This window comes from Nostoc sp. DedQUE05 (assembly GCF_034530955.1).
In the GTDB taxonomy this organism is placed as follows: domain Bacteria; phylum Cyanobacteriota; class Cyanobacteriia; order Cyanobacteriales; family Nostocaceae; genus Nostoc.
This window is the reverse complement of sequence record NZ_JAVRCB010000012.1, coordinates 57,672-115,342: the sequence shown is the minus strand read 5'-3', so window position 1 is coordinate 115,342 and position 57,671 is coordinate 57,672. Positions and strand designations below refer to the sequence as shown.

The 57,671-nt window shown below is 42.2% G+C and carries 51 protein-coding genes and 1 pseudogene (1 of these 52 only partly in view); 19 read left to right on the top strand and 33 right to left on the bottom strand.

All coding sequences use genetic code 11. From position 1 onward, the window contains the following. The 3 genes from gcvP to gcvT form a co-directional block, all read right to left on the bottom strand. Window positions 1–1,662: the 5' portion of an aminomethyl-transferring glycine dehydrogenase gene (gene gcvP / locus RMZ42_RS11220; protein ID WP_322671502.1), read on the bottom strand. The gene continues 1,320 nt to the left of window position 1, outside the view; the window shows 1,662 of its 2,982 coding nt (coding positions 1–1,662); the start codon lies at window positions 1,660–1,662; the stop codon falls past the left edge of the window. A 197-nt stretch (window positions 1,663–1,859) separates the two neighbouring features. Beyond that, window positions 1,860–2,249: a glycine cleavage system protein GcvH gene (gene gcvH, locus RMZ42_RS11215; RefSeq protein ID WP_289797706.1), complete on the bottom strand. Its 390-nt coding sequence runs from the start codon at window positions 2,247–2,249 to the stop codon at window positions 1,860–1,862. Between the two features lie 125 nt (window positions 2,250–2,374). Continuing rightward, window positions 2,375–3,511, bottom strand: coding sequence for a glycine cleavage system aminomethyltransferase GcvT (gene gcvT, locus RMZ42_RS11210; protein ID WP_322671501.1), 1,137 nt, complete (start codon window positions 3,509–3,511; stop codon window positions 2,375–2,377). 219 nt (window positions 3,512–3,730) lie between these two features. On the opposite strand from gcvT, the gene RMZ42_RS11205 reads away from it, so the two are divergent. After that, window positions 3,731–4,228, top strand: a complete 498-nt coding sequence (locus RMZ42_RS11205; protein WP_322671500.1) for a pentapeptide repeat-containing protein — start codon at window positions 3,731–3,733, stop codon at window positions 4,226–4,228. A 99-nt stretch (window positions 4,229–4,327) separates the two neighbouring features. Here the strand turns inward: RMZ42_RS11205 and RMZ42_RS11200 are convergent, their stop codons facing one another. The 5 genes and pseudogenes from RMZ42_RS11200 to RMZ42_RS11180 all read right to left on the bottom strand — a co-directional run bounded on the left by RMZ42_RS11200 (window position 4,328) and on the right by RMZ42_RS11180 (window position 11,360). Then, on the bottom strand, window positions 4,328–6,097 hold the full coding sequence (locus tag RMZ42_RS11200) for a tetratricopeptide repeat protein (RefSeq protein WP_322671499.1): 1,770 nt from the start codon (window positions 6,095–6,097) through the stop codon (window positions 4,328–4,330). 446 nt (window positions 6,098–6,543) lie between these two features. Further along, a pseudogene (locus RMZ42_RS11195) lies at window positions 6,544–6,783 on the bottom strand (UPF0175 family protein); the annotation flags it as partial. Between the two features lie 124 nt (window positions 6,784–6,907). Beyond that, window positions 6,908–7,438 carry a hypothetical protein gene (locus RMZ42_RS11190; RefSeq protein WP_322671498.1) on the bottom strand — a complete coding sequence of 177 codons (531 nt, stop codon included), beginning with the start codon at window positions 7,436–7,438 and terminating at the stop codon, window positions 6,908–6,910. 278 nt (window positions 7,439–7,716) lie between these two features. Next, complete coding sequence (locus RMZ42_RS11185) at window positions 7,717–8,448, bottom strand: class I SAM-dependent methyltransferase (protein WP_322671497.1); 732 nt, start codon at window positions 8,446–8,448, stop codon at window positions 7,717–7,719. Window positions 8,449–8,843: 395 nt separating this feature from the next. Then, entirely contained in the window at window positions 8,844–11,360 is a 2,517-nt protein-coding gene (locus RMZ42_RS11180; protein ID WP_322671496.1) for a tetratricopeptide repeat protein, read from the bottom strand. Window positions 11,361–11,494: 134 nt separating this feature from the next. Between RMZ42_RS11180 and RMZ42_RS11175 the strand changes: the two genes are divergently transcribed. Continuing rightward, window positions 11,495–11,743: a hypothetical protein gene (locus RMZ42_RS11175; protein WP_322671495.1), complete on the top strand. Its 249-nt coding sequence runs from the start codon at window positions 11,495–11,497 to the stop codon at window positions 11,741–11,743. A 485-nt stretch (window positions 11,744–12,228) separates the two neighbouring features. Here RMZ42_RS11175 and RMZ42_RS11170 read toward each other — a convergent pair whose 3' ends face one another. The 3 genes from RMZ42_RS11170 to nfi all read right to left on the bottom strand — a co-directional run bounded on the left by RMZ42_RS11170 (window position 12,229) and on the right by nfi (window position 15,673). Continuing rightward, window positions 12,229–14,184 (bottom strand): FHA domain-containing protein, encoded by a 1,956-nt coding sequence (locus RMZ42_RS11170; protein ID WP_322671494.1) that lies wholly within the window; start codon window positions 14,182–14,184, stop codon window positions 12,229–12,231. A 164-nt stretch (window positions 14,185–14,348) separates the two neighbouring features. Then, complete coding sequence (locus RMZ42_RS11165) at window positions 14,349–14,900, bottom strand: FHA domain-containing protein (RefSeq protein ID WP_322671493.1); 552 nt, start codon at window positions 14,898–14,900, stop codon at window positions 14,349–14,351. Window positions 14,901–15,007: 107 nt separating this feature from the next. Further along, window positions 15,008–15,673, bottom strand: coding sequence for a deoxyribonuclease V (nfi, locus tag RMZ42_RS11160; RefSeq protein WP_322671492.1), 666 nt, complete (start codon window positions 15,671–15,673; stop codon window positions 15,008–15,010). 241 nt (window positions 15,674–15,914) lie between these two features. Between nfi and RMZ42_RS11155 the strand changes: the two genes are divergently transcribed. From RMZ42_RS11155 to RMZ42_RS11145, 3 genes are all read left to right on the top strand, one after another. After that, entirely contained in the window at window positions 15,915–16,436 is a 522-nt protein-coding gene (locus RMZ42_RS11155; protein WP_322671491.1) for a hypothetical protein, read from the top strand. 189 nt (window positions 16,437–16,625) lie between these two features. Next, window positions 16,626–17,798 (top strand): hypothetical protein, encoded by a 1,173-nt coding sequence (locus RMZ42_RS11150; RefSeq protein WP_322671490.1) that lies wholly within the window; start codon window positions 16,626–16,628, stop codon window positions 17,796–17,798. Between the two features lie 56 nt (window positions 17,799–17,854). Continuing rightward, window positions 17,855–18,820: an aldo/keto reductase gene (locus tag RMZ42_RS11145; protein ID WP_322671489.1), complete on the top strand. Its 966-nt coding sequence runs from the start codon at window positions 17,855–17,857 to the stop codon at window positions 18,818–18,820. 30 nt (window positions 18,821–18,850) lie between these two features. Here RMZ42_RS11145 and RMZ42_RS11140 read toward each other — a convergent pair whose 3' ends face one another. The 7 genes from RMZ42_RS11140 to purC form a co-directional block, all read right to left on the bottom strand. After that, on the bottom strand, window positions 18,851–20,107 hold the full coding sequence (locus RMZ42_RS11140; protein ID WP_416211807.1) for a DNA cytosine methyltransferase: 1,257 nt from the start codon (window positions 20,105–20,107) through the stop codon (window positions 18,851–18,853). 146 nt (window positions 20,108–20,253) lie between these two features. Then, window positions 20,254–21,408, bottom strand: a complete 1,155-nt coding sequence (gene lpxB / locus RMZ42_RS11135) for a lipid-A-disaccharide synthase (RefSeq protein WP_322671487.1) — start codon at window positions 21,406–21,408, stop codon at window positions 20,254–20,256. 213 nt (window positions 21,409–21,621) lie between these two features. Then, window positions 21,622–22,440, bottom strand: a complete 819-nt coding sequence (lpxA, locus tag RMZ42_RS11130; protein WP_322671486.1) for an acyl-ACP--UDP-N-acetylglucosamine O-acyltransferase — start codon at window positions 22,438–22,440, stop codon at window positions 21,622–21,624. 311 nt (window positions 22,441–22,751) lie between these two features. Further along, entirely contained in the window at window positions 22,752–23,282 is a 531-nt protein-coding gene (fabZ, locus tag RMZ42_RS11125; RefSeq protein WP_322671485.1) for a 3-hydroxyacyl-ACP dehydratase FabZ, read from the bottom strand. 98 nt (window positions 23,283–23,380) lie between these two features. Then, complete coding sequence (lpxC, locus tag RMZ42_RS11120; RefSeq protein WP_322671484.1) at window positions 23,381–24,253, bottom strand: UDP-3-O-acyl-N-acetylglucosamine deacetylase; 873 nt, start codon at window positions 24,251–24,253, stop codon at window positions 23,381–23,383. Window positions 24,254–24,471: 218 nt separating this feature from the next. Continuing rightward, window positions 24,472–27,081: a BamA/TamA family outer membrane protein gene (locus RMZ42_RS11115; protein WP_322671483.1), complete on the bottom strand. Its 2,610-nt coding sequence runs from the start codon at window positions 27,079–27,081 to the stop codon at window positions 24,472–24,474. Window positions 27,082–27,257: 176 nt separating this feature from the next. Beyond that, complete coding sequence (gene purC, locus RMZ42_RS11110; protein WP_322671482.1) at window positions 27,258–27,995, bottom strand: phosphoribosylaminoimidazolesuccinocarboxamide synthase; 738 nt, start codon at window positions 27,993–27,995, stop codon at window positions 27,258–27,260. Window positions 27,996–28,634: 639 nt separating this feature from the next. On the opposite strand from purC, the gene RMZ42_RS11105 reads away from it, so the two are divergent. Beyond that, on the top strand, window positions 28,635–28,910 hold the full coding sequence (locus RMZ42_RS11105; protein ID WP_322671481.1) for a hypothetical protein: 276 nt from the start codon (window positions 28,635–28,637) through the stop codon (window positions 28,908–28,910). Window positions 28,911–28,985: 75 nt separating this feature from the next. On the opposite strand, the gene RMZ42_RS11100 is transcribed toward RMZ42_RS11105, so the two are convergent. The 5 genes from RMZ42_RS11100 to RMZ42_RS11080 all read right to left on the bottom strand — a co-directional run bounded on the left by RMZ42_RS11100 (window position 28,986) and on the right by RMZ42_RS11080 (window position 35,033). After that, entirely contained in the window at window positions 28,986–31,583 is a 2,598-nt protein-coding gene (locus RMZ42_RS11100; protein WP_322671480.1) for a GAF domain-containing protein, read from the bottom strand. Between the two features lie 179 nt (window positions 31,584–31,762). Next, window positions 31,763–32,893: a glycosyltransferase family 1 protein gene (locus tag RMZ42_RS11095; protein ID WP_322671479.1), complete on the bottom strand. Its 1,131-nt coding sequence runs from the start codon at window positions 32,891–32,893 to the stop codon at window positions 31,763–31,765. A 233-nt stretch (window positions 32,894–33,126) separates the two neighbouring features. After that, on the bottom strand, window positions 33,127–34,281 hold the full coding sequence (locus RMZ42_RS11090) for an NAD-dependent epimerase/dehydratase family protein (RefSeq protein WP_100899423.1): 1,155 nt from the start codon (window positions 34,279–34,281) through the stop codon (window positions 33,127–33,129). A 60-nt stretch (window positions 34,282–34,341) separates the two neighbouring features. Continuing rightward, entirely contained in the window at window positions 34,342–34,488 is a 147-nt protein-coding gene (locus tag RMZ42_RS11085) for a histidine kinase (protein WP_322671478.1), read from the bottom strand. Between the two features lie 14 nt (window positions 34,489–34,502). Continuing rightward, window positions 34,503–35,033, bottom strand: a complete 531-nt coding sequence (locus RMZ42_RS11080; protein WP_322671477.1) for a hypothetical protein — start codon at window positions 35,031–35,033, stop codon at window positions 34,503–34,505. Window positions 35,034–35,333: 300 nt separating this feature from the next. Here RMZ42_RS11080 and RMZ42_RS11075 point away from each other — a divergent pair, with 300 nt between their 5' ends. The 4 genes from RMZ42_RS11075 to RMZ42_RS11060 all read left to right on the top strand — a co-directional run bounded on the left by RMZ42_RS11075 (window position 35,334) and on the right by RMZ42_RS11060 (window position 39,464). Next, window positions 35,334–35,687 carry a hypothetical protein gene (locus tag RMZ42_RS11075; protein WP_322671476.1) on the top strand — a complete coding sequence of 118 codons (354 nt, stop codon included), beginning with the start codon at window positions 35,334–35,336 and terminating at the stop codon, window positions 35,685–35,687. A gap of 78 nt (window positions 35,688–35,765) precedes the next feature. Then, entirely contained in the window at window positions 35,766–37,277 is a 1,512-nt protein-coding gene (locus RMZ42_RS11070) for an AAA family ATPase (RefSeq protein ID WP_322671475.1), read from the top strand. 141 nt (window positions 37,278–37,418) lie between these two features. Next, window positions 37,419–37,769: a DUF1257 domain-containing protein gene (locus RMZ42_RS11065; protein ID WP_094350625.1), complete on the top strand. Its 351-nt coding sequence runs from the start codon at window positions 37,419–37,421 to the stop codon at window positions 37,767–37,769. A 138-nt stretch (window positions 37,770–37,907) separates the two neighbouring features. After that, on the top strand, window positions 37,908–39,464 hold the full coding sequence (locus RMZ42_RS11060; RefSeq protein WP_322671474.1) for an endonuclease NucS domain-containing protein: 1,557 nt from the start codon (window positions 37,908–37,910) through the stop codon (window positions 39,462–39,464). A 74-nt stretch (window positions 39,465–39,538) separates the two neighbouring features. Here RMZ42_RS11060 and RMZ42_RS11055 read toward each other — a convergent pair whose 3' ends face one another. Then, window positions 39,539–39,802, bottom strand: coding sequence for a DUF5678 domain-containing protein (locus RMZ42_RS11055; protein WP_322671473.1), 264 nt, complete (start codon window positions 39,800–39,802; stop codon window positions 39,539–39,541). 234 nt (window positions 39,803–40,036) lie between these two features. On the opposite strand from RMZ42_RS11055, the gene RMZ42_RS11050 reads away from it, so the two are divergent. From RMZ42_RS11050 to RMZ42_RS11040, 3 genes are all read left to right on the top strand, one after another. Beyond that, on the top strand, window positions 40,037–41,221 hold the full coding sequence (locus tag RMZ42_RS11050; RefSeq protein WP_322671472.1) for an AbrB family transcriptional regulator: 1,185 nt from the start codon (window positions 40,037–40,039) through the stop codon (window positions 41,219–41,221). Window positions 41,222–41,425: 204 nt separating this feature from the next. Beyond that, the gene (locus RMZ42_RS11045; RefSeq protein ID WP_322671471.1) at window positions 41,426–42,241 is read left to right on the top strand and encodes a DUF1838 domain-containing protein; all 816 of its coding nucleotides are present in this window, start codon (window positions 41,426–41,428) and stop codon (window positions 42,239–42,241) included. 225 nt (window positions 42,242–42,466) lie between these two features. Further along, window positions 42,467–43,498: a VOC family protein gene (locus RMZ42_RS11040; protein WP_322671470.1), complete on the top strand. Its 1,032-nt coding sequence runs from the start codon at window positions 42,467–42,469 to the stop codon at window positions 43,496–43,498. Window positions 43,499–43,639: 141 nt separating this feature from the next. Here RMZ42_RS11040 and RMZ42_RS11035 read toward each other — a convergent pair whose 3' ends face one another. From RMZ42_RS11035 to glsA, 3 genes are all read right to left on the bottom strand, one after another. Then, window positions 43,640–43,891, bottom strand: coding sequence for an FAD-dependent oxidoreductase (locus RMZ42_RS11035; RefSeq protein ID WP_322671469.1), 252 nt, complete (start codon window positions 43,889–43,891; stop codon window positions 43,640–43,642). Between the two features lie 233 nt (window positions 43,892–44,124). Further along, complete coding sequence (locus RMZ42_RS11030; protein WP_322671468.1) at window positions 44,125–44,442, bottom strand: hypothetical protein; 318 nt, start codon at window positions 44,440–44,442, stop codon at window positions 44,125–44,127. A 66-nt stretch (window positions 44,443–44,508) separates the two neighbouring features. Further along, window positions 44,509–45,492 carry a glutaminase A gene (gene glsA / locus RMZ42_RS11025; protein ID WP_322671467.1) on the bottom strand — a complete coding sequence of 328 codons (984 nt, stop codon included), beginning with the start codon at window positions 45,490–45,492 and terminating at the stop codon, window positions 44,509–44,511. Between the two features lie 899 nt (window positions 45,493–46,391). On the opposite strand from glsA, the gene RMZ42_RS11020 reads away from it, so the two are divergent. The 6 genes from RMZ42_RS11020 (at window position 46,392) to RMZ42_RS10995 (ending at window position 53,312) form a co-directional block, all read left to right on the top strand. Beyond that, window positions 46,392–47,495 carry a septal ring lytic transglycosylase RlpA family protein gene (locus tag RMZ42_RS11020; RefSeq protein WP_322671466.1) on the top strand — a complete coding sequence of 368 codons (1,104 nt, stop codon included), beginning with the start codon at window positions 46,392–46,394 and terminating at the stop codon, window positions 47,493–47,495. A 201-nt stretch (window positions 47,496–47,696) separates the two neighbouring features. Next, on the top strand, window positions 47,697–49,304 hold the full coding sequence (locus tag RMZ42_RS11015) for a bifunctional pantoate--beta-alanine ligase/(d)CMP kinase (RefSeq protein WP_322671465.1): 1,608 nt from the start codon (window positions 47,697–47,699) through the stop codon (window positions 49,302–49,304). Window positions 49,305–49,818: 514 nt separating this feature from the next. After that, complete coding sequence (locus RMZ42_RS11010) at window positions 49,819–50,421, top strand: superoxide dismutase (RefSeq protein WP_322671464.1); 603 nt, start codon at window positions 49,819–49,821, stop codon at window positions 50,419–50,421. A gap of 303 nt (window positions 50,422–50,724) precedes the next feature. Continuing rightward, entirely contained in the window at window positions 50,725–50,931 is a 207-nt protein-coding gene (locus RMZ42_RS11005) for a hypothetical protein (protein ID WP_099099470.1), read from the top strand. 76 nt (window positions 50,932–51,007) lie between these two features. Further along, window positions 51,008–52,144, top strand: coding sequence for an AIR synthase related protein (locus RMZ42_RS11000; protein ID WP_416211806.1), 1,137 nt, complete (start codon window positions 51,008–51,010; stop codon window positions 52,142–52,144). Window positions 52,145–52,625: 481 nt separating this feature from the next. Continuing rightward, window positions 52,626–53,312 (top strand): PHP domain-containing protein, encoded by a 687-nt coding sequence (locus RMZ42_RS10995; RefSeq protein ID WP_322671462.1) that lies wholly within the window; start codon window positions 52,626–52,628, stop codon window positions 53,310–53,312. A 71-nt stretch (window positions 53,313–53,383) separates the two neighbouring features. Here RMZ42_RS10995 and arsH read toward each other — a convergent pair whose 3' ends face one another. From arsH to RMZ42_RS10965, 6 genes are all read right to left on the bottom strand, one after another. Further along, window positions 53,384–54,049, bottom strand: a complete 666-nt coding sequence (gene arsH, locus RMZ42_RS10990; RefSeq protein ID WP_322671461.1) for an arsenical resistance protein ArsH — start codon at window positions 54,047–54,049, stop codon at window positions 53,384–53,386. 49 nt (window positions 54,050–54,098) lie between these two features. Continuing rightward, window positions 54,099–54,509: an arsenate reductase, glutathione/glutaredoxin type gene (gene arsC / locus RMZ42_RS10985; protein WP_322671460.1), complete on the bottom strand. Its 411-nt coding sequence runs from the start codon at window positions 54,507–54,509 to the stop codon at window positions 54,099–54,101. A gap of 31 nt (window positions 54,510–54,540) precedes the next feature. After that, complete coding sequence (gene arsB / locus RMZ42_RS10980) at window positions 54,541–55,605, bottom strand: ACR3 family arsenite efflux transporter (RefSeq protein WP_322671459.1); 1,065 nt, start codon at window positions 55,603–55,605, stop codon at window positions 54,541–54,543. A 195-nt stretch (window positions 55,606–55,800) separates the two neighbouring features. Beyond that, entirely contained in the window at window positions 55,801–56,127 is a 327-nt protein-coding gene (locus tag RMZ42_RS10975) for a metalloregulator ArsR/SmtB family transcription factor (protein WP_322671458.1), read from the bottom strand. An 81-nt stretch (window positions 56,128–56,208) separates the two neighbouring features. After that, the gene (locus tag RMZ42_RS10970; RefSeq protein ID WP_322671557.1) at window positions 56,209–56,913 is read right to left on the bottom strand and encodes a precorrin-2 C(20)-methyltransferase; all 705 of its coding nucleotides are present in this window, start codon (window positions 56,911–56,913) and stop codon (window positions 56,209–56,211) included. A 2-nt stretch (window positions 56,914–56,915) separates the two neighbouring features. Beyond that, window positions 56,916–57,542, bottom strand: a complete 627-nt coding sequence (locus tag RMZ42_RS10965; protein WP_322671457.1) for a precorrin-8X methylmutase — start codon at window positions 57,540–57,542, stop codon at window positions 56,916–56,918. Window positions 57,543–57,671 lie beyond the last annotated feature (129 nt).

Genomic DNA, 57,671 nt, shown 5'->3' with positions numbered 1-57,671 from the left:
TGGGGCAAATGGATGAATCTTGCCAAATTCCTCCCAACTTACCGGAATCATCTCAGCAGTTGCATTCAACTTCATTGTGCAAGAACCCAAGGGAATCATCGATGTCGTTAGCGATAAGTCCTTGCTTTCTAATTTGTGCAGATAACGCAACAACTCCGTTTCTGAGTGATAACGGTTAAAAACTGGGTGGGTGAGATAGGTGCTGGTACGGGCAAGCCTTGAGTTTTGTAGAGGTGATTTGCGCTGTGCTGCAATTAAGTCTCCAATTTCTTTAAAACCGAGAAATAGACTATCAGGCGCTGCAAAAATCTCCAAAATCTCTACCAAATCATCTACTGTAGTTGTTTCATCTAGAGAAATACCAACAGCAGTGTCATCAAAAATCCGCAAGTTAATATTCCGTGCTTGACAAGCTTCAAGAATTACTTCCAGACTGCGTGTTCCCAACTCCACGCGCAATGTATCAAAGAAATTTTCAGAACTAATTTTGTAACCTAGATGCTTTAGTCCTGCTGCCAACATTAAAGTTAGCTGATGGATATTCTCAGCAATTTGCTTCAGTCCAGTAGGGCCATGATAGACCGCGTACATACTTGCCATTACCGCCAGTAGCACCTGTGCAGTACAGATATTACTAGTAGCTTTTTCGCGGCGGATGTGCTGTTCGCGGGTTTGCAAAGCGAGACGTAATGCAGGCTTACCTTGGGCATCTTTTGAGACTCCCACAATTCGCCCTGGAACTAGCCGCTTATACTCTTCCTTCGTAGCAAAATATGCCGCATGAGGCCCCCCAAACCCCAAAGGAATACCGAATCTCTGAGTGCTTCCGACAGCAATATCAGCGCCAAACTCCCCAGGAGGGGTAAGTAAAGTTAAACTTAAAGGATCTGCTGCTACCGTCACCAATGCACCCTTAGCATGGGCTTTTTCGATAAAAGCGCGGTAGTCGTAAATAGTGCCATCACTTGCAGGGTATTGCAGAACAGCCCCAAAAATTGGTCGATCGAAATCAAATGCTTGATGATCGCCAACAATAATCTTAATCCCCAATGGTTTAGCACGTGTTTGCAACACGTCGATAGTTTGGGGATGGCAATCACGAGAGACAAAATAGGCATCTGCCTGATTTTTAGAGACACCATAGCTTAGGCTCATTGCTTCAGCTGCGGCTGTGGCTTCATCGAGTAACGAAGCATTGGCAATTTCCAAACCTGTGAGGTCAATAATCAGGGTTTGAAAATTCAGCAGCGCTTCTAGTCGCCCTTGAGCAATTTCTGGCTGATAAGGAGTGTAGGCAGTATACCAACCAGGGTTTTCTAGGATATTACGCCCAATCACAGGTGGGGTAATACTGTCGTAATAGCCCATACCAATGTATGAACGGAAAACCTGATTTTTGGCAGCAACTTTTTTTAACGATGCCAGTGCTGCATACTCGCTTTCTGCTGCTGGTAACTTTAGCGGTTGCTTCAGCCGAATTCCCTGTGGAACTGTTTGGTCGATTAGGGCATCCAGGCTGGGAAACCCCAAAACCTTAAGCATTTGCTGAATATCATCGGAGTTAGGGCCAATGTGTCTTGGCACAAAACTACTGAAATTTTGACTTTTTTCGTCCAGCACTTGCTGCTCATGAGACTTGAGAATAGGGGCGTTCAATACCACAAATTACTCTCCAGATGGTACTATTTCATATTTTGCAATAAATACTCTTAAACTGGGGGCTGGGGACTGGGAATTCGGAAGATATTGGATAGGTGAATAAGAGTAATTATTAATTAGCTTCTCCACTCACCTACTCCCTTACTCTTCCATTCAGCAATCAGCACGGGCTAAACCCTAGCTATCCGCTAACAGCACTTTTACTCCCCTTCTACTTGGGCGCGATACTCATCTGCTGTCAAGGCATCTTCAACTTCGCCAGGGTCATTGACGCGCACTTTCAAAAACCACCCTTCCCCGTAGGGGTCTTCTGACACTTCTTCGGGAGAACTAATTAAGGCTTCATTGCGTTCTATAACTGTGCCTGTTACTGGTGAATTAAGTTCCTCAACGGCTTTCACTGATTCAATTGTGCCAAAGTTTTCTCCCCTAGTAAGAGCATCGCCAATTTCTGGTAGTTCCAAAAAGACGATATCACCCAATTCATGTACGGCAAACTCAGTAATGCCAATGGTGGCAATTTCACCATCTATTCGCACGTATTCATGAGAATCCAGGTATCTGAAATCTTGAGGATATTCAAAAGACATATCACTTCCTCTCCCTTATTAAAAAAATTATTGCCCCAATAGTTATCCAAGCCATATTTGGTAATGAACCTGACTGTAGATTGAATAACTCACAACACATTATTCCTCAAAAACCTCAGCGCTTATCAGTTGGCAACACGATTTTTTGACCGATAAAAGGGACGTTTAACTACAACTGCTGGATAAACTTTGCCGCGAATTTCGATTTCTAGCTGCTGACCAACAGTTGCTAGCTGGGTGGGAACGTAGCCTAATGCAACAGGATAACCAAGTGTAGGTGACAGGGTGCCACTAGTAACTTCTCCCACAACTTTACCTGTGGATAACACTTGATAGCCATGACGGGCAATGTTGCGTCCTTGGGTTTGCAAACCTACCAATCGGCGATGCACTCCCTTGGCTTTTTGCTCTGCTAAAACTTCCCGACCAATAAAATCGCCTTTGGTATCTAAATGAACTAGCCACCCCAAACCTGCTTCTAAGGGTGTGGTGATGTCATCGATATCTTGTCCGTAAAGTGCCATCGCTGCTTCTAGGCGCAGAGTGTCTCTCGCACCGAGTCCACAGGGGATAACACCACTTTTATGGAGAGTTTGCCACAATTCTACTCCCACATCCGGGTCTAACATCACCTCAAAGCCATCTTCTCCGGTATAACCCGTGCGGGCTAGGAAGGCAGGTTTACCTAGTAGGGTTGCTTCTAAATGTCCAAAGGCTTTGATTGGTTGTAAGTCTTCTTGAACTAATGGCTGAAGATATTTAATCGCTTTTGGCCCTTGGACGGCAATTAACACTTTATCTGGTGAAAGGTCTTGGAATTGTAATTTATCCAGGTCAAGGTGTTGGAATAGCCATGCTTTATCTTTAGCAGAAGTTGCCGCATTGACTATGATGAATGCCTTTTGTGTACCACTGGTGTCTTCACCTTGATAATAAACAATGATGTCGTCAATAATTCCCGCTTGGGGATTTAACAATACGGTGTATTGTGCTTGACCAGCTTGCAAACGACTCAAGTCGGAAGGTACTAGTGGCTGGAGTTGGGAAATCAGGTTTTTACCTTGGAGGGTAAATTTGCCCATGTGGGAAATATCGAACATTCCGGCTGTATTTCTTACAGCCTCGTGTTCGCGGCTAATTCCACTAAATTGCACAGGCATTTCCCAGCCGCCAAAGCTGGTAAGGCGTGCTTTGAGTTCTACACCCAATTGATATAAAGGAGTTCGCGCCAGAAATTGGGCGTTGTCTTCTTGATTAGCCACAGTTAATTATTGCGTAGATGCGGAGCAACTTGCCGTTAGGCATCGCACCTCAACATCTATCATCCTACGAGAGATTAGGGAAGAGGTGACAGGGGACAGGGGACAGGTGATAGGGAATAATCTCTACCCTGTAACCTATTCCCTTCTTCATTCCCTTGTCCCCTTCTGTAAGGTTTAATAGTTAATGGTGGAAATGTTGAGATTTATTAAGAAGAGATTATGAAATATTGGCAACTGCTAGCTAGCTTTGTCTTAGCTATGGTTCTTTTTTTGTTTCCCCTATCGGCGCAAGCTGCAAGTTCTTCCAGTATTACCCGTTCTGTGGGGAATGATGAACTCAAGGCCAAGGATTACTCTGGCCAAAGTTTGATTGGTACTGAGTTTACCAATCTCAAATTAGAGAATGCTAACTTTAGCAATGCTGACTTACGTGGTGGCGTATTTAACGGTAGCGTATTAGAGGGAGTAAATCTGCATGGTGCTGATTTTAGTGAAGGCATAGCCTATCTAACAAGGTTTAAGGATGCTGATTTAAGTGATGCACTGTTGACCGATGCAATGATGCTGCGTTCTACTTTTGATGGCGTGGATATCACAGGTACTGATTTTACGAATGCAATTTTAGATGGAATACAAGTGAAAAAGCTTTGTGTTAACGCAAGTGGTGTGAATTCTAAAACTGGTGTGGAAACTCGCAAGTCTTTAGGATGTAAGTAAATCCTAACCCCTCTTCGCTAATGGAGAGGGATATATTTTTTTAACGAATTACAAATTACGAATTACGAATTACGAATTACGAATTATGCACAGCGATCGCTAATGATATGCTTCTCTTAAAAAGCTGGCATAATTTGCCCGAACCGTCATAGTTGTCGGATGACTTATACCTAAAGTCCGTTCGCAAATTTTCAAAGCTTTCTCAAATAAGGGTTTGGCTTTCCTGTAGCGTCTTGTATGACGGTAGAGCGCTGCTAGATTGTTCAGGCTAATGGCGACATCGGGATGGTTATTTCCCAACAAGCGTTTACTCAGTTCTAAAGCTTGCTCATACAAAGGTTCGGCTTGTTTGTAACTTCCTGTAGATTCGTAAAGTTGTGCTAAATTGTTCAGGCTGGTGGCAACATCGGGATGTGCTTCTCCCAGCAGGCGTTTTCTCAGTTTTAATGCTTGCTTGAACAAGGGTTCGGCTTCACTGTAGCGTCTTGTATAGCAGTACAATGCTCCTAAATTGTTCAGACTCGTGGCAACATGGGGATGTTCTTCTCCCACTAGGCGTTTCCACAGTTCTAAAGCTTGCTGATACAAAGGTTCGGCTTCGCTATAGCGTCCTGTATATTCGTAGATTAATGCCAAATAGCTCAGGCTTGTGGCGACATCGGTATGTTCTTCTCCTAACAGACGTTTTCTCAGTGCTAAAGCTTGCTCAAGCAAGGGTTCGGCTTCTCTGTAGCGTCCTGTAGTTTCGTAAAGTACTGCTAAATTGTTCAGACTAGTGGCGACATCGATATGTTCTAAACCAAGACGATTTTGAGTTAGTTCTACACACCGTTGCAACCAAAGTTCTGCTTGCTGATAGAGTGCTTGACTTTGATAAAACCAGGCTAATTTGCTAAACAGAGTGATTAGATTTTTATCACCCAGATATTCGGATAGGTGAGTTGCAACTTCTTTAATATGCAGGATATGTGGAGTGAAGTTGAGAATATCTTCAGGGTTGAGCTGTTGCGGAATTAGCTTTGCTACCTCTAACATCATGGTTGCAAATTTAGTTTTTGCTTCATCCGCCTCACTTGACTTATCCAACTTCATTCGGAAAAGTTGTCGAATCTGTGGATTTAGAAGATAAATTCCTTTATTTTTTTGTTGTAATAAATGTAATTCTAGTAAATCGGCTATGGCTTTCTCGTTGAGTTGTTGTTTTTTGTCATTTTCTATTGTCTCAACAGATAGAGGAATGTCAGCTAAAGCACACAAACTCAGCAAACAGCCGAAGCTTTGGGCATTTTCATCCAACTGTTCCCAACTCAATTCAAAAGCTTCAACTATACCGTATTCATCAGGCATTAATGAGTTAGCGTTAGCTATTGCTTTGTGTTCCACTCGTTTCTTCTCTAGCCGCTTTAGCAGTGTTTCCAGAGACAAATCTGGCATTTTATCCAAATATCGTCCCACTAACTCTAACGCTAAAGGTAAATATCCCAAAAATTTACAAATTCTTCTCGCAACCCAAGCTTCTTGTTGCAGTCGTTCCGGAACCACTAGCGATTTGAATAATTTCATCGCCGCCAATGGTTTGAGGACAGCCAATTCGCTATTATTATATTTTGCGCTCAGGTAAGATTGTAACTTTTCTAGTTTGTCTTGATTGTTGAAAGTCGCTAACTCAGGATTATTCTGAGCAAACTTGTTATATACCTCACCCACCCACTTTGTGAAAGCGGCAATATCAACGTTTAATTCGCTGGCAAGTTTAGCTTTAGTTTTACCTAAATTTTCTGTCTGAAAATATTTTGTAAAAGCTGCCATTTGCTCCAGAGATAAGCCATTCGTAGCAGCTTCTTTTGCTATAAAATTAGCCCATTGCATAAACAGCTTGTAAAATTTATTTTTATTGTAGCTTTGTCTCCATTAGGAAATCTTCTATCTTTGGGATAAAAGTACCATTTGTATAAAAATATTTAAATTTAGTGGCTACGTATTTTGTTATTTAATATGAGAATCAAATCGCAGAGTCGCAGAGGGCAAGAAGGAAGAGAGAAAAGGAAGCAAAAGCTATTTGAAGTTACAATTGATAGCGATCGCTATTCTCCTGTTTGTTGCTTGAGTAAATTGACCAAAGTATCGGATAACCTCAAACCAGCGTCACACCAAGCTTGAATTCCAGGAGATATTGCTTGGGATTAGTCCACGTCTTTTCGCTAATATCAGCAAGCCTCCGGTTCCGATAGTATTAATACCTAAAGCTTGACCACAACGCCATGTTGCTCTATCGTCAACAATAGCGGCACAGTCGGAATTTTTTAGTGCCAAACTCAATACTTGTGATTCTCCCTTTCCCAAATCCAAGCTGCTACAACAGGCGCAATAGCATTAAAATCTACTTGGTAGCGCAATAAGGTATTAATAAATTCAGCACGACGAGTTAACCCAGCAATTTCTGCTGGGCTAACTTGTGAAATGTCACCTAATTCATACCATTTAACTGCTGCGGCAATTCGTATTTCTTGGATAAATTCTTTTGGATTTTTACAAAATGCTGAAAATACTGTTTTCTACTCGAAGCGATGCGAACATTTAACTCAACCTACAAATATTTTTAACTGAATCGGATTGCAAATTAAGGGATAATTGGTAATTGGTTTTCCAAAAGAATTAATTTCAGAAGTTAGACCGTATCTAGCGGTATATAGCAGTTCCAGTGAGTACTAGAGTTTGATATGACTGTAATTGTCCAAATAGGGGAGTACGAATAAATCCTGATGTTCTTTGAGTCGTTAAAATGGCTTCAGTTTGGACAGGAGTTTCTCGTGTTCCGATCGCTAGGTTGATAATTGGTAAGAGTAAGCTCAGTTTAACTATATTTCCTCCTAAATCAGGGTTTAGTGGTTTGCTAATAATTATCGTCAGTAGCGTACCGATATCAGTAGCTAATGTCTGAATTTGATCGCCACTAAAATGCTCAGAAATTTTTTGAGTTTTGTAATCAAGCTGTGGAACTCCATTGATAATTGAATACTTGATGTTAGTATCTTTACCTTCAAGTTCAAATTCATTTGGTCGTTGCACAACAATTGCTTGTGCTGGCTTGGTGGATTTGGCGATCGCAAAAGATAATAGTGATGTCGTGGTTAAGCCAGTCACAAAAGTGAGAGCAGTTTTAAGAACTTGACGACGGGGAAATTTTGAGGATATGTCTTTAAGGTTCATAATCGTAATTTAAACCATTGATAAAGAAATATTTCTCTTTCTAGAAAGAGATTAAGATTGCGCTATCCGATATAGAGCGCGACAGCGCTAATATGATTCTAGATTATTCAGTTAGCAAGGTAGCTAAACTATAGGCTTACACCATCGGTACTACCCGACTCGATTCTCGCTAGCACATCGTTGAGCGACACATTGAACTTGACCACTCCTAAATCTGAATTTTATTTAAAGTTGATGTGACAAAGTATTAGGATGAGAAGTTACCATGAAAAATCATGTTAATTCTCACAACTTAGACCGATGATTAAGCAATTGTCTAAAAAATCTTGCCAGTAATCTTCTGTGTACTGTTCTATTGCTTGCTTTGGAATTTCTATAGGATGCCATGAAAACTTCTTAAACCCAGCTTCTGTTACAGCCCATTCATAAATAGATTGACTCCACCCAAAGTATTTAATCATAAATGGTGGATTTGTGTGAAGTTCAGTTTCAGAATAAAAGCCTTCTGACAAAGGTTCTTGTTTGAGTACCGTAAGTCCATACTTTGTTGAATTTGATTTCTTCCAAGAGAAATTCGGATTAACCGTCATGGCAACAAAACGCCCGTTTGACGCTAGATTTTTGCGAATATTAGAAAGCATCTGTAGTAGATACTCTTTGTTTTCTGCATAATTAAGAAGATAAACCGCAGTAACTAAATCAAAACTGCCAATTTTGTGGAGTTTGGCAATATCTAACACTTGATATTCATTTCCAAGTGGATTTTTCATCTCTTGCTGGCGTGCAACGTTTACCATTTCCTCTGATATGTCTACACCAACAACTTTTGCAGCTCCTTGTTCTTTTAACAATCTGCTATAAAAGCCAGTACCGCAGGCTAAGTCTAAAATGGTTTTTCCTTGAAAATTACCAAGAATTTTAAATAGTGTAAATTTTTCGGCGATCGGCAATGTGCCTACAGTTTTAAACTGCTCGTAAACACCGCCAATAGTATCATATAGCTCAGTCATTTGATCCTCAACCAATAGGAAATTAGAATAATTATCTCATTCTCCCTATTTGATGCTGGGGTGCTATGCATTAGTCACATCTTTCTTAACAAAAAAGTGAAATGCTAGAAATTAAAATACCAGTTGTTCATTTTTAACTCTCCAGCTAAATAAAAATAAATTTCTGATGACAATATTAAGTGGTGTTGCAGTTCGTAAGCGATCGCACTTGAGCCTTTGAATCTCAAAGTTGCACCTTTGAACTCAAAATGGCTATACAATGTCTACGACGGGCTACACCTACGCACTATTATTGACTGTACTATTTGGTGTGTAGAAGGCGATCGCTGCTAAAATTTGAACTACAACTGTTGTGTGACATCAATTTGGTGTGATTTTGTGAAAGGGTGCGATCGCTAGCGAGATGCTTTTCTTAAAAATCTTGCATAATTTCCCCGAACTGCCATTGTATCGGGATGACCTACACCTAAAGTCTGCTCACAAATTGCCAAAGCTTGCTTAAAGAGGGATTTGGCTTCGCTATAGCGTCTTGTAGAACCGTAGAGTGTTGCGAGATTGTTCAGGCTGGTTGCAACATCGGGATGGTTGTCTCCTAGTAAGCGTTTTTTCAGTTCCAAAGCTTGCTCAAATAAGGGTTCAGCTTCCCTGTAGCGTCCTGTAGATTCGTAGAGTAATGCGAGATTGTTCAGGCTAGTGGCGACATCGGGATGGTTGTCTCCTAGTAAGCGTTTGCTCAGTTCCAAAGCTTGCTCAAATAAGGGTTCAGCTTCCCTGTAGTGTCCTGTAGATTCGTAGAGTAATGCGAGATTGTTCAGGCTAGTAGCGACATCGGGATGGTTGTCTCCCAGTAAACGTTTTCTCAGTTCCAAAGCTTGCTCAAATAAGGGTTTAGCTTCCCTGTAGCGTCCTGTAGATTCGTAGAGTAATGCGAGATAATTCAAACTAGTGGCGACATCAGGATGGTTGTCTCCCAATAAGCATTTGCTCAGTTCCAAAGCTTGCACATGCAGGGGTTCAGCTACGCTGTAGCGTCCTGTAGAACGGTAGAGTGCTGCAAGATTGTTCAGGCTAGTGGCAACATTGGGATGGTTGTCTCCCAATAAGCATTTGCTCAGTTCCAAAGCTTGCTCATACAAAGGTTCGGCTTTGCTGTAGCGTCCTGTATATTGGTAGAGTGCTGCCAGATTGTTCAAGCTAGCGGCGACAGTAGGATGGTTGTCTCCCAGTAAGCGTTTTGTCAGTGCCAAAACTTTCTCATACAAAGGTTCGGCTTCACTGTAGCGTCCTGTATATTGGTAGAGTGCTGCGAGATTGTTCAAGCTAGCGGCGACATAGGGATGTTCTAAACCAAGACGATTATCAGTTACCTCTACACATAGTTTGTACCAAGGTTCTGCTTGCTGATAAAGTCCTTGACCTTCATAAAACCAGCCTAAGTGTGTGAACGGTTTGATTAAATCCTCGTCGCTGAGATATTCGGATAAGTGGGTTGCAACTTCTGCAAGGTGAGGGATATGTGGAGTGAGGTTGAAAATATCTTCACGGATAGGCTGTTGAGGAATTTGCTTTGCGACCTCTACCATCTGCGCTGTAAAGTTTGTTTTTACCTTATCCGCCTCACTTGACTCATCCAACTTCATCTGGAAAAATTGCCGAATCAGTGGATGTAGACGATAAATTCCTTTATCCTGCCATTGTATTAAATGCAGTTTCCGCAAATCAGCTATAGCTTTCTCCCAAAGTTCTTGTTCATCGTCATCTTTTATCCACTCAACAGAAAAAGGAATATCAGCTAAGGCATACAAACTCAGCCAACAGCCTAAGCGTTGTCCATTCTCATCTAACTGTTCCCAACTCAATGCAAAAGCTTCAGCGACACCGTATTCATAACGCATTAATGGGTTAGCTTTGGCGACTGCTTCGTGTTCCAGTCGCTTTTTCTCTAGCCGCTTCAGCAGTGTTTCCAGAGACAAATCTGGCATCATATCCAGATATCGCCCCACTAACTCTAACGCCAAAGGCAAATATCCCAAGAATTTACAAATTTTTCTCGCAACCCAAGGTTCGCTTTTAAGGCGTTCTCTGTCAACCAGCGATTTTAATAATTTCATCGCCGCCAATGGTTTGAGAACACCCAAAGGTAATTGCGGCAAAGTTCTATCAAACCCTAAGCGGGTTGTCAGCAATGCTTTAAACCGGGGTGATTCTGGAGGTAGATAAGGCTGAACCTGTTTTTTATAGTCGGTGACATCATCAAACACCAACAGCACTTCACCTTTTTCCCAATTCTGCCAGCAGTATCTCAGCCTATCCGCTAATTCCCAGTCATCTGGTGCAATGAGTTTAAATTTTAATTCAGCAAATCTGAGAATTTGAATTCCGACATCAATTCCCTGTGCAGATAACCAGCAAACCCCACCTTGATAATTCTGCAAGCGCTGTTTGGCATATTGGGTAGCGAGTTCAGTTTTCCCGACTCCACCCATACCCGCCACAGCTACAATCGCAACTTGCCGAGATGTTTGTAATGAGGAGTGCAGTTCTTCTAGTTCCGTCTCACGTCCCACAAATTTTTCAAATGGAACAGCAGGCGGAATATTGTGATGAATTTCTTTAATTGTGGGGTGGGCATCTTGCCCGCCATTATATTTCTTTGTCAGGTAAGCCCGTAACTTTTCCAGCTTACCCCGGCTTTCAGAATTGGCTAACTCAGGATAACTCTGGGCAAACTTGTCATAAACCTCGGTCATCCGCTTTTTCAACGCAGCCGCACCAATGTTTAATTCGCTGGCAAGTTTCGCCTCACTCTTACCTGAGTTTTCAGTCTTCAACCGTTCTACAAAAGCTGCCGTTTGCTCTGGGGATAAGCTATTAGTAGCAGCTTCATTGGCTAGAAAATCAGCCCATTCCATAGACAGCTTGTGAGATTTCTTTTCGATTCTACTTAATTTCTACCTTCTCTCTACTTTGTCTCAATTTCTAGGGAATCTCCTCTTCTTCTGGCGGAAATACGATTTGCATAGAAACATTTAGAAGAGGTTCAGCCGTGAAAACTGCTTTAACAACTCCAGTCAACTCCAATCAAACCACTCAAACTTCGCAATTAATCCCCGCCTCGCCAACATCAGTAGAGAATCCATCTACCTGGATGCGAGACGGATACAGTCCCACTGAAATTATTCTGGCGCTGGCAATTTTAACTTCATTGTCGATTGGGGGAATTGCTTCTGTGATTGTGGCGATTACGGGTTTAGTTAAAACTTTAGTACGCCCGACAAGCGAAAAAACAAAGTAGGGGTACTGGCAAAGCCAAATTCTTCGCTTCGTTGCTATCCCGCCTCGGAATCAATTCCGAGGCTAATAGCCTAAGTCCGTTCAAACGGACTAAATTTTAGTTAATTTGAGTCAGTTTTAACTGACTTATGCTGTTAGCCTGCCATTTGAATCGCAGGTGGGCTGAAGGTATGGCCCGTAATTTGAGCCTTTGAGCCTTTTATCCTCGACGTTGAGCCTTTTATCCTCGACGTTGCACCTTTTATCCTCGACGTTGCACCTTTTATCCTCGACGTTGCACCTTTTATCCTCAATGTTGCACCTTTTATCCTCGACGTTGCACCTTTTATCCTCGAAGTTCCACCTTTTATCCTCGAAGTTGCACCTTTTATCCTCGAAGTTGCACCTTTTATCCTCGAAGTTGGGATTTGCTATTCAAAACAACCAGATAAATACTCCATCCTTCCTGCCTTCTGCCCCCTGCCTTCTGTCCCCTGTCTCCTAATACTAAGGTGATTGATTTAACACCCACTTCAACCACTGACTAAAGGAACTTATACTATTCAACCTTTGAACTCCAGGCGCACGAGCGGCGGCGAGTCCATCAACGGCGACTAATGCAGCGTATTGCAAGCCCAAGAAACTATCAACTGCGGCATAAGGGCCACCTAAAGTAATCGCTCCCGCAGCATACATTTGACCTCGATCGCTACGCATTTCTACTAATTCAAAATTGTTCGCTACAGTCAATCGCCCCAGATGATTTACTGGAAGATTATAATGTTTCACCAAATCTGCCAAGAGGGGATTGGCATCTACTTTGGCATCCAGTCCAGTAGCATCAACAATAAAATCAGCGAACAATTTCTTTTCCCCAAAGCTTTGCTCTCGGATACGGGTAATAGTCCGGTTTTGGGCATCTCGTTCTACATCCAAAACCTCACCGAAGGTAATTTGATACCAGCCTTCGCTTAACCCTTGAGCAGTAATTTGCTGCCAATCTCGGCGGTCGGCGGTAGTAGTTCCACCCCAGTCTGCTAGTAAACGCTTGCGTTCATCGGGAGTGGCTTTTTCTAACATTGCCCGGAGTTCGCCGCCCCAACAGGCTTTCGGCCAGTTAAAGGGTTGAAATTCGTAATGATTTTTGACTAAGCGCTGGGTATTTTGAAATTTGTTACCTTGGGGTTTAGGCGATCGCATTAAATGCAAAACTGCAATATTCCGATTTCGCTTTCTGGCTTCATAAATTCGCTGCACAATCCGCGAAGCCACAATTCCCCGCCCCCGAATCAATACTGTACCACCATGTTGCTCTAGTTGTTCATAAACGCGATCGTGAGCTTCATAAGCATTGACGACAGATGTAAAATCTTGATATTTTTCCCTATAAGCTTGCAAATCTGGGAGAAACTGAATTGCTGGATATCCAGTAGCTAAATGTAAATAACGACTAACTAAAAAAGCATAATTTCCCGGGCCGCGAGAATAGGCTACGCAATATCTGCCATCATCAGTTTTGCGAATTACCCTAACTCGCCCATAGCGATAAATTTGATTCCAGCCTATGCGCTTCGTCTCCCTATCTATGGAATCAAAGACGTTACCCGCACGAGGAGTATAAGTTTCTGCAAATGTTGGTTCAGCAAACACTTGCCATAAATACTTGAATGCTGACTTGATCTCTCCCTTAGCTAAGTCTCCCCAAGCTTCACGCAAGGCATAACTAGGCCAACCCCAAATATTATCGGGACAAGAATCAGAATTAGAACGCAGTCTTTCATATAAAGGAATTTGCGAATTCAGACAGAGGCGTTTGTAACGGGCATAAGGTTCTGCCTCTAATCCTAAAGCTACAATTTTGTCAGCACGCACACCACTAATTCGCAGCAAATCAGCCCAAACGAAGCTACCCAATCCCGCCCCGATCGCTAGATAATCAGATTCATCTACTGGTAATCCTGTAGCATGAAGTGCTTGCACAGAGACTTTTTGTGCCTGAAACGCCAATGGCGGGAAATTACTTGCCACGGGCGTTAGCGGCTGTACAGGTAAGCTGGGGTCTGGGCGATTGGTATTTGCGTTGAAGTGAATCGTTGAAGGGGGGCTAGTATCTGGTGCAGAGGCGCTAGCACCAAATGTCACTGCAATCAGATAGGGGCCAATTTGCAACGTATCGCCATTAACTAGAACACTACGCGTTTGTGGTTGACCGTTGACATAGACACCGTTAACGCTACCTTGGTCAATCACTACTAAATGGTCTTGTTCCCAGTCAATTAAGGCATGGTAGCGAGAAACTTCGTTACTGTTAAGCAGCATCCGAGAAACCCGCATTCCTCTATGTTCAGCAGGTAAGCGAGCAAATTCTCGACCAAAAGCGATCGGTACATTTAACAGTGGTTCTCGCCGTTCGCCCGTCGCTGGTTCTTCCCAACTTAATTGGATTTGTAGGTCATTTGTCATTTGTCATTTGTCATTGGTCATTTGTCATTGGTCATTGGTAATTTGTCATTTGTCATTTGTCATTGGTCATTTGTCATTTGTCATTTGTCATTTGTCATTGGTCATTAAGTCAAGAGTTAGAAATTCTTCCCCTGCCCCCTGCTCCCCTGCTCAACTTCCTCTGCTCAACTACCCCGTGCTACCAACACACTCACAGCCGCAGCTAAAGATGTCCCACACCAATGACAGCCAATTTGTAGATTCTCTGCTGGGGAAACTTTATGACATTTGGGGCATTCTAAGCCATAAACTCCTGGCGGTGGTGCGGGGGGTGTTTGTGGGTGATGGTGATGTCCGAGATTTACTGCTGGATTGGGTGGGAGCAAAATTGTTGCTGGAATGCTACCCGTGGAAACACTTGTAACATTGAGTTTTATTTGTCCTAAAGTGATACTACTGCCTTCAGTTAATGGCATTTCACCTTGGACTAATTGCCGTCCATCGACAACGGGGGGATTTTGCGATCGCAAATTCCTGATATAAAAGCGCTGTTGCTGGTGATGAAAAAATATTTCAACGTGGAGTCCAGATACAGTAGGATGACTCAGAACAATATCGCACCGGAGGGGATCGCGACCGATGCGGACAGTACCAGGATTATGACTTGGCTGTTGTTCGTAAATGTTCTGAGTTTTATCTTGGCCTGCATCGTGCCAATGTAAAGTTAGTGCGTTCATTGTTCTAACTTCGTAAGTGGTATTTAGCTACTTCAACTTCTTTCTGTGCGATTCCTAACATGATTGAGTCGGTGGAAGCAAGCATTTAGAAGAAACTTCAACAAGCTTTATCTATTCGACGCTAATTTATCAGCAATGCGTGTAGTTTCTGGCAGTCGATATTTGGGCGTACAGCGCAATACATAGTCAATCGCAGTCGGTAAACTAATTCGATGACCACTGGAAATATACAGAGGTTTTACTCCTGTGCGCGATCGCAAAACTGCCCCAATGGTTTCACCGTTATATATTAGTGGTTGTGTGCTGCCTTTGGTTTGTGCCAATTCTTCATGCTTACCTATCAACCTCGACTTAGCTACACCAATTGTCGGCATATCTATAAGTAACCCTAAATGGCTAGCTATACCTAATCTGCGGGGATGAGCAATTCCTTGACCATCACACAGAATGATATCTGGTGTTGTGTTAATTTTCTCCAGGGCATCGAGTACGGCTGGAATTTCCCGAAATGAGAGGAACCCAGGAACATAAGGAAAGGTCGTAGGACGATGTGCTAGGCTTGTCTCGATTACTTGCAAATCAGGAAAACTCAGCACTGCAACAGCAGCACGGCTAATTGTTCCATCAGCTTCAAAACCCATATCTACACCAGCAACGTACTGAATAGGTTCTTGTAGTTGATCTTCAGTAATTACTTGATTTTGCAGCGTTTCTTGGATAACTATGGCTTCTTCTAGTGTCGAAGGCCAAACACGATCTCGGTAAAACTTCATATTGAAAATTGGAATTAACTGATTAATATTAATCCTGTTAATTTGGCAAGCACAAAAACAAGAGTTTTTGATGTTGATACAGGGAAAATATATTTTTGTAAAAGTCTGTGAATGACTATCTTTATACTAAATATTTTAGCCCAGGTTAGCTGATATCTTACATTACAGTGTTACTTAAGGCTGTCAAGAGGGAATCCTGAGAATATAAGTTTATTTTTCTAGATTTTCTCTTTTACTGGTTATGACACAGCCAAATATTCTAAAACTTGCAAAACAGGGAGATACAGAAGCGATCGCATCTCTGATGAACCGCCACTTATACCCCAAAGGGATCAACGCAAAAGTTGCTTTCCAAGATGCTTGCTTAGAGGTAACGCTAGAATCTGCCCAAGTACTAAATCAGCAAATTTTAGTTGCATTTATCCGCAAAGGGTTAACAGCTTTAGGGGCTGCATCTGTTGAAAGAGTCAAAATTTATGGACAACAAACAGGTAAGGAGTTTCCGACTTGGAGTAAAGAGTTTGATTTGGGCATGGTAGAAGCTGATTTAGAACCAGTAGATGATGAACACTCTTCTAGTAATCCTCAAAATCTAACTATTTATATTAACTTAAGTGGCGATACTGCGCAGGGATTAACAAACCAAGATTTTGAATTTATTGCTAATCAAATTAGTACTGATATTTTATCATCTTCTACTAACGTTTTTATTCAAAAAGTAAGTATTAGTAATGGTAGCTCTGTGATTACCAAGGAACGATAATATTTAATTTATCTCACGCATAGGTGCAGAGATAGAACCTAAAATACGAGGTTTTATAATAATTTTAATAAATTTATATGAATTTTAAATATAGGATTGGAAAAATTTTGAAAATGTTGCTTTTACCTGTAAATAGGGAATCCTGAGATGGAAGATATTATCTTAGATGTTTGAATTTAGTTATTGGTTATGAAACAGCCGAATACTCAGGAAGTTACTAAGCAAAAGCTTCAAACGTTTTACTGGCCTTTATGGTTTCCTTATCCTAGTTCTTGGTTCAAAGCATTGATTTTGACTCTATTTTTGAGAGTTATTATATTTATAGTTCAAAATACTGGAAAGCTAGGTTATGACATCGTATATTTCGTACGTAGCCCGGAATTATTTTTAATATTTACAATATTGTTAATTTTATCTCCAATTCCGATAATTTCTTTAACTCATCACTGCTTACACTTGCTCATTAGTCGATTTATTTCAGAAATTCAGGCACCGGAAATAGGTACAACACAGGGATTATTACCAGGATTAATGAGTTGGTGGGAAGGATTGTACGCTTGGCTTGTAATTGTAATTTCTACATTGATAGCAGCTTTGTTTTCTACGATACTTCTACCATTATTTAATCCTAACTACGACAGACAACTTGAATACTATACACAACTAGAAAATATCAATAATATCATCTTAATATTTGGGCTATTCTATATTTATGCTGGGGCATTGATTTATCAAATTGAATATTTGGTAAAATACCGAATAATATCTGCTTATCCTGGTAACAAAAAAGAAGATACCAGTAAATTAAATATTAATTTAGAGACAGAAAAAAGTACAGAAAAAGAACTCGATAAATTGCGTGGAGAAATGGGATTACACACAACAAAATCAAATATTTTATCGAACAATGGGCAAAATTTAATAATGGAGTCTCGACGGAAGGATCGTAATTTAAATAAAAAGTTTTTGTTCGTTTTTATAATATTTTCAATTTCTCTAGGAATATACTTTTCTTCAAAATTCGTAGAAATACTTCCCTTAACCTCTAAGATTCCAACACAAATACCATCAAAGCCTGTATTAGTTACACCCTCACCAGTGACTTCAGACTCGCCGATAGTGTTACTTGAAACTGATACATTTCGAGAGGCAGTAAATCAAGCAATTAATGCAGCTAAATTGACTCAATCAGCAAAATCTCCAGATGAGTGGAAGACAGTTGTGAGTCATTGGAAAGGTGCGATCGCACTTATGAAAAACGTGCCATCTTCTAGCCCCAATTATGTAGTAGCCCAGCAAAAAATCATAGAATATCAGAAAAATCTTAACTACGCTGATAAAAATGCGATCGCTGGCAAGTAGCGCGATCGCACGTAATTAGAATTTATAATAAAAGTAATTCGCCCCCGAACCCAATCATGACAGAAGGAAAAACGCGGCGTAATTTCCTAATTACCAGCATTGCTGTGACTGGAGGTATTGTGGCAACTAATGCTTTACAGCAAAATACTACCAACACCGCAACACCGTCAGCAACTATGCCAGAGCGGGTACTGGGACGCACAGAAGTAAAACTCCCGATCTTCGGGTTAGGAGGAGCAGGACAAACGCCACTATCCTGGGAAGGAAAAGAGGGTGATGCTACAGCAATTATTCAAAGAGCGCTGGAACTTGGTATCCGCTATTTTGATACAGCAGCTAGTTATGGGCCGAGTGAAGATTATTTAGGGAAAGTGCTACCACCCCATCGCTCAAAGGTGTTTCTCACAAGCAAGACCGATCGAAGAGATCGTGATGGTGCATGGCGAGAATTGGAGCGATCGCTGAAACGTCTCAATACAGATTATCTCGATTTGTGGCAGTTGCATCACGTCTCTTTTTCTGAAGAACTCGACACCATCTTTAGTGCATCTGGTGCAATTAAAGCTTTAGAAGAAGCCATAGAACAAAAATTGGTGCGCTTTGCTGGGATCACCGGACATCACGACCCTCAAGTAATTGCTGAAGGGTTACGTCGCTATCCTTTTCACACTACACTGATTCCTGTAAATGCTGCCGACAAACACCACCCACATCCATTTATCCCAGTAGTTTTACCAGTTGCTCAAGAAAAAAATGTCGGTGTGATTGCGATGAAAGTCCCGGCTTATGGTCGGCTGTTTAAATCAGGTGGGTTGGCAGGTATGGAGCAAGCTTTAGGTTACACAATGTCTCAGCCTGGAGTTAATTGTTGTGTAATTGCAGCAGAGACGGTTACACAATTAGAGAATAATGTCAAGATAGCGAGAGCTTTTGTGCCTCTTAAAAAAGAAGAATTAACAGCCATCGCAGGGCGGGCTGCTAATATTTGGGAAGATAGTACATTCTTCCGTGCTTGGACTTAGCTTAACTTGCACATATTACAAAGTGTATTCTTACCAGTCCCGCTGATAATATTGTGCCGCTTGCGACATATTAAATTGTAATAGCTTCTCCTCTGGCAACTTGTATCCCAAACTCGGTTTAAAAGGCGAAATATTCAAACTGCGAATAATTTCTGACGCCACAGCCTTTGCTAGTAACGGTGGTACAGAGTTACCAACTTGTCGAAATCCGTGCCATTTGGTTACATGAAATCTAAACCAATCAGGGTAAGAATGCAATCTCGCCGCTTCCCTGACAGTGATACAGCGCGGCGTAGATGGATGAATCGGTCTCGGAGATGTGAAAGAACCCCTATACTTATCTGTTCCGGCTCTTAAAGTATTACAGACACCACCAGGATGTAGCTTATGAAAACGACTAATTTTTTCTCTTTCGCCTTGTTGAGTCTCCTGAAAACGTTTAATAGTTTCCGCAGAATGTTTGGTTCTTAAACTTGAAGAAAGTATTCGCAAATCATATTCTCGTTTGTAAGAATAATCATCATCTAGGCATTTGATCCCGCGAAGTACAAGAGCATAGTTACTAGGCTTTTCATAGTCTGCAACAACCCAATCTCTTGTTAGTAACTCTGGATATTTTTCTATTTCAGGTAAATCTCCAATTGCATCCCATACTGTAGGACTCGATGGAATGTCAGATATTTTTTGAGAATTTAAATTATTTAGTAAAGCTTGTTTAGTAATCGGCTGAGGATATTTCGCTAACTCTACATCCTCCCTTGCACCTATAAGAAATAATCTCTCACGGGACTGTGGTACTCCGTAATTTGCAGCGTTGAGAATTTGATAATTTTCTTCTACTTTATAGCCATGAATTCTAAAATCGCTAATTAATGTTTGGAGGATTTGTTTATGTTCGCCAACTGTTATCCCCCGGACATTTTCCATCACAAAGAATTTCGGTTTTAGTTCAATAACCAGTCGATGAAAGTGAAATACCAAAGAGTTTCGAGGATCGTCAACAGCCCGTTTACCAATTAGGGAAAATCCTTGACATGGTGAGCCACAAATAACCACATCAATTTCGCGATCGCCAATTTCAGACCGATTCCTAATTTCTTCCCCGGTAGTATCCACAACACTTTTACATAACACTCTCGCATAAGGGAAGTTAAACTCATGTGTTGCACAATGGATCGGGTCGATTTCCACAGACGCCAGCACATCAAAACCAGCTTGCTCAAAGCCAAGAGTCATACCGCCCGCACCAGCGAATAAATCAACTGCGATCGCTCTTTGTTTTTTCATCTCATAAGCCATGACACCTCTAAAGGGATTAGGGACTGGGGATTGGGTATTAGGTATTAGAGATTGGGAATTGGGTATTAAGTATAGAGTATTAAATATACAAAATTTTCCCAGTCCCCAGTCCCCAGTCCCCAGTCCCCAGTCCCTCATAGCATTTGCAAAATTTCTTGAGCAGCGCGATCGCAAACCCCAACTTCTCCCAAACTTTGCCGCATTTCTTCATAATCTAGCAAAGTTTGCTCTCTGCGACTGGGATTGAGTAGCAGTTCCATCGCTGCTTGGGTAATATTTTCTGCTGTGGCTTGCTCTTGTAAAAATTCTGGCACAATCGGCTTCATCACGACTAAATTAGGTGGCGATGCGAAGGTTATAGAACCTTTAAGAATTTTCCGAGCGATCCACGCAGTCAGACGACTGAGGCGATAAACTACAACCTGTGGCACATTTAACAGAGCCAGTTCTAGATTGACAGTACCAGATTTGCTAATGGCTAAATCAGCCGCAGCAAAAACTTCCATTTGTTGACCTGATATAACTGTCGCCCGTAAACCGTAACGCTCAATAGCCTCTTCGATTGGCTGTCTATAAACTTCTAGCGATAGGGGAATCCAGAAACGAACTTCAGGTAATTTTGCTTGAATAGTTTGGGCAGCTTGAAAAATAATTGGTAAAAGATATTTTAGTTCTTGACGGCGAGAGGCGGGGAGGAGTGCGATCGCAATTTCTTCTGGTGCAATCCCCAATGTTGCACGAGCTGCTTCCCTACTAGGAGCATCTTGCATTCGGTCAACCAAAGGATGTCCCACCCAACTAACTTTTGCGCCTTTCTCGCGAAAGTAACGGGCTTCTTGTGGGAAGATTGCCAACAGCTTATCTGTAAAACCAACAATCCGGTTAGTTCTTCGCAAACTTATTGACCAAGCCCACTCTTGGGGAGCAATGTAATACACCACAGGCACATCTGGCAGATGTTGTTTCATATAAGTCCCAATTTCCAGATTGGGAGTCATATAATCGATCAGCACTACCAAGTCAGGGGGATTTTGCTTTAGGGAAGCGATCGCCCGTCGTTGCACCTGAAGAGTTGGTAAAATATAAGGCAGCCCTTCTTGAATACCCACTGAGCCAATACTACTGGTATTTCCCAGCAAAATTGCCCCAGCCTCTACCATTTTTTCGCCACCCAGCGCCACAATCTCTAATTCCAACCCAATCGCCGCAGCTTGACGCTTCAGCGCTGAAATTAGTAGCGACCCTTGTAAATCGCCAGATACTTCGCCAGTGCTGATAAATATCCGCATTTGATAATTGGTAATTACTAAAAATGAGGAGTTAGGAGTTAAAAATTCAATTTATCAACTCATAACTCATAAATTATGATGTCTGGAAAATTAACCACAATTCCTCATAATCCCACCTCATCAGCTACGCTTTTGCTCCCCTCCTCGCTTGCGGGGAGGGGTTGGGGGTGGGGTGATTATGGGTAATTCGACAGACATGATATATCTTACATCTCACGATTCATCACTTGCGCCTTTTTTCCCTTTACTGGGAATCAAGCCACGTCTTCCAGGCATCTGAGAAAGTAGAAGGAAGCGTCGCAGATGCTGCAATTCTTCGCTATCCCCTAACAATTCCAACTGTTCCAAAGCATCCTTAAAAGACAAATCAGAACGGTAGAGAATGCGGAAGGCTTTTTTCAGCAAAAGCAAATCTGCTGAGTCCATACCAGACCGTTTGAGTCCGACAAGATTGAGGGTTCGCACCCGCGCTGGATTTCCTTCCACCAGCATATATGGGGCCACATCCCGGTCAATACGTGCCATACCTCCCACCATTGCTTGTCTACCAATATGCACAAATTGGTGGACACCTAAAACCCCACTTAGCCTAGCGCGTGATTCTATATGGACATGACCCGCCAACGCCACAGAGTTAGCAATCACTACTTGGTCTTCAATGACGCAGTTATGAGCCACATGGACATAAGCCATCAAAAGATTACCATCGCCAATTACCGTAGCTTCACCAGCACCGGTAGCGCGGTTAATGGTAACGTACTCACGAATCAAGTTATTATCACCAATTTTCACCCAGGTTGGTTCTCCTACAAACTTCAAATCCTGGGGTTCCATACCGATGGCTGCACCAGTAAAAATCTGATTTTGCGCCCCAATTTCACAAGGCCCCTCTAGCACTGCATGAGCGCCGATTATTGTTTCAGGGCCCACTTTAACATGCGCTCCAATCACAGCATAGGCACCGACTTGCACTGTATGGTGGAGTTCCGATTTCGGATGAATTACAGCAGTTGGATGAATTAGCGTTTTCAAGGGTGAATCTCCAGAACTGTCTTAATAATCCAGCGCCAGGCGGGGTTTCTGAGGCAGCGCGTTACTCTGCTTAAGAGAGTTGTACCGACTACCGCCCCATTGAGGCGACTGGCGTTGTTGAGCGTGAAATATTTCAGTGAACGAAAGTGTCGGGCAAAGCAAGTTAAGTGTGTTTGTGAGTGCGTCTCGTAGAGAGGGCGGCGAAAATCAAGAAATTACTCAGATGCTATTGTGGATTTTTTAACTGTTATCCTGAAACAGGATTCAGTAGGGGCATTTCACGGCTATACCCATACCACGAAAGCAAACTTTTAGCTAACTAAAGAGAACATTAATTCCCCTTCACAAGCAAGTTGACCATCAACTTCGGCACGACCTTGCATCTTACCGAAACGACGTTGTTTTACCCATAACAGTTCCACCGTCATTAGTAGTTGATCCCCCGGCACGACCTGGCGACGAAAGCGAACTTTATCGATACCAGCGAAGACGAACAGCCCGCCTTCTACCGAAGACATTTGAGTTAGGACAATGCCTCCAACTTGTGCCATTGCTTCAACAATTAGCACCCCTGGCATCAGTGGACGTTCAGGGAAATGTCCTTGAAAATGGGGTTCGTTGATAGTGACATTTTTAACTCCAACAGCTTTTTTACCTGGCACGTAGTCAATGATTTTGTCTACAAGTAAAAATGGGTAGCGATGGGGTAGTAATTTCTGAATTTCTTCAGATGTGAAAGTTGTTTTAATCTCAGAACTGATTGTAATCTCATTTATACCCTGTGGTTCGGTAGATGTAGGTGTAGTCGTATCGATGGTATTCACTTCAGTGAGGATTGACATTGGCCGTGTAGTTGATTTTTTATCTAAAAGTTGAGTAGGCAAGCGTATATCCAAAGCCTTAATAATCCTGGATGCAAACTTTAGATCGAATCTAAAATCTAAAATCGTTCAACTGAGCGCAGCCGAAGTCCAAAATCTAAAATTTTCTGAGCCAGTTGAATGTGTAAATTATGACTGGCTTTATACGCTAAAAAATGAGCACGAGGAAAAGTTCCAAGTAAACTCAAATCTCCTACTAAATCCAAGATTTTATGACGGACTGGCTCATTTGCAAATCTCAACGGTGGATTTAGCCAGCCTTCTGGGCCACAAACGAGTGCATTATCCAAACTGCCACCTTTAATTAACCCTGTTTTTTGTAAGTGTTCAATTTGATGCAGTAACCCAAAAGTACGAGCAGGAGCGATTTCCGCAGCAAAGCTAGCAGAAGTTTTTTCTAGTTCAGGAGTTAGCGACCAACTATGCCATTGATTACCAATAGCGGGCAGGTCAAAATCAATACCGTAACTAAAGCGGGTTTCTGCTGCTGGAAGGGCAGATACAAAGGCATCCCCTTGATAGACCCATATTGGTTCTGTAATAGCCAAGGGAACTTGGTTGTTAACGAGTTGTGAGACTAAGCCAACTTGGGCAATATTAGCTGTCCACACACTTGCTGAACCATCTAAAAGTGGGACTTCTGGGCCATCAATTTCAATTCGGGCATTATCCACACCCATACTCGAAAGTGCTGCCAACAAATGCTCTACCGTGCGAACATATACCTCACCTTTACCCAACTGAGTTGAGAGAACAGTGTGACTAACTGCTGCAACTTGGGCTGGAATTATTGGCAAATCCGGTAAATCCACCCGCACAAAGTAGCGTCCACTTCCCGCTTCGGCTGGTAATATCCGCACCTGGGTATTCACACCGCTATGCAGTCCCACCCCTATTTGGGTGATTTGGGCTGCTAGAGTGTGCTGTCGCATAGCCGAAAAGTTAATATATTTCCTTTAGTATTGTTCATCGTCTGTTTTGGTAAAATCCCTGATATTCCCTGAAAAATGTCATTAATCCCTTTATCGGAACAGTATTGAGGTAAATGTAACAATTAGCAAGCTAATCCAAAAAAGTTAATTGTCCTTTGTCCTTTGTCAGTTGTCTTTTGTGATTCACTAATGACCAATGACTAATGACAAATGACTAATTAAAACCTTTCGCCAATACCGAAATTAATCCGACTGTCACCATCATCGTTGATACCGTAGTCAATCCGAATCGGCCCCAGTGGAGATTGGACGCGAACGCCAAGACCATAGCCGAAGCCACTGCCATTTTTGTTCAACACTTCAGCAGCCCTAGTACTAGTTCCCAGGTCACTACCGAGATCAAAAAATAGTGCCCCACTAACTACTGAAAAAACTGGAAACCGATACTCAACTGATGCTTGCACATAAGAGCGTCCACTACCTAATGCTCCTTCTTCATAACCCCGGACGGAGTTACTACCCCCAAGGGTAAAAGCTTCGTAGGGAGGTAAGTCTCCAATGATGGTTCCTGCTTGCAGGTTAAATGCTAAGGTTTGTGCCCCTTTGCTGAGGCTAATCAGCTTAATGGGTAAATATTGGCTGTAGCTACCCCGGAATCTGGTCAGGAAGATGTTGCCTAGCCCCACAGGGACTGACTGATCGACTCCAAAGCGGAGATAAGAACCACTAGTGGGTTGCAGGGGGTTATTACGGAGATCGCGCTGTGCCCCTACTTGCAACAGTAGTAAATCGTCTTGACCGCCGCTAGAGAGGGTCAGTGGAATTTCATCACTGAGGCGGTTTCCAGTATCATCATCAAATACCGCTCCTGTTTTTCTCAGATTGCCGTCAGCATCACGAGCAGAAACTCGTTGATACTGTAAACCCGCTGAGGCAGTCCAGACAGAAGTTTTATAGGGATTTGCAGAGAGGGGACGGGTAAAGGTAACACCACCACCTACACGGAGAATCCGGGGGCGATCCTGAGAATCTACATCGGTGGGATTACCCGGATCAAACGTCCTAATATCTTCATCTTTACCATCGAAAATCAACGAAATAGAACTGCGACGGAAAATATTGGTTGTGTAGGAAGTCCGGTAAGGATCTCCTGCGATCCAGGGGTCGGTAAACCGCACGTCAAACAACAGTTCCCGTTCTCCCACCTGTATTTCTGTCCCCAGTTTTTGGTTCCTACCGTTCAGGTTTTGTTGTTGATAGCTAACTGTTCCAAAAAGTCCGCTAGCAGAACTAATCCCTGCCCCAGCCGCAATAGAACCGCTGCTGCGTTCGGCTACATTCACTACTACATCCACCTTGCTGGGGTCTGTACCAGGGTCAAGAGACACATTCACATCTTCAAACAGTCCCAATCCATACACGCGCTGTAGGTCTTTTTGTACTGTGTTGCGATTGAATACTTGTCCTGGCTTCAACTCCACTTCTCGGGTAATAATGTACTCTTGTGTCCGTCCGCGAATTGGTTGTCCTTTTTCGTCTGTTTCCTGTCCATCTTTGTTGCGGAACCGGACTCTAATATTTTCTACTACCCCTTCTGCTACTTGTAAGGTAACAACTCCGCTTTCAGAGACTTGTGGCGCTCCAATCACGTTAGCTAGGACGTAACCTTGGTCTTGATACCGCTTGTTTAACTGCTTGATGCCTTCTTGCAAGTCACGCAAATTGAGAATTTTGCCATACTGCTCCCGAAAGACTTCATCCACAGTGTTTGCTGGTAGTACAGAAGGGACACCAGTGCCAGGATTGGCTTGCACTTCTACTTTACTGAGGACGGGGTTAGGCTGGACAACAAAGCTTACCCGCACTCCCAAGGGGGTATCTTCTGGCGCTGCTTGGACGTTGGAGAAGAAGCCAGTACCAAAGATAGCGTTAATATCTTCTTGCAGTTGGCTGCGGGTAGTTGTTTGTCCTGGTTGGGTACGAATTACTCTGTAAACTTGGCTTTCCAGTTCTGGTGATAGTTGCCCAGCTTGGGATCTAACTACTACTTCTGATACCAGTACGCGGGGGTCATTGGCTTCTGGGGCTGTGTTGGGTTGAGTATTGTCCGGAGTTGTCGGTGGATTAACATTCTGCGGACTGGGAGTAGTGCCTGGGAATGGAGTATTGCCCGGAGTTGTCGGTGGGTTAACATTCTGCGGACTGGGAGTAGCACCTGGGAATGGAGTATTGCCCGGAGTTGTCGGTGGATTTACATTCTGGGGACTGGGAGTAGCGCCTGGGAATAACGTAGGTGTTCTTTGTTGGCTAGCTGGGGGGGGGATATCTGGAGTAGCTGATGGTTCTGGAGTTGTGGGTAATAAAGGTTCTGTTGTCGGTGGATTTACATTTTCTGGGACTGGAGTGGTCTCAGGAGTTGGGGAAAGCGTTGGTTGTTGAATTTCTGGCGGTGGAATGTCTGGAGCCGGAGACGGCTGTTGAGTAGGACTGGGATTATTAATTTCAGGGGTTTGTGCAGTTCTTGGCGTTGTGGAGGTTGGCACAATTACCTTTGGGGCCGCGCTTGCTGCTGGGTTGGCAGGGTAAATTGCGACGACGCGGGATTGGGGACGCTCTGCCTCTATAGTTGCTGTAGATTTAGGTTGAGATTCTAGACTTTTACTAGAGTTAACCTGACCAGTGTCCTTTTCTGAGTGTTGATTTTTTTCTAGTGTCAAAACTTCTGTTGACTGTTTGGAATTGTTGGCGGTTTCTGCATTCGCACTCAATGAGCCACCCAAAGGGGCTGCAATTGCTACTGCTGCCAGCAATACGGGAGATAAACGCATTTTACTTATATTCCTCTTCACGACCACACACACACCATCACAAGGCAATAATGCCCTTATGCCAAAGGTAAAATTTCAAAACATAATTTTTTTCTTTTGCTTTTTCACTTTACAAGGCAAAAGGCAAAAGGCAAAAGTTAAATATAATTCCTTCTCACCTTTTGGTTTTTACCTGGTTAATTTGTAGTTTCTACTGCTTTTAGCACTCTTTGTAAAACCTCCTGGTAGGCATCCTCTACATTTCCTAAGTCTCGGCGAAAGCGATCTTTGTCCATTACCCGGCGGTTTGAGTCCTTTTCTGCGGTATCCCATAAACGACAGGTGTCGGGGCTAATTTCATCTGCCAAGAGTAACTGCTGTTGTGAGTCCAAACCAAACTCTAATTTGAAGTCTACTAGGGTAATGCCACACCGTTGCCAAAAGTTATTAAGAAATTCATTGATTTGCAATGCAAGATGTGTAATTGCGTCTACTTGTTCCGCAGTCGCCAGTTCTAGCAGGTACAGGCGATCGCGTGTCAACAAAGGATCTCCTAATGGATCGTTTTTATAATAGAACTCAACCAAAGGCTGTTTCAGAATTGTACCCACTGGTAAACCAGTTTGCTGACACAAACTGCCAGCAGCAATATTTCTGATCACCACTTCTAAGGGTAAAATCTTTACTGCTCTCACCCGCATTTGATTCGGGGCAGGACTATCGATAAAGTGAGTCTTTATACCATAATCCTCTAACTGTTTAAAAAGCTGGCTAGAAATGCTACAATTAATTTTTCCTTTTCCTTCGATGTTGCCACGCTTTTGGGCGTTAAACGCTGTGGCATCGTCTTTAAAATCAGCCAACAAGACTTCTGGATCGTCCGTTGTATAAAGAATTTTTGCTTTGCCTTCGTATAACTTGGAATTAACAGACATGGTGGCAGGTAGTGTTTTAGGCGATGGACAAAAATTGTCCTTTGAGGCTTCACCATTTTATCTTTAGTTATTAACTATTAGCCATTGGTGATTATTTAAGAGGAAGCAGAGGCAGGTAAAAATAAGTAATAACTAATACCCAGATCAATTTTCTCTTGTGGATCGCTGTTTAATAGCCAGTTGCCAAATATTTATAACTAAATCTCTAACTTTTAACAGAGGACAATTTGCTTTCGGATCTAGTATTTTCACTTAAGTAGTTTTACGCTCAGAATTTGAATGAGTTTTGATAAAATAAGTTACTTAGGTATACTAGTATGTCATAATAATTTGTACCTAAAGATTTCGACTGAAGCTAATTACAATTTCAACTTCATAAATGAAGATGAGATAAATTGATAACCAGGAGGAAAATAAAATATTCTCTCTAGTTACTTTGGCGCAAACTTTTTTTGTAATATTTACAACACAAAGTATCTTAAGCTTTATCCTCTAGTATCAAAAGCTAAACTAACCAATTCCCGATCGACAATTGGAAAAGGAGTCGGACGATCTGATTTACCCCAATCTGACAAAAGTAAAGATTAGGTTAGCTGGGAATTCAGCTTCAGAAACCCAAACACAAGGTGAATTGAATAAATGGAGAAAAAAATAGTGAACAAGGATGATTTTCTCTTCCCTCGCGGTCGCTACTACGGTCAGGTGAAGCCAGAAAACTTGGTTTTTAATGCAAATCTCCAGGAATTTGCTCAACGGGTAAGTTACATTTGCAACTTAGAGACAGGTGGAAAACTACCTCCAGGTGCAGCTTACGAACAAATAAAGGATCTATGGAAACAGTTGAAACGCTCAAAAAAAGAGCTAGGAATTGGCGAAGACCCCTTTCAAGATAACCAGGGAGAGACTCAAGATTAAATGGGGAATTAGGCATTGGGCATTGGGCATGGGGCATTGGGAACTGATAAATGACAAATGACTAATGACAAATGACTACTTAGTAAGCATTGTCCAGACACCATCCCAGGACTCTGGAGGCGGGGTTTGTTGATAATTACGCGCACGCTCTAGGTGGATATCAACAGCTTGATCTTGGGGTTGAATGCATTTGGCGGCTTCAAAACAGGCGATCGCTTCTGAGAAATTGCGCGATAAATAAGCAGCGCGTCCAGTATGATAGTGAAACAAAAACTCTTGAGTGTTGGCATCTAGAGGGGTAGTCCGATCGCCAATTAACTCGTAGATATTAACAGCCTGGTGTTTCCCTTTGACTCGGATTTTATCTAGCTGGCGCACCCAAATGCGATCGCTGCACAATTGGTAAGTAAATTCACTCAAAAGAATATCACAACCGTAATCTTTAGTTACCGCTTCCAAGCGCGAACTTAAATTTACACCATCTCCAATGACGGTGTAATCCATCCGTTTGCGGGAACCAATATTACCCGAAACCACATCCCCAGAACTAATCCCAATGCCAATACGAATTTGCGGCTGCGCCTGGATAATTCGCCGTTGGTTAAATTCCTCTAAGCGGTGTCTCATATCTAACGCTGACTGTACAGCCCTCCAAGCATGATTTTCTGTCAATGGTAGCGGCGCACCAAATACCGCCATCAAGGCATCACCAATAAATTTATCGAGAGTGCCTTCGTGGTTAAAAACCGCTTCCACCATCGTTTCAAAATACTGATTGAGCAGCAACACCACTTCAGCTGCACCGAGATTTTCTGTAAGTGTTGTGTAGCCACGGATATCAGAAAACAAGATAGTTACTTCCTTCCGTTCGCCTACCATTAAAGCATCTTCCCCTAGTGCCATAACTTGTTCAGCGACATGGGGCGTTAGGTAGCGGGACATGGTAGTTTTCATTCGTTTCTCCTGAGTAATGTCTTCTAAGACCACCAAACCACCACGTACACCGCCTTCTGGGTTAGTCAAGGGATTAACAGTAAGATTGATATTGCGCTCTAATGTTTGTACCTCATTAGAAGTGAGAAACTCAGATTGGGGAGTCAGAGGTTGATTCCAAGGAATAAAAATATCAGGGTTGGTGCGATCGCGCACTGCTAAAATTGAGTGCTGAGTACTGAATGCTAAGTATTGAGTTTCACTTTTAACTCCTAACTCCTCACTTATAACTTGATGCACTCCCAGCATCAAACTTTGCTCTGGCACATAATGTTTAGCTCCAGTTTTTAGACTATCTTCTAATCGCATTTGGAGATTTTCAATTGGGACAACTTCCCACACTAGGCGACCAATCAAATTTTGTTCCCACAAAAGCTTGTTGTTTTTACTATTAGCGTCTCCTATCGGACAACCCAGCAACTCTAGGGCTGCATCATTAATCGTGACAATCTGTCCTGCCATATCTGTAGAAATCACGGCATCTGACAGACTTTGTAAAATATCTTTTTGATATTGTTTTTCTAACAGTACATTTTCAAACAGCCGAGCATTTTCTAAGGCAATTCCTGCCTGATTATTAAAAGCCCGCATAAACTCTTCATCAGAAGCAGTAAAACTGCTTTGTTGCTTATTAATTAATTGTGTAACGCCAATCAATTCATTTGCAGAATTAAACACTGGTAAACATAAGATATTGCGAGTTATATAACCAGTTTTTTTATCTGTAGTCGGGTCAAAACGGGGGTCTTTATAAGCATCAGAAATATTTAAGGCTTCACCAGTGGAAGCTACATATCCAGCAATGCCACGGTTAGCGGAAATGCGAATTTCTATCAAGTTTGTGCCATCTGCTGCTGCTGCAACTTTCGTCCAGAGTTCGTTTAGCTCTTTACGATATAAAAACAGTGTGCTGCGGTCTGCTTGCATTAAAATTCGAGCTTGTTCCATGACTATCTGCAAAGTCGCTTCTAAATCTAAACTTTGCCCCAGTGTCTGAGTTGCCCGCAACAAAGCCGTTGCGCCTCTTTGATTCCGAGCCGCTACATAAAAAGATTGGCAGCTTTCCAGGATAATACCAATCGAAGCGGCAAAGTCTCGAAAACGTTCTTCATCATCATGATTAAACGGAACATTCCCGGTTTTATTAGCTAGTTGCACTACCGCTACAGTCTGGTTTTTGCTACTGATAACGGGCATACATAAAATATTACGGATTTTGTAGCCCATTTGTTTTTCAAGTTCTGGGCTAAATAGAGGATGAGTATAAGTTTCAGATATATTTAGATATTGACCTGTACTAGCAACATGGCCAGGAATACCCACTGTAATGGGAGTACGAATTTCTAAGAATTTTTGGGTATTATCTTGAGGAACTTTTGACCACAGTTGACCTTTGTCATAATCAACTAAAAAAATGGCTGTATGTTCTGCTTGGAGAATTTGACCAATTTTGAGTGTGATAGCTTCTAATACTTTCTCCAACATAGTTTCTAGAGCTTCATTATTGATCAATTCAATAGCTCTCAGAAATTGCTGGAACTCAGCAGTTATAAAGTCGAGTAAGCAAACAAATTCATTAACAGATAAGTCTTTGACGCGACGCAGTAGGGCATGAGCGCGATTAACTTGAGTCAGTTCAGTTAATGTAGCCAAGACGCTGCCAGAGTTGGGGAGTGTCACGTTGCTTCGCTCCGAATTAAAAATTCACGCATTCAAAATTAATAATCCCCATAAATAAATGGGCTTGTATCATGAGTTTGTTTCGCTCATCGGAATTTTAGATTTTAGATTTTGGGCATAGGGTATGGTTATTAATTCTTCTTCCCCAGACTCCCCTGCTCCCTCATCTCCCCACTCCCTTATTTTGCCAACTGTTCAGAAAATATCACCTTTTGATAGTAATCTTGTAGCTGCTTGGTAGCAGCTGCCCAACCCCAGCTTTCTGCTTCCTGGCGGGCATTTTGACGGATGATATCTCGTTGTTGTTTTTGTTCTAAGAGTCGAACAGTAGCAGCGATGGCTCCTTGAACATCTGCTGTTGGCTCAAAAAGATATCCATTTACGCCATCTGTGACAATATCAGGAATTCCCCCGGAACGGGCTGCTACTACCGGACAGCCAGCAGCCATCGCTTCTAGTAGTACTAAACCTAGTGTTTCTGTGCGGGAAGGAAAAATGAAGGCATCGGCACTCGCAAAGGCAGAACCTAACTCTTGCCCCATAAGATAGCCAACAAAATAAGTGTTTGTGCCAGCAAAGTGTTTTTGCAATGCTTCACGGTGGGGGCCATCTCCAACCAATGCTAACCGCGCTTCGGGAATTGCTTCTAAAATTGGTTTGATGCGCTCAATTTCTTTTTCAGCCGAAAGTCGCCCAACGTAAAGTAGCAATGGACTTTCTGGATGATTTTGTGATAGACGCGATCGCATCTCTACACTAGCTAAATCGGGATGAAATAATTCTGTATCTACCCCGCGCTGCCATAAATCTACACGTTCAATACCATGTGCTGTCAGTTCCTCCACCATTGCTGTGGAGGTACACAGATTCAAAGCTGCTTGATTATGAGCGCCTTTGAGCAGTTCCCAAAGAAAACCTTCCAGCATCCCTAAGCCGTAATGCTGGAGATATTGGGGTAAATGGGTATGGTAAGACGCTACTAAGGGTATTTTGAGGATTTTGCTATAAAATATGCCAGATAAACCTAAAACCGCTGGATTCACGACATGAATAATATCTGGCTTAAATTTTTCTAAAACATACCCAATGGCTGGGCGGGGAAGTGCCATTTTTAATTCTGGATACAATGGCAGAGGAAAACCAGTAACGCCGTAAACTTTAGCGCCTTTGTGTTCTGTGATGCCTCCATCAGGGGCAATCACCAGCACTTGATTACCACTGCGCTGGAGATGATCGACAGTATGGCGCAGGCGCGTTACAATGCCGTCAACCTTGGGTAAAAAGGTTTCGGTAAATAGGGCAATTCTCATAAAAAACTATTCAGTCCAGGCAGATAATCTCAGCTTTGCTTGCGTTTCGGTATCAAACACAGAATAGACTCTCTCGCGTGGTGTAATCAACTCTGCACAGTCAAAATAACTATAGTCAACGGCAAATTTAGTAGTAGCTGGATGATACGCCTGATAAATAATAACTGGTTAGTCGTCATATTGTGCTAAAATATGACGACTAATTTTAGACCCACGATTTACTGGGGTTTACCTTAATTTCTGTGCCAAGAGACTTTGGGCAGAATTTGCTTATGATCGACTCGCGTCTGATACTTGATAGCAAAGTTTAACAGAGAATCGAGTAAAGAATCAGAGAGCAAGTGAGGCTGTAAACCTAAATCGAGTAATTTAGTGTTTTTAGCGTTGAAATAATGTTCTTCTTTCTCGACTCTGGGATTATCTAAGTGATTGATTTCTACATTCAATCCCATAGCGTTACCAGCTTTTTTCACCATCAATGCCAAGTCGCCGACGCTGAATTGTTCGGTAAATTGGTTAAATACGCGGAATTCACCAGCCTCGGCAGGGTTAGCGATCGCTAATTCCACACATCTGACTGTATCCCGAATATCCAAAAATCCGCGAGTTTGTCCACCTTTACCGTAGACAGTTAACGGATGTCCAATTGCTGCTTGAATACAAAAGCGGTTTAGTGCAGTACCAAACACACCATCGTAATCCAGCCGATTAATCAATAGTTCGTCCATCCCCGTTTCTTCGGTTAAGACGCCATAAACTACACCCTGATTTAAATCAGTTGCCCGCAATCCCCAAATCCGGCAAGCAAAGTGGATGTTATGACTATCATGGACTTTGCTTAAGTGGTACATTGAACCGGGCTGCTTGGGATAAGGTAGGGTATCCTTGCGTCCATTGTGTTCAATGGTGATATACCCTTCTTCGATATCAATATTGGGTGTACCGTATTCGCCCATCGTCCCCAGCTTCACCAAATGACAGTCGGGGAAATCTTCCCGCATAGCGTACAGCAAGTTCAACGTCCCAACTACATTATTGACCTGAGTAACAACTGCATGTTCTCGGTCAATCATGGAAAATGGGGCCGAACGCTGTTCGCCAAAATGCACCAGAGCATTTGGCTGAAATTGCTGTAATGTTTTATGGAGAAACTCGTAATTCGTAATATCGCCGATGAACAAGTCAATCGATTTACCCGTCAAATCTTGCCAGCGCTGGAGACGTTGTTGAATTAGTGCGATCGGAGTGAGAGTTTCGACACCAAGTTCATTATCCCAGTGCCGCCGCACCAAACTATCTAAAATTCCAACTTCATAACCTCGATTGGAAAGGTAAAGAGCAGTTGCCCAACCGCAATATCCATCACCACCAATAACCAGGACTTTCATCTTCACCAGTTTTTACTCGCTGATAGCTAAATCTATCAGGTTTCTGTACCCTCTCAATCATCATTCTGGGGGAGATGTGGATTTTGGGCATTGGGCATTGGGCATTGGGCATTGGGCATTGGGCATTGGGAATTGGTCAATAATCAATAATTCTTCTTCCCCTGCCTCCCCTGCCTCCCCTGCTCCCTCATCCCCCTCATGCCCCATGCCCCATGCCCAATTTAAAACTTTAAAATCCGATACTCCTGGGCAATGTAATAAAACAAACGATAGTATTCTTGAAAATCTTGGCTCTTGCTTCGTCCGCGCAAATAGTATTTCACTTGACTCTGAGTTAGTGTCAGTGTCATTGAACCTAATCGTCGATCAACTTCTACAACCAGCACCCCAGATACTCCTTGGGCGGTTTGAAAGTTGGGTTTGAGCTTTTTCTCTGATTCTTGGTTTGTAACAATCGAATTCGGTAGCTGCTGACTTGCCCACCCTCGAATTTCCACCGTTTTGTTCTGGGGTGAAATCAACGCAATTCCATCACCATTTTCTGATGCTGCTAAAGAAATCCAGTTACTCGGATACGGAAATTCAAAGCCATAACGGGAGTTGCTATAAGTTTTCCAGGCGATCGCTCCAGCGTTAAAATTATTTGCAGTACAACCCCACAAAATTATTAACACGGCAATAACTCCGCTAACGCTGACGGCAAACCGATAAATTCTTCGCTCCAAACTACAGGTTTTATTAGCAGTAGTCATTTACATCACACATTTTGCCAAAGTCACTGATTTCATAGAAATACCAGGAAATACCAGAAACTCTGATCTTGCACTATTCTCAATCAGCTAACTAGTAATCTGCCACATCAATTTTAAGAGATTCGTAGTGAGCGATTTATCGCTCAATTTCAAGGGCTAGAGCCACTAATGATGATGCCAGCAACCCAAAATATAAATAAATGTAACGAAATAGACGTTAAAACGTTTTACTGTCTTGACAACCAATAAAAGAACCGATAACTTGATATACATACCCGGGTAAGACCGTTAAAGAGTTATATGCAAACGCAAACTAAGCAAAAGGTCACTTTGTATTTATCGCCAGAGTTGCACAGAAAACTGAAGATTCGTTCAGCAGTTGATTCCGAGCCAATGTCAGAACTTGCCGAACGTGCCCTTGGTTTTTACCTATCCAATCAAGAATTGGTTGACGAGTTAGAAGACTCTTCTTATGGGCGGACTCATAGAGTTTATTCATGCCCAACTTGTGATAGCTCACTAGTCTTACGTGATGGGGAACTGGTTACTTTAGGCAATCAACCAGGAGTAGTTGGTCAAGAGCATCTTTCTCTCGATGAGATGGATGAAGATAAAACCAATCCCAAAAGTGAGGAAGAGTTAGTTCCTTGCTAGATAGATATTCATGATTAGGTTGTCTTTACCAGAAGCAATGTCTCTACTGTCTCTATAAGGTCTCAAGTAGGTCGAAGTATGAACGAAGAGCTCAAGATCCTAATTCAAGCTCAATACCCTTTAATCTACCTTGTTACCTCCGAGGAAGAGCGGGCCGAGCAAGCAATTTCCACTATCGCCCAGTTGTTAAAGCCCCAGCGTCGGGTATTTGTTTGGACAGTAACACACGGGATTGTTGAGTACGGTCAACCCCGGAATGTTACCCAACATAATACCGTGTCTCCAGAAGCGGCGATTGAGTGGATTATCCGGCAGAAAGAAGCAAGTATATTTATTCTTAAAGATTTACATCCCTTTATAGATGCGCCTGCAACTAACCGATCGCTGCGTGATGCGATCGCTAGTTTCAAAGGTATGCAAAAGAACATCGTTTTGATGTCTCCGATGCAACAAGTACCTATAGAACTGGAAAAAGAAGTTGTGGTTCTCGACTTTACATTGCCAGATATGGCTGAGTTGAATAAAGTCTTAACTCACCATATAGAGCAAAATCGTGGTCGGCGACTGACAACAGAAGCCAGAGAAAAACTTCTCAGAGCTGCTTTAGGTCTAACTAAAGATGAAGCGGAGAAAGTCTACCGTAAGGCACAGGTAACTAAAGAGCGTTTAACGGAAGATGAAGTAGACATCGTTTTATCTGAGAAAAAGCAACTAATTCGGCGCAATGGCATCTTAGAATATATTGAAGAAGATGAAACTATTGATGCTGTAGGTGGCTTAGAAGAGTTAAAAAGATGGCTCAAGCAACGCTCTAACGCTTTCACAGAAAGAGCGAGAGAGTACGGTTTGCCTCAACCAAAGGGGATGTTAATTTTAGGAGTTCCCGGTTGCGGTAAGTCATTGATTGCCAAAACTACTTCCCGGCTGTGGGGTTTACCACTGTTGCGGTTAGATATGGGGCGAGTCTACGACGGCTCAATGGTGGGACGAAGTGAGGCAAATCTGCGAAACGCCCTGAAAACAGCAGAATCTATTTCTCCAGCGATTTTGTTTATCGATGAATTGGATAAATCCTTTGCTGGTAGTGGAGGTTCCTCTGATTCTGATGGGGGGACTTCAAGTAGAATCTTCGGCTCTTTCCTCACCTGGATGCAAGATAAGAAATCACCAGTGTTCGTGATGGCAACTGCCAACCGAGTAGAACGCTTACCTGGCGAGTTCTTGAGGAAAGGACGCTTTGATGAAATTTTCTTTGTCGATCTGCCAACACCGGAAGAACGTCAACAGATTTTCAATATTCATCTGACCAAACGCCGTGAAGACATCTCTCGATTCGATCTTGAGCAATTAGCCAAGATGTCTGATGGCTTTTCTGGGGCAGAAATAGAGCAAGCGATCGTTGCGGCAATGTATGAAGCTTTTGCCCAAGATCGGGAGTTCACCCAACTAGATATTATTGCTGCACTGAAGGCAACATTACCGCTGTCTCGAACGATGCAAGAACAAGTAACGGCTCTGAGAGATTGGGCCAGACAGCGCGCACGCCCCGCAGCATCCTCCGTAGCTGAATATCAGCGAATGGAGTTTTAAAAGCTTTCCTCTGCCATCCCAGGGGGAAAGGCTAGCTGAAAATGCTAGCAGTTATAAGAAAAGCCGCATCTTGTTAAGCGCGGCTTCGCCCAAAACAAACCGTTGTCGTTTTTCTCAATCTTCTCATTGGAGGAAACCCAAATGTCTCACTTTAGCACCCTGCGTACCAAAATCACCGATGCCGAAATCCTCAAGGCTTCCTTGCGCGACCTCGGTATCAGCGTAAAGACTGAAGCTGATGTCCGTGGTTATAACGGTCAGCGTGTCCGTTCTGACATCGTTGCCGTGTTGGAAGGCGAATATGACCTCGGCTGGTCTCGCAATGGCGATGGTTCTTTTGACCTAATCGCTGACCTGTGGGGCGTTGCTAAGAAGCACAACCAAACCGAGTTGATCAACTCAATCAACCAAAAGTATGCCGTTAACAAAACTTTGGCTGAAGTGAAACAGCGCGGTTTGCAAAACGCCAATGTGAAGTTGGTATTGCAATAACAATTTCTCTGCGCGTTCCCAAAGCTGCACGGGTTAACCATATAAATAGCGGTTAGCCCGCTTTTGTTATCGGGACTGAGATGTATTTCTCAGTCCCGATTTTTTTAGAATCCAAAATGTAATGTAGGGTAGGTAATCATGATAAATGAAGCAGATATTCGCGACTTTTTAACAGACAATTTAGATATTATTGAGCCTGATCTGAAATTTATTCAGAAGGAGTTTAGTCTTGAAAATAGTCTTGGTGCTGGTGGTCGTATAGACATTTTAGCAAAAGATAAATTTGGGAGTTTTGTCATTATTGAAATCAAGAAAAGTGACAAAAATGCTAGACAGGCTCTACATGAACTGCTAAAGTATATGGCTTTGTTTAAAACGAATTATGGTTTGGCTGCCAAAAAGTGTAGATGTATTCTACTTTCTACCGAGTGGCATGAATTACTTATTCCATTTTCTGAATTCCATCGATTTGTTAACTATCAAATAGATGGTTATCAACTCATTCTTAATGAAGAAGGAATACCTATAAGTAAGAAGATTGTACCGTTAGTTCCAGAGAGTGAAGAAAGATTCATCTTCCCAATACACAATATTTTCTTATATGAAATAAATGAAGAGAGAGCAATAGCAACAGAAAAACTAAAAGGTATTTTAACAGAGCTAGAGATAAAAAATTACTATATTTTAGTTATAAATTACGAGGGTGATTCTAAAAATGTTTCCCCTTTTGCCCTGTATTTAGTTATTAATAAGTTTAAAAATTCTGAGAAACAGAGTATTAAAAAAACATTAAATATCTTTGATGCTGATGATGAGTTTGATGAGGAGATAGATATTAAGCTGGTACTTGAATACAAAGCTTTGTCTGAAATTACTAATAGGCTAATGGATTTAATAGACACTATAGAAGGTACATCTGAAACGCTTCAAGGCATGATGTCTAATGGATGGAATATTAATAAAATTTATACAGGTAATCAATTATCTCTAAATTTGTTAATAACTGATGAGGAAATTATAAAAGAAATTACAAGTTTTGAAGGTGGAAACTCCATTATTTATACATCAGTTACTACTCCTAAAAATCAATCTTCATGGAAAGCAACTTCTGAAGGATTAAAGCATTTTTTATATGGGAATGATTTATGGCAAATTGGGTGTGACTGGTTTTTTAATAAAGTAGAATCTGTGAGCAGAGAAGCTACCGTAAATTTAAGAATTTATTATGGCTCTGATATATTATTTAGCCTATATAACTATTTCTGTAGAGGTGTTTCTTACTTGCCAACTCTTGAAATAGTGGCTCAAATCGCAGGACAACCAAACAAAACTATTATTCTAGTCGGTTCTCTAGAATGGGATAGACATACTTTTCCTAACGCAGGTTCAATTTTTAATAAAAATAATCCTTTGGATCTTTTTTCTAAGCAAAAACTTTACTTTAAAGAAGAACCATTATATGAACTTCTCATGATGCACAAACATGGCATTGAATACTCCCTGTTTGAAATAACTATAGAGCAAAATACTCAGGCTGTTATTAAACGTCTAGAGCTAGAAGAAGATGACATTGTAACTTTATTACCCATAACAGATGAAGTAGGATTAAGCTTAAGAGATTTCTTTATACACAATCGTGGCTATATTGAAGAGCTTTGTTACATTGGAGGTTCATGTTTTCACTTCGTAAGCTGAGATATATATAGCAATCCTAAATTATTTTTCAAAGATAAAAAGGCTCAAAAGCCTGAAATACGTACTTTTACTCATCATGGCGAGCGGCGGTGCGGAAGCGAACTGGTAAAATTTATTTCTATGGAAGCAGTGCGACTAGGAACTAGGTAAATCAAAAAAGGCTGTTTTGCAGCATTAGCTAATGCTAAAACTTCGCGTAAGTTTTCGTTGTGAGCAATTATTCCATTTGCATTGTAAGCGATATATTGATTTTTATATAAATCTAATAACATCTGGCGGTTACGATTTAACCACTTGAACATTTCATCTGTTTCTCTTTTAGAGGGAGTTGTGTTCATATATTTAATATTGTCCGTGGATCTGGAATATATCTGGCACTATTTTAATTGTCTGGTGCAAGAGGTGAGCTACTAAACCTGATTTAAATTTAAATCTAAAATAAACTCACTACTAGAACCAAACCCTACACCTGTAAAATTTTGCTTGTTTCTGGTAATGTGTAGTGCGCGATCGCATCCCAGAAGATCCACTTTTGCACCTATAGCTTAGACTTAAATAAAAGCTTAGTATCGATGAATCAAAGTCTAAGTGGTACTCCCAGCCTGGAAAAACACACTCATCAAAATCCTGTTATTACCAAACAGCAGCTATTTGGCAAGCAACTAATTGTCCTTGTCTTGGAAATGCTTCTGGCATTACCTCTGGGTTTACTCCTCGCAAAGTTCCAAATTGGCAGGATTGCCTGGATATTTGGCGGGATTGCGGCTGGTACAGTGGTTCTTCAAGGGTGTCGAATTTTTTATCAATATTCCCCCCAACCTAACCGCACTGCTAGAAAAGTGGGAATGGCACTTGTCGGCTTAACTGTCGGCGCTTCCAATTCCCACGCTAATCTAGCTAGTATTGCTTCCGGTATTCCTATATTTATTTTTCTTACCTTATTTCTGCTGCTGAGTGGAGGCTGTATCGGTTACATTTACTCTCGCATCAGCAAAACTAACTTATTTACAGCAATGCTGGCTACAGTTCCTGGCGGTGTCGGAATTATGGCAGCGATCGCTGCCGATTACAATAAAAATGTTAGCTTGGTTGCCCTAGTACAGGCGATTCGCGTTACCTGTGTAGTTATTCTAATTCCCTTCATCGCTAGGACATCAGCTGGTAATGATTATCCGCAAACACTCCCAATCAAAGCTGCTTGGCTCAATCTCGATCCATCTCAACTAGAATTACTCTTGTTAGTACTGGTAATTACTGGATTAGTAGTTTATCCAGCTATATTATTTAAAATTCCCGCCGGCGATTTCTTTGGTGCATTGTTGATTGGTATCGGGTTTAATCCTTTGCTACATTGGCTGCCTTTTGTAGGTGATATTAGCTTTAGTCCGCCGCCAATAATAAACTTATTGGGCCAAATGCTGTTGGGAATTACGATTGGTGAATATTGGGGAGACAAACCTAACTTTAGAAAGCGGACTGTCGCCTATGCCTTGATGTCTGTGGGGATGACTCTCGTAGCTGGAGCGATCGCTGCTATACTTGCGATGCAATTAACCTCTTGGGACTGGTTAACTTGTCTTTTAGTCACAGCACCAGGAGGATCGGCAGAAATGATCTTAGTTTCCCTGGCATTGAATCATAATGTTGAAATTGTCACAACTGGTCATTTAGTACGACTAATTGCGATTAATAGTTCTCTACCGCTTTGGCTGTTTTTGTTTCGCCGTCTGGATAAGCAACTTTCTGAACCAGTTTAATTGATAAAGGCATTAGGAATGGGGCATGGAGTATGGGAAAGAGGACAAGGTCACTTAGAGAATTGGGGACAAGGGGAAAGACTTGTTGTAAGTTCTAAGCTTTTGTCACCTTGTCTCCCTTGCCCACTCCCAACTTTTAAAAATGCAACTTGAATGCTGATAGCTTATTCTTTTGTTGTTATTCAAATACTAAGGATGCTTTAAATGGTTGCCCAAATCCAAGAACTTGAAGCGCAGCATTGGGTTAAAACTCGTTCTTCCCTCGACCCTAGCGAATCCACTTTCCTGATTTGGAAAGGTAAAATTTACGCTTTTATCCCCGGTGAGAAAAGACAACTCCTGTTTAAGATGCTGGGATTAAGCGTTAGCCGATGTATTCCCACAGCAGAGGGTAGCTGGGATTTTACTTCTAGGGAACTAACTTACTACCTCAACCCAAAAACAGATGAGGTTTTATCCAAATGGGAAAACCCCTGGACAGGCGAGACAGTTCCGGTGATTCACGTTGCCAATAATCCTGTGCAGGGAAAGTTTGAAGGAAACTTCCCCGCACAGGTCGATGGTGACAGCACAACCTTCGTTTTTGATATATTTCCTTATTACCCCAATCCCTTAGCAGACGATCGCAAATTTGCTGAATACAGCCCAAATCCAATTTATCAAGCAGCGGAATTGTTTAAATTAACTGTGCCAACCGCAGATTTATTCAACCCAGCACTGAAATCTGTTTCTGAACTCAAATTGAGTTGGGATCGAATTGGTCAATGGCTTCCCTGGATGAAAATGGGCGATCGCCCCGGTCAGCTAATCTACAGTGCTGTTGGCAGCAAAGTCAATGGTTTAACAGAACTGCCCCCAGTGCTGCAAGACGAAATTAATAACCGTATTCCTCTATATAAGCAAGCCCCAAAAGCATTGACAGATGGCGAAGATATGACTTCCTGGTTGTACTTCCAAAAGCACTTTCAAGCTTACTTGGCTGGTGAAGTCTTCCCGCTTCCTCAAGCAGAAGAATTTTGACATCCTCCCCTCTTGAGAAAAGTGCAGGGTGGTTTCATTTGATGGTAGAAAAATGTGTAAGCCCTAAATTTCCATTCAATTGTGATTTAGTTTCCATAGTTAACCGACAAAGAAATAAGAGTATGGGATTTTTCTCTCGTTATATGAAATCACCCTGCTCCCCCTTGAGAGAATCTTTTAAAAGTCTATTTTGACCCAATCTAAAATCTAAAATCCCAAATTGGTATGACTCACGAACAACAAACTGCAATAGAAGGTATCTATGAAATCTGTATCGGCATCACAGAGCCAATTTCTGCAATTCAGTATTGGGAGCAATTTGGCTATCGCATTGGTCAAGTGGGTCAATTAACCGCAGATGTAGCCAATCAATTATATGGTGTGAATTCATCTTTACGCTCAATCCGCCTCTACCACCAAAATGCAGATCATGGTTTGATTCGGCTGATGGTTTGGCAAAACCCCACCCATCAAGGTTTAGGAACAGCGTCGATGAAAATTAAGGGAAATCGCTGGGCGGCAAGCTTAACAGCAGATGTGTTAAGTATCTTAAATCATATAGAAAATGCAAAAGCCGCAGGTTTGCCTATTAGGCACACTAACCCTTATTGGGAAGTCATCTACAACAAAGAGAGGAAAAGCCGTCCATTTATTGAGCCAGCAGTTGGTGTACGAGAAATGCTGCTACTGCAACCCTTAGCTCGCCAGCTTCTATTTCAACGGTTTGGCTATACACTACCGGATTACGGACAAGTTAACCACAATGCTGCTCTCAAGGCTAGTCAGTTTACCCATATGGGGATCATCGTTCAAGATGATAGCAAAGAAACCCTGAAGTTTTATGAAGAAGTTTTAGGTTTGCTGCGTGTGCGTGATGGTGTCGAAACTAGCTATGAATCTTCGCCAGCCGGTCGAGATATTTTTGACCTTAATCCTGGTGAAAAGTTTATTCTCACTACCTTTGATGATCCTCGTTCTTCTAAGTCTGACTTGATGGCTGTACGCAGTGGTAGGCTTTACATCATTCGATTCCCAGAAAATATTAATTTAGAATCGCACTTTGAGGCAGCCCAACCAGGTAGCTTGGGTATGTCTTTATATACCTATCGGGTTAAGGGAATACAGGAGTATTACGATCGCATCAAGGCAAGTACTGTACAAAAAGTTACAGATATTATTAGTAATGAGTTTGGCGAGCCGAGTTTTTCCTTTGTTGCACCAGATGGCTACTTCTGGACTTTGCTAAAAGGTAATTAACTAGTGCAAGAGGAGTAGGGAGCAGGGCAGTAGGGAGAGAACCCGCAAATTAATAGTACATTTATACTAAACTGAAGTTCTTTATCAATCACCAAGAATTTGATTTTCCTAAACTGCATCAGTATGAACCCTGTTCGGATCTCAAATAGGATTGCTATAGATGGGATTGGCGTTTAAACTAATCCCTCCAACTGCCGCGATCGGTTCGCTATTGAAATTAGAGAGTGCCTCCATACCTGATTGGACAATAACAATACCACATCCATCGGTACGCACTACAGGCGCTTTTTCAAACAAGTCAACTTGAAACCCTTCTTGAATAAGCAAACTGGCAAGATAAGCTCCTGATGTCCCTGCGCCGATAATACCTATCTTGCTGTTGGAAGAAACCATCTGTGACTCTCTTGATTTAATCTTGTTTAGATGATACTTGATTGAGATATTATCTTAAATAGTAAGCCATAAAGTTGTTTATAGGGCGATGCCTGTGGCGGGCTATGCTTACGCTAATAATCACCTGTGTTTAACTGAAATGAAAAGGCTCAAGTAGTTATTAGACTTATAACAAGCTCAATAATACATCCAGCTAAAAGCAAAATAAATTTCATATTTAATTAATATCTCATTTAAGCTGGCGGTTGTATCTTTTGAAGTTCTTTAATTGCTTCGATATGGGCTTGATTTACCTTCGTATGCTCCTCTACTGCTTCAGAATATACATCTGTTGAAGGATCTTCTATTAGTCTGTGCGCCAAATCTTGAAATTTCTGCGCGTGTTCGTGCATGGTTTTTCCATAGGCTTCGATACGTTCTTTTTGTTCGGGATCGATTTGGTCATCTGTTTCTAAACTCTTACCCAATTCTTGTATCTCTTTGCTATGCTCAATTGCTTTTTGAGCATGTTTTTGTGCTGTCTTTATAGTCTGCTTTGAAACTTCATGCATAATATTAATCCCGACTCTCGTCTTAAAAGAACTATAAAATAAAATTCCTCTACCCCTTTGCTTCTTTCAACCAAATTTCGCCTCTTGGCCTGAACAATCAAATAGATGTAAACCTAACCGTTGGGAAAGTTCTTCACACACCTTTACCCCCCGCACACTATTACCACGCACATCTAGCAGTGGCGAAAAAACTCCAATGCCCATCTTATTGGGTACAACGGCAATAATCCCACCAGAAATACCGCTTTTCGCCGGAATCCCAATTTTATAAGCCCACTCACCTGCAAAGTTGTACATCCCGCAGGTATACATCACACTCAGAATATCTTTAATATAACGCTTATCTACCGCCTGTTCTTTGTTGATGGGGTTAATACCTCTGTTAGCCAGAGTAGCCGCCATCACTGCTAAGTCTTGACAATTCACCATCACAGCACACTGCTGGAAATAAAGATCCAGCGCCTCTTCAATATTTCGGTCAATCATGCCAAAGTTGAGCATCAAATGTGCCATTGCACGGTTGCGATGTCCTGTACTCCGTTCTGAGGTAAAAACTGAAATGTCAACGAATACGTCGCGGCTAATATATCGGTGAAACATATCCAGCATCCGATTCAGGCGTTCGGTAGGGCCGGAACCTTTGATTAAGCTAGTGGTGGCGATCGCACCTGCATTTACCATTGGATTATAAGGTCGCTTCGATTGCTCATCCAAAACAATCGCGTTGAATGCATCTCCCGTCGGTTCAACGCCAACTCTAGTTAAAACATAATCCAGTCCATGATCTTCTAAGGCAAGTCCATAAGCAAACACCTTAGAAATCGACTGAATGGTAAAAAGTTGCTCGTAGTCCCCAACTTTGTAAACCTGACCATCTACTGTCACAATGCAAATGCTGAACAAATCCGGGTTTGCCTTTGCCAGTTCGGGAATGTATTTCGCTACTGCACCCTCTTGCAGAGACTTGTACTGGGAATGTAACTCGTTGAGAACAGCTTTTAATGGCGATGCTTCTATTTCTATATCTCCTGGATGTGCTTGGTTTGTCATTAGGCTGATGGCATTTCCCAAAATACCTACTATATATAGAAGAGGTACAGCTGTACATCCCTACAGTTACAAAGATTTTGTCAAAAACAGCTTGCTCTAAAAAATCATACTTGAGCAATTACTGAAAATAAACAAAATAAGACGTATATTTTGTTACAAACAGTATTTGCTGTTTAAGCGATCGCAAAGTTTTATTAATTTTTAAGTCATTAATCCTGAAAAATATTCCTTTGGGTATCGTCCTTTTTTTTATACTCAGCAATACGGTTACTTAAGGTTATATTTATCACCAACATCAGTCTAGTTATGGAGAATCAAAGTAATGATTGATGTAAGTAGAAAAAACTTTGAAAAAAGATATCAGACTCCAACTAATTTGCATAATTTTTTAAGATGCAACTCAGATCGCGACTTATTCATAGTTAAATCTAAATATTTCCTTAAATAAATAATTTTAAGTATTTATGCCGATGCCATTTAATTAAAGTTATATTACCTTCTTATAGGAAATAGCCAAAAACAATGTGATCTAGAATACACGAGTAGTTGTGAGCCTTTAGAAGTGATGTGAATAGGGTATCGCTACTTTAGTGTGAAATAAGCGTAAAGTTTTTTTAAGAAATTTTTGACTTACACAAAAAAGCGTTACATAGCCAAAGTCCGCTTTTGAGAAAGGTTTCGACCTTCAAATTGGAATGGGAATTTGAGAAAGTGGCCCATAGTTACGCTAAAACCCTGATCCCCAAGCTAAAAGGTTCGTGTTAGTCTGTTGCAGTTATAAAGAACAAAGTGAAAACGGAACGAGTTCGAGTTTTTCAAAAGGGAAATCACTTTCATTAGCGATCGATCCCGCAAGTTATAAAACTTTAAGTTCTACAGTCGCTTTCAAAAACGGACGCATGAATCAAAGACATTTGTGGACTATTGTTGCCCTGTTTATGGCTGTTTTGGGAGTACCCTCAGTCGGTTGCACTCAAACCACTAAAGGAAATGCGCTAGCATCCCAAAAATCACCCGCCCCTGATGTGGTTAAGGTGGGAGAGTTCCAATCAACAGCAGGGAAACAAACCTTGGATGCTGTGATTACAGAAATTCATCCTCACAACATCAAAGGACGTAAGGCGGCAACTCTTTTTATCAAAAATATACCTGTTCTCACCTTTTTGAGTTCTGTATCAAATACGAATCTTGAGACTAAAAAAGTTGGTGCAATTGGCAATACTGGGGGCGTACAAGGGTACGCCCTTATTGCTAGCAATTCATCAAATGCATTGAATACTGGGAACGTAACAGATGCGAGTAACCAGATTAGCTCCACTGACAATGACCCGGTTCAGATAGCTGGTGTAATAGCAGCTAAGATCAACCAGTTGAATCGGGAAAACGTGGACGGGAGTAAGATTACCGTCAGTTGGAAAGCAGGGGAAAAATCTACTGTCAATCAAGCGCAAAACAAAAGCGTCCCCCTCCAACAAGATGGCGATCGCTATGTAATTAAAATTAATGGTGAAGAGTTGGTTGAAATCAGCGAAGGTACGCGATTAGCAGGTAGTACCAACGATCTAGCGCAAGATGCATTGCAAGCAACCAATCGCTTGCGGAGACTACTAGGCAATGCATCTCCCCTAAAAGAGATTGCAAATTTACCAGTCCGTCAACAAATATCAATACCAAAGCTGCCTCAACAGATTGCTGTCGGAGTAGTGCGAGCCACCCTGAGAGGAATGGCTTCTTATTACGGCTATGATGGTTCTGGTAATCGCACTGCTAGCGGTCAGAGATTTAATCCAGAAGCAATGACTGCCGCTCATCGCAGTTTACCCTTTGGTACGCAAGTTCGTGTAACTAACACTCGCAACGGTCGTTCTGTAGTGCTGCGGATTAATGACCGAGGCCCATTCATTCGGGGTCGAGTCATTGACGTGTCTGCCGGTGCGGCTCGAATTTTGGGAATGATGGGCAGTGGCGTAGCACCAGTGCATATTGAGGTATTGGGGAAATAATCTAGGGACTGGGGACTGGGGATTAGGGGCTGGGGACTAGGAAAAAGTATTTTCAATCCCCAATGCCCAATACCCAATGCCCAATGCCCAATGCCCAATCCCAGTTCCGTATCACTTAATTCCCCTAGTTCAATCAACTCTTCCCTCTATTTCGGATATAAACTAACGGGGGAGGGATCGATAAGAACTAGGGGTATTTTTGTGCGCCTGCTGACAACAGTCGCAGCTTTACGCTGCTATTTAACTAAACGCTGCTCAGAAAACAAGCTAATTGCGGTTACTGAGGATCTGAGACTAGATGAGATGACTGGCTGGTATCAGACGGCAGTCGGTCTGGTGCCAACGATGGGAAATTTGCATCAAGGTCATTTAAGCTTAATCCAACGGGCGCGGCACGAAAATTCTACGGTGATTGTGAGTATTTTCGTCAATCCCCTGCAATTTGCTCCTAACGAGGATTATCAACGCTATCCCCGCACTTTAGAGCAAGACCAACAACTTTGCGAACAAGCTGGGGTAGATGCCATTTTTGCACCGAGTCCTGAAGAGATGGCTGTTCCTCAGAAGAGTATACAAGAATCAAAGGTTACACAAGTTATCCCCCCATCTGCTATGATAACAGGCTTGTGTGGTCGTTCTCGGCAAGGTCATTTTCAGGGTGTCGCTACGATTGTTACCAAACTTTTCAATTTGGTACAGCCTGACCGTGCCTACTTTGGTGAAAAGGATGGTCAGCAACTAGCAATTATTAAACGCTTAGTAGCTGACTTAAATTTGCCAGTAGAAATTGTTGCTTGTCCAACAGTACGGGAAGCGTCGGGTCTGGCGTTCAGTTCTCGCAATCAATATTTGACTGCAACGGCAAAAGAGCAAGCGGCGGTGTTATATCGGGGTTTGCGACGAGCTGAAGCCGCATTCATTGCAGGCGATCGCAATAGTAACAAGTTGATAGCAGTGGTACAGCAAGAAGTGGCAATGGTCAGCACGGCCTGTGTGGAATATATTGAATTGGTTGAACCGACTACGTTGATGTCTTTAGAAAAAGTTGAGGAGGAAGGAATGTTGGCGATCGCAGCTCGTCTTGGTGCTACACGTTTGATTGACAATCTCATATTGCGCGATCGTCAACCCATTATCGCCATTGATGGCCCAGCCGGCGCTGGAAAATCCACAGTGGCGCGGCAAGTGGCAGCAAACCTGAATTTAGTTTATTTAGATACAGGAGCGATGTACCGTGCTGTCACTTGGTTAGTACTGCAAAAGGGTATTGCTATTGACGATGAGTGTGCGATCGCCGAATTAACTAATCAGTGTAAAATTGAACTGACTCCCACCCAGGATTTACAATCATCCGTACAGGTTTGGATTGATGGTACTGATGTTACCCAAGTGATTCGCACGATTGAGGTAACATCAAAAGTATCGGCGATCGCGGCACAAAGCGCAGTCCGTCAAGCACTGGTTAAACAACAACAAAAGTGGGGCAAAAAAGGTGGTTTAGTTGCTGAAGGTCGGGATATTGGTACTCATGTATTTCCCGATGCCGAAGTGAAAATCTTCTTAACCGCTTCTGTAAGCGAACGCGCCCGTCGCCGCCAGCAAGACTTTAACACCCAAGGTCAACTTGAAGTGAGTTTAGAACAGTTGGAACACGACATCGCCGAACGTGACTGGAAAGATAGTACACGCAAGGTTTCTCCTTTGCAGAAAGCAGCAGATGCGATCGAACTTCAAACTGATGGTTTGGATGTGTCTGAAGTCACGGCACAAATCGTTAACTATTACCAACAGCATTTATCTCAGTGTTAATTACTACTATTTGCTGTTAGTTTTTTAGTTTCAAAGGGTGGTGAGTGATTATTCACTTACCATCTTTAAAACTGTATTTAAAAATAAAATAGATGTAAGTTAACTATTGGCTATTTTAATTTGAAAATTAATACTTATAGTCAAGTGTAAACAATTATTAATTTACTCTACATTTTTTTAAAAATAAATCATCTCGCTTTCGACTGATTTTTAAAATTGTAATTAATCTTACTAAAGATAGAAGTATTAAAGTTTTAATTGCTAAATGCTATTTAGTTATTAGCCTTTAGTTATAAAACATTAGTCATTTTTATTTATAGTCAGGAATTGCTAGCGATTTGACTTATCAACAAAGTACTTTGTTTCCGTCTTCACTTTGGTAGTAGAATGACGATGTTAAGTTTTATGTTTCACTAATCAAAGGCATAAAACCTCTAAAAATAAAAGCTATTAATTTCCCAAACTTCTGCAATAGCTTACAAACTAGAAACCGCTAAAGAGAGGATTTGACACAATGGCATTTGTACAGCCCCCACTACCCTTTGAAAAAGATGCTCTAGAGCCTTTTGGTATGAAAGCTGAAACTTTCGAGTATCACTATGGCAAGCATCACAAAGCTTATGTAGACAACCTCAACAAGCTCACTGAAGGTACAGAACTTGCTGATAAGTCTCTGGAAGAAGTGATTAAAACTTCTTTCCAAGACTCCTCTAAAGTGGGAATCTTCAACAACGCTGCCCAAGTTTGGAACCACACCTTCTTCTGGAATTCTTTGAAACCACAAGGTGGTGGCACACCCACAGGTGAACTCGCAGCCAAAATCGATAAAGATTTTGGTAGCTTTGACAAATTCAAGGAAGAGTTCTCTAACGCGGCTGCAACTCAATTCGGCAGTGGGTGGTCTTGGCTGATCGATGATGGTGGTACGCTAAAGGTGATCAAAACACCAAATGCAGAAAATCCCCTAGCTCATGGTAAGAAGGCACTCTTAACCTTGGATGTTTGGGAACACGCCTACTACATTGACTATAAAAACGCCCGTCCAGCGTTCATCAAGAATTTCCTAGAAAACTTGGTCAACTGGGACTTTGCTGCTGAAAACTTGGCTAAAGCTTAATTACTTGCCAGTTTTGAACTGGCTGCGATGTCTTTTAGTCAGCTAATTTGCAGCTACGTAGTTTGTGCCAGATATCTAAAATAGAAATAATTCACTTAACACCTTTGTCAGCAGTCACGACAGTAGTCAGTCAAGTTTAAATTGATGGGTAGGTGAGTTCGTAGTCAGGACTTTAGTCCTTATTTTCTAAGCACTAAAGTCCTTACTACAAACCCTGAAAACTAGCTTGACATTGTACTAATATCGTGACTCTTTTTGGTTAGGCGTTAAGGGGGATGGTGGAGAAATCAAAATATAAAATATATGGATAGCAAAGAACTAGCGCAATACATCGAAGCAACGAATAGCATCTCTAAACCTTGGGTATTGGTACAACTGCGTCTCAAAAAATTGCAAGAGCGTCGAGCAACTCTGACAAACGATGTTTATACCAAAGAATTAGAAGATATTTATCAAGACTTGATGAAATTGGGTGAATGGTGGCGCGGTATTGAAGATGAGGTATTTTAAAGTGAGGAGTTATGAGTTATGAGTTTTCCTAACTTTTAACTCCTAACTCATAACTTCTAACTTAAAACACAACCTGATGGCTCAAGCTCTCGATCAAGTCGATTACGATACTCTCGATGCTGCAAAACGACGCTTCATCGATGCTGCAAAACGCACACTTGGCTTTGCAAGCGCTTATGGCATCGTCCCCGCGTCAGGTCTAGGAGCAAGTGCTAACGCTTTCAGCTTCAACCTCGCTCCGTTTCTAGAGGCGGGGGCTAGAGAACTTTCGATGACACTTGTGCCGGAAGGACTGGGCACCGCAGACGATACCCGCCCTGACGATCTTTCCGAAGAAGAACTTCGACGATTCTGGTGGAATATTGGGATTAAGATCGTCTCGTGTCTGACGAACGATGCCGCAACTTCAGGTATGCAGACTATACTTCTCGGTCTTTATCTGCCTTCGAGTACTCCTGAAACAATTTTTACTCCCGCTTTCCTTGATGGATTTCTTGATGGAGTAGTTGAGGGGTGCAAACGAGTCGGGTGTGTGTATCTCTCAGGGGAAACTCCTCAACTAAAAACCAAGATGATTCCAGGGCGGCTCGACATCGCTGGCTCGGTTTTTGGGGTTATGCCGGCTGGTGTCGCTCCTATTGATAGCTCGCGTCTGGATGCCGGAAATACCATTGTTTTGGTGGAAAGTTCGGGCCCCCATGAGAACGGTTTTACCCCACTGCGAAAGCTTGCTGAGTCGCTTCCTGATGGCTACAGAACAAAACTTCCGAGTGGGCAAGAGTTCTGGGAAGCGATGAATGCTGCTTCGTATCTTTACACGTCCCTTGTACAGGCGGTGCTGGGCGAAGGAATTCGTCCCACAGCGATGGAGAATATCACTGGTCATGGTTGGCAAAAGCTGATGCGGTCGGTGAAGCCGCTTCGGTACGTTATCGAAACAATGCTCCCAGTACCAGAGATATTTACATTTGTTGAGAGTCATCTTGAGGGCGGGGCCGAGACGATGCTTTCGGTGTTCAATTACGGTGCAGGATTCGCATTCTATACAGAATCAAAGCAGGATGCAGAGAGAATTGTCCTACTTGCAAGAGAACATCAACTTTCGGCTGCGATCGCTGGAAGAGTTGAAGCGTCTCTTTCCCGCGAGGTAGTGATAGAACCCCTTGGAGTCACCTTGAAGGGAGATTCTTTTGGAATTGCGCGAGGGGTATAATGCAACCCAAGCGTAGGCATAGCCAGTCGTAGACATCGCTAGTTTTCTCGAAGCTATTTTAGGCTCACTTATGCGATGCCTGCGGTGAGCTACGCTTATGCTAAAGTCATTTTGGTTAGAAAAAAGCTGTAATTACAGAGAAAAATAATATTTTTTACACACAAAATCAATTTGCATTTCCGGCTTATTAGAAATAATTACCGTACTAAACCTTTCTTTTCTAGGTCATTTAGCACAGATGCTATAGGTGCATTTATGAAAAACTGGATGTAACATTTACTACTACCTAATAATAAAGTAGTGCGAATCACCCATGACTGCTGAGATTAAGATTTGCTAACGTAGTCTTAACATATTGAAAAATTTGCTGAGAAAGCTGAGAAAGTAGCAGCCGATACTAATTTTTAGTGTAGGTTCTTTCTCATCCAAAGATGTGGCATTTTGGTGTGTTAAGGATAAATATTTTTCTTCAGAGGGGGTTATGGCTGTAAATTTGACCCGTACTACAACTTCGGCAGAACTTTTAAAGCAAGTATTCCGTAACATTGATGCGCATAGTTGTCCAAAGTTATTCAACTTTCACATGCACACTGTCTACTCGGATGGTAGATTGCAGCCTAGTGCATTGATGGAGCAGGCGATCGCTATTGGGTTAAAAGGGTTAGCCATCACCGATCATCATGGTATTCTCGGCTATCAAGCGGCCCTTGCTTGGTTAGAAGATTGGAAGTGGAATAATCCTCATGTAACCACTCCTCACCTGTGGAGTGGCGTGGAAATCAATGCCAGCCTTTTGAATATAGAAGTTCACATTTTGGCTTACGCTTTTGCAACAGAACATCCTAGTATGAAACCCTATCTGCAAAGAAGGCCGACTACAGGGCAAGAATATCAGGCAAGTAACGTGATTGCCGCTATTCATGAAGCTGGGGGATTGGCAGTTCTGGCTCATCCAGCTCGTTACAAGCGATCGCTTTTTGACTTAATTCCAGCTGCGTCCGAAAAGGGCATTGATGGTGTGGAAACTTTCTACGCCTACAATAACCCTAACCCTTGGAAACCCAGCGTATTGGAATCAGAACAAGTGCAAAAGTTGGCTGATGAATACTTTCTTTTCAATACCTGTGGTACTGATAGCCACGGTTTGAGTCTGCTACAACGCTTGTAAAGATGAATCAATTTTTTTCAATCTCCTGGTTCAATCTGCCAGGAGGTTATCTTTTTTTGGATGCTCAATAGTCAATTTGTTTTAAAGTTAATTTCAAGAAATTGAGAAGCTATCTTGATTGTCTCTTTGGCAGCTTTTTCCTTACGTTCGCTATAGCGGTCTGTGAGATAATCAACTTTGTCACGCAATAGCAAGGTAAATTTGTAAAGTTCTTCCATCACATCGACAACGCGATCGCGGTAGGGCGAATCTTTCATAGTGCCGTCTTCGTTAAACTCCTGATATGCTTTAGCGACTGACGATTGATTGGGGATCGCGAACATCCGCATCCAGCGTCCAAGAATTCTTAATGTGTTGACAGCGTTAAAAGACTGAGATCCTCCACTCACTTGCATCACAGCCAAAGTTCTTCCTTGAGTCGGGCGAACGGCTCCAATACTGAGCGGAATCCAATCAATTTGATTTTTCATAATGCCAGAAATCTGACCGTGCAACTCTGGGCTAGACCAAACTTGCCCTTCTGACCACAAGCTTAATTGACGCAACTCCTGCACCTTTGGGTGGGTGTCAAGTACGCTACCGTAAATTGGCAGTTCACGGGGATCGAAAAACTTCACCTCTGCTCTAAATTCTTCAATGATGCGTGCGGCTTCCTCTGCCAAAAGGCGGCTATAGGAACGCTCGCGCAGGGAGCCATACAAAAATAAAATTCTGGGGGGATGGTCAAATGTCGTCATGATAATTGGTTAGGGATTTCCAAGAAATAAAGCATCCTTGTAATGCTTATCAAGCAGGTGTAATTTCTTGATTTACAGACTCAATTAATTGAGTGACCCGTTCTTTGATTTCATCGCGGACTCTCGGAAAAATTTCTGGTTGTTCTGCTGGATCGTCTAACTGCCAATCTTCAAATACTTCTCGCACAACCCACTCAGGCGGTAAATTTACGCCACAGCCACACAAAGAAATCACGATATCAAAGTCTTGTGCTTGGAAATCACTCAGGGGTTTGGAGTGTTGATCGGTAATGTCGATACCAATTTCTTTCATGGTTGCGATCGCTTCTGGTCTAACCTGACTTGCTTCCAACCCAGAGCTAATCACTGCAATCTTTCCTTTACCAAGAGTTTTAGCAAAACCTTCCGCCATTTGAGAACGGGCAGAATTCTTTTTGCAGACAAACATCACACGTTTCATGGTTCAACTCCTTTGAATAATTTGCCTAAATTTAAAAGATTCTCGATTCAGATGGCGAAAAATAACGTTTTTCTAACCAGAAAGCCACATTAACCAGACCAATCAATACAGGCACTTCCACCAGAGGCCCGACGACGGCGGCAAAAGCAACACCCGAATTAATGCCAAATACTGCGATCGCCACTGCGATCGCTAGTTCAAAATTATTTCCTGCCGATGTAAAGGCGACACTTGCGGCTCTAGAATAGTCTGTTTTAACGCGCCAAGCCATGTAAAAGCTGACCAAAAACATGATGAAGAAGTAGACGATCAAGGGAATTGCAATCTTCACCACATCGAAGGGGATCTGAACAATCAAATTCCCTTTCAAGCTGAACATAACGACGATTGTAAATAATAAAGCAATCAGTGTGATGGGGCTGATTTTAGGCACAAATTCCTCGTGATACCACTGCTTGCTTTTCACTTTTACTAAGAAGTAACGAGTGAAAAATCCAGCTAAAAAGGGAATACCGAGATAGATAAACACACTTTTGGCAATCTCAGCAATGCTGACATTAACAACACTGCCTTGTAAACCAAACAGTGGCGGCAGTACAGTAATGAAAAACCAGGCATAAGGACTATAAAAGATGACTTGAAAGATGCTATTAAAGGCAACCAAGCCAGCCGTATATTCTGTATTGCCTCGTGCCAAGTCACTCCACACAACTACCATTGCAATACACCGGGCTAATCCAATCAGAATCAATCCTGTCATGTATTCTGGGTAATTATGTAAGAAGATAGCTGCCAGAGCAAACATCAAAATTGGCCCAACGATCCAATTCTGAATTAGTGAAACACCAAGAACTTTTTCGTTGCGAAATACATCCCCTAATTCTTCATACCGCACCTTGGCTAAGGGCGGATACATCATCAGAATTAACCCGATGGCGATCGCTATATTGGTTGCTCCCACTTGGAACTGATTGATAAAGGCTTCTACTCCAGGAAAGAAATAGCCTAGACCAACACCGATCGCCATTGCTAAAAAAATCCACAAGGTTAGGAAACGGTCAATAAAAGAGAGGCGTTTTGAAGTGTTTTTGTTCATTACAATTAACCCCATACATGAATGCAGGAGCTTCGAGCAGGAATTTCAGATTATTCAATCCAACATCCAAAATTGAAAATCTAAAATTCGTGAGTTATATCAAGAGTATATCTCTATCATTTCAAAAAAAATTGATTTGTTAATGCCTATAAAACTAAAATTAAACGAAATATTACAAAAAAAATTGATGAATATTTAAGGATCGCAGGGGGGACGAATAGGTAATATGGGGCTAAAGCGGCGGAATTCTGCTAAATACTGCTCTAAGACAGCAAACTGCGGTAGATTGAGGCTGTAGTAAATCCAGCGCCCTTCTTGACGAGCGCGAACTAAACCCGCTTCTTTCAAGGTTTTGAGGTGAAAAGACAGTTTAGATTGAGTAGTTCCCAGGTGTTCACACAGGTCACAGACGCATAGTTCTTGAGAGCGCAGCAGTTCTAATACCTTAATCCGTAGGGGGTCAGACAGGGCATGAAAGCCAGCAGCGATCGTATCAGGAGTGAAGGTGCTATTAGAAGCCATCAACTTTTATTGAAGTATTTCTTTATGGTCAAGTCTTAATCATCAGTTAAAGAATACCTTAACTAAAAAGAAAAGGTCAGTCTATAGTCGATTCTTGGTGGGAATCACAATCATTGAGAAATAGGGTACCTCGGCTGGATCGACTTCATCTAGGGGGATGATACGTTGCTGTGATGTTGATGCCCGCTCAATATATCTTGCTCGTGACGCTAGCCCTAATTTATGCAGGATATCTCGGACTTTGGTAAAGTGACGACCTAGTTTCATAATTGCGGCGGCATCAGTCATTAGCAGATGTGTAGTCAGTTCTTCTGCTGGCAACGGGGCGGGTAAGACTGTGAGAATATCATTGTAGTAGGTGAAAGGTACACCCAAGGCTACCGGACAAGTCATCAGCGAGGAAACTCCGGGGACAACTTCTGTTTCGTATTGGTCGCATAACCGCGTGAACAGGTACATAAATGAACCATAGAAAAATGGATCGCCCTCGCACAGTACCACGACATCTCGACCTGCTGCTAGATGCTCGGCAATTGGTTCAATTTCCTGGTCATAAATAGATTTTGCCTTTTCTGGTTCCAAAGCGCGGGGGAGGTGAAATAGTACCTCGATTTGATTGCCAGGAAGATACTGCGCCACGATCGCTCTAGCGATACTTTCTTTATCTGTGGCTGATTGATAAGCTACTACAGGAGCCGCACGTAATAACCGCAGCGCTTTGAGGGTCAATAGTTCGGGATCGCCCGGGCCGACACCAATTCCATAAAGACGACCTTTAGGTTGCATATTCATTCTTCCTCCGTTGCCAGGGCGTTAACTGCTGCTGCCGCGATCGCACTTCCACCGCGCCGACCGTGTAAGGTTAAAAATGGTACATTTCTGCTATCTGCTGCCAGTGCGGCTTTTGATTCGGCTGCACCGACAAAGCCCACTGGAAAACCCAAGATAATCGCAGGTTTGGGCACTCCTGCATCGAGTATTTCTAACAGTCGGAACAGGGCTGTGGGCGCATTCCCAATTGCAATTACTGAGCCTTCCAGGTGCGATCGCCATAATTCTAGGGCTGCTGCCGACCTGGTAGTACCCATACGCTGGGCAAGTTCTGGCACTTCTGGCTCGTTAAGAGTACAGATAACTTGATTGTTTGCAGACAACCGCCGTCTGGTAACGCCATCGGCAACCATTCGGCAATCGCACAGTATTGGCGCTCCTGCGGCCAGTGCTGCTCTTGCGGATTGCACTGCTGTTGGTGAATATCCCAAGTCTGTGACAATATCCGTCATTCCACAGGCATGAATTAGACGCACAGCAACTTTTGCTACATCTGGTGGCAGCACATCTAGGTTCGCTTCTGACCGAATGATTGCGAAGGAATTACGGTAAATTTCGTTGGCATCTCGGATATAGTCGGGCATTCAATTTGGGATTTTAGATTTTAAATTTTGGATTGATTTGTTAGTTAGTATAGATACTTCTTTTTTAATAGAAGAATACCTAATTTAATTAACCGCAGAGAACACAGAGTCAGAGAAAGGAAGGAATCA

Excerpts from the sequence above, each read along its gene's own strand:
- RMZ42_RS11065 (WP_094350625.1), top strand. The coding sequence starts at position 37,419 with ATGTCTCACTTTAGCACCCTGCGTACCAAAATCACCGATGCCGAAATC.
- RMZ42_RS10970 (WP_322671557.1), bottom strand. The coding sequence starts at position 56,913 with ATGCAACCTAAAGGTCGTCTTTATGGAATTGGTGTCGGCCCGGGCGAT.
- lpxB (WP_322671487.1), bottom strand. The coding sequence starts at position 21,408 with ATGCGGATATTTATCAGCACTGGCGAAGTATCTGGCGATTTACAAGGG.
- RMZ42_RS11000 (WP_416211806.1), top strand. The coding sequence starts at position 51,008 with ATGGCTCAAGCTCTCGATCAAGTCGATTACGATACTCTCGATGCTGCA.
- RMZ42_RS11180 (WP_322671496.1), bottom strand. The coding sequence starts at position 11,360 with ATGGAATGGGCTGATTTTCTAGCCAATGAAGCTGCTACTAATAGCTTA.
- RMZ42_RS11030 (WP_322671468.1), bottom strand. The coding sequence starts at position 44,442 with ATGCATGAAGTTTCAAAGCAGACTATAAAGACAGCACAAAAACATGCT.
- RMZ42_RS11200 (WP_322671499.1), bottom strand. The coding sequence starts at position 6,097 with ATGCAATGGGCTAATTTTATAGCAAAAGAAGCTGCTACGAATGGCTTA.
- RMZ42_RS11010 (WP_322671464.1), top strand. The coding sequence starts at position 49,819 with ATGGCATTTGTACAGCCCCCACTACCCTTTGAAAAAGATGCTCTAGAG.
- RMZ42_RS11185 (WP_322671497.1), bottom strand. The coding sequence starts at position 8,448 with ATGACTGAGCTATATGATACTATTGGCGGTGTTTACGAGCAGTTTAAA.
- gcvH (WP_289797706.1), bottom strand. The coding sequence starts at position 2,249 with ATGTCTTTTGAATATCCTCAAGATTTCAGATACCTGGATTCTCATGAA.
- RMZ42_RS11085 (WP_322671478.1), bottom strand. The coding sequence starts at position 34,488 with ATGGGGCATGAGGGGGATGAGGGAGCAGGGGAGGCAGGGGAGGCAGGG.
- RMZ42_RS11035 (WP_322671469.1), bottom strand. The coding sequence starts at position 43,891 with ATGGTTTCTTCCAACAGCAAGATAGGTATTATCGGCGCAGGGACATCA.
- fabZ (WP_322671485.1), bottom strand. The coding sequence starts at position 23,282 with ATGTCAATCCTCACTGAAGTGAATACCATCGATACGACTACACCTACA.
- RMZ42_RS11140 (WP_416211807.1), bottom strand. The coding sequence starts at position 20,107 with ATGAAAAAACAAAGAGCGATCGCAGTTGATTTATTCGCTGGTGCGGGC.
- purC (WP_322671482.1), bottom strand. The coding sequence starts at position 27,995 with ATGTCTGTTAATTCCAAGTTATACGAAGGCAAAGCAAAAATTCTTTAT.
- arsC (WP_322671460.1), bottom strand. The coding sequence starts at position 54,509 with ATGAAACGTGTGATGTTTGTCTGCAAAAAGAATTCTGCCCGTTCTCAA.
- RMZ42_RS11205 (WP_322671500.1), top strand. The coding sequence starts at position 3,731 with ATGAAATATTGGCAACTGCTAGCTAGCTTTGTCTTAGCTATGGTTCTT.
- RMZ42_RS11190 (WP_322671498.1), bottom strand. The coding sequence starts at position 7,438 with ATGAACCTTAAAGACATATCCTCAAAATTTCCCCGTCGTCAAGTTCTT.
- RMZ42_RS10965 (WP_322671457.1), bottom strand. The coding sequence starts at position 57,542 with ATGCCCGACTATATCCGAGATGCCAACGAAATTTACCGTAATTCCTTC.
- RMZ42_RS10975 (WP_322671458.1), bottom strand. The coding sequence starts at position 56,127 with ATGGCTTCTAATAGCACCTTCACTCCTGATACGATCGCTGCTGGCTTT.
- RMZ42_RS11045 (WP_322671471.1), top strand. The coding sequence starts at position 41,426 with ATGGTTGCCCAAATCCAAGAACTTGAAGCGCAGCATTGGGTTAAAACT.
- nfi (WP_322671492.1), bottom strand. The coding sequence starts at position 15,673 with ATGAAGTTTTACCGAGATCGTGTTTGGCCTTCGACACTAGAAGAAGCC.
- RMZ42_RS11155 (WP_322671491.1), top strand. The coding sequence starts at position 15,915 with ATGACACAGCCAAATATTCTAAAACTTGCAAAACAGGGAGATACAGAA.
- arsB (WP_322671459.1), bottom strand. The coding sequence starts at position 55,605 with ATGAACAAAAACACTTCAAAACGCCTCTCTTTTATTGACCGTTTCCTA.
- RMZ42_RS11075 (WP_322671476.1), top strand. The coding sequence starts at position 35,334 with ATGCAAACGCAAACTAAGCAAAAGGTCACTTTGTATTTATCGCCAGAG.
- RMZ42_RS10995 (WP_322671462.1), top strand. The coding sequence starts at position 52,626 with ATGGCTGTAAATTTGACCCGTACTACAACTTCGGCAGAACTTTTAAAG.
- RMZ42_RS11055 (WP_322671473.1), bottom strand. The coding sequence starts at position 39,802 with ATGAACACAACTCCCTCTAAAAGAGAAACAGATGAAATGTTCAAGTGG.
- RMZ42_RS11105 (WP_322671481.1), top strand. The coding sequence starts at position 28,635 with ATGGAGAAAAAAATAGTGAACAAGGATGATTTTCTCTTCCCTCGCGGT.
- RMZ42_RS11165 (WP_322671493.1), bottom strand. The coding sequence starts at position 14,900 with ATGAACGCACTAACTTTACATTGGCACGATGCAGGCCAAGATAAAACT.
- lpxC (WP_322671484.1), bottom strand. The coding sequence starts at position 24,253 with ATGCGACAGCACACTCTAGCAGCCCAAATCACCCAAATAGGGGTGGGA.
- RMZ42_RS11150 (WP_322671490.1), top strand. The coding sequence starts at position 16,626 with ATGAAACAGCCGAATACTCAGGAAGTTACTAAGCAAAAGCTTCAAACG.
- RMZ42_RS11170 (WP_322671494.1), bottom strand. The coding sequence starts at position 14,184 with ATGACAAATGACCTACAAATCCAATTAAGTTGGGAAGAACCAGCGACG.
- RMZ42_RS11145 (WP_322671489.1), top strand. The coding sequence starts at position 17,855 with ATGACAGAAGGAAAAACGCGGCGTAATTTCCTAATTACCAGCATTGCT.
- RMZ42_RS11090 (WP_100899423.1), bottom strand. The coding sequence starts at position 34,281 with ATGAAAGTCCTGGTTATTGGTGGTGATGGATATTGCGGTTGGGCAACT.
- RMZ42_RS11040 (WP_322671470.1), top strand. The coding sequence starts at position 42,467 with ATGACTCACGAACAACAAACTGCAATAGAAGGTATCTATGAAATCTGT.
- RMZ42_RS11080 (WP_322671477.1), bottom strand. The coding sequence starts at position 35,033 with ATGACTACTGCTAATAAAACCTGTAGTTTGGAGCGAAGAATTTATCGG.
- RMZ42_RS11115 (WP_322671483.1), bottom strand. The coding sequence starts at position 27,081 with ATGCGTTTATCTCCCGTATTGCTGGCAGCAGTAGCAATTGCAGCCCCT.
- RMZ42_RS11050 (WP_322671472.1), top strand. The coding sequence starts at position 40,037 with ATGAATCAAAGTCTAAGTGGTACTCCCAGCCTGGAAAAACACACTCAT.
- glsA (WP_322671467.1), bottom strand. The coding sequence starts at position 45,492 with ATGACAAACCAAGCACATCCAGGAGATATAGAAATAGAAGCATCGCCA.
- arsH (WP_322671461.1), bottom strand. The coding sequence starts at position 54,049 with ATGACGACATTTGACCATCCCCCCAGAATTTTATTTTTGTATGGCTCC.
- RMZ42_RS11070 (WP_322671475.1), top strand. The coding sequence starts at position 35,766 with ATGAACGAAGAGCTCAAGATCCTAATTCAAGCTCAATACCCTTTAATC.
- RMZ42_RS11060 (WP_322671474.1), top strand. The coding sequence starts at position 37,908 with ATGATAAATGAAGCAGATATTCGCGACTTTTTAACAGACAATTTAGAT.
- RMZ42_RS11005 (WP_099099470.1), top strand. The coding sequence starts at position 50,725 with ATGGATAGCAAAGAACTAGCGCAATACATCGAAGCAACGAATAGCATC.
- RMZ42_RS11020 (WP_322671466.1), top strand. The coding sequence starts at position 46,392 with ATGAATCAAAGACATTTGTGGACTATTGTTGCCCTGTTTATGGCTGTT.
- RMZ42_RS11095 (WP_322671479.1), bottom strand. The coding sequence starts at position 32,893 with ATGAGAATTGCCCTATTTACCGAAACCTTTTTACCCAAGGTTGACGGC.